The 42,162-nt window shown below is 58.4% G+C and carries 33 protein-coding genes and 5 pseudogenes; 21 read left to right on the top strand and 17 right to left on the bottom strand.

All coding sequences use genetic code 11. The annotated features are described in order from the left end of the window. Positions 1 to 141: 141 nt before the first annotated feature. Both Q7V03_RS21755 and Q7V03_RS21750 read left to right on the top strand, forming a co-directional pair. Positions 142 to 567 (top strand): annotated as a pseudogene (locus Q7V03_RS21755) (hypothetical protein); the annotation flags it as partial. 133 nt (positions 568 to 700) lie between these two features. Beyond that, complete coding sequence (locus tag Q7V03_RS21750; protein ID WP_304927674.1) at positions 701 to 3,466, top strand: Hint domain-containing protein; 2,766 nt, start codon at positions 701 to 703, stop codon at positions 3,464 to 3,466. A 1,086-nt stretch (positions 3,467 to 4,552) separates the two neighbouring features. Here Q7V03_RS21750 and Q7V03_RS21745 read toward each other — a convergent pair. The 4 genes from Q7V03_RS21745 to Q7V03_RS21730 all read right to left on the bottom strand — a co-directional run bounded on the left by Q7V03_RS21745 (position 4,553) and on the right by Q7V03_RS21730 (position 9,328). Then, positions 4,553 to 5,692 carry a substrate-binding domain-containing protein gene (locus Q7V03_RS21745; protein ID WP_304927673.1) on the bottom strand — a complete coding sequence of 380 codons (1,140 nt, stop codon included), beginning with the start codon at positions 5,690 to 5,692 and terminating at the stop codon, positions 4,553 to 4,555. Positions 5,693 to 5,902: 210 nt separating this feature from the next. Beyond that, positions 5,903 to 6,868 (bottom strand): ABC transporter permease, encoded by a 966-nt coding sequence (locus tag Q7V03_RS21740; RefSeq protein ID WP_304927672.1) that lies wholly within the window; start codon positions 6,866 to 6,868, stop codon positions 5,903 to 5,905. Continuing rightward, entirely contained in the window at positions 6,868 to 7,827 is a 960-nt protein-coding gene (locus Q7V03_RS21735) for an ABC transporter permease (protein WP_304927671.1), read from the bottom strand. The genes Q7V03_RS21740 and Q7V03_RS21735 overlap by 1 nt, the downstream gene beginning before the upstream one ends. 10 nt (positions 7,828 to 7,837) lie before the next feature. Continuing rightward, on the bottom strand, positions 7,838 to 9,328 hold the full coding sequence (locus Q7V03_RS21730; RefSeq protein WP_304927670.1) for a sugar ABC transporter ATP-binding protein: 1,491 nt from the start codon (positions 9,326 to 9,328) through the stop codon (positions 7,838 to 7,840). Positions 9,329 to 10,011: 683 nt separating this feature from the next. On the opposite strand from Q7V03_RS21730, the gene Q7V03_RS21725 reads away from it, so the two are divergent. From Q7V03_RS21725 to Q7V03_RS21690, 8 genes are all read left to right on the top strand, one after another. Beyond that, positions 10,012 to 11,094, top strand: coding sequence for an LLM class flavin-dependent oxidoreductase (locus tag Q7V03_RS21725; protein WP_304927669.1), 1,083 nt, complete (start codon positions 10,012 to 10,014; stop codon positions 11,092 to 11,094). A 68-nt stretch (positions 11,095 to 11,162) separates the two neighbouring features. Beyond that, complete coding sequence (locus tag Q7V03_RS21720; RefSeq protein ID WP_304927668.1) at positions 11,163 to 12,020, top strand: hypothetical protein; 858 nt, start codon at positions 11,163 to 11,165, stop codon at positions 12,018 to 12,020. Beyond that, on the top strand, positions 12,010 to 13,209 hold the full coding sequence (locus tag Q7V03_RS21715; RefSeq protein WP_304927667.1) for a CaiB/BaiF CoA-transferase family protein: 1,200 nt from the start codon (positions 12,010 to 12,012) through the stop codon (positions 13,207 to 13,209). The genes Q7V03_RS21720 and Q7V03_RS21715 overlap by 11 nt, the downstream gene beginning before the upstream one ends. Positions 13,210 to 13,618: 409 nt before the next feature. After that, on the top strand, positions 13,619 to 14,692 hold the full coding sequence (locus tag Q7V03_RS21710; protein WP_304927666.1) for a sugar ABC transporter substrate-binding protein: 1,074 nt from the start codon (positions 13,619 to 13,621) through the stop codon (positions 14,690 to 14,692). Positions 14,693 to 14,804: 112 nt separating this feature from the next. After that, entirely contained in the window at positions 14,805 to 15,758 is a 954-nt protein-coding gene (locus Q7V03_RS21705) for an ABC transporter permease (RefSeq protein WP_304927665.1), read from the top strand. Further along, positions 15,755 to 17,272 carry a sugar ABC transporter ATP-binding protein gene (locus Q7V03_RS21700; RefSeq protein ID WP_304927664.1) on the top strand — a complete coding sequence of 506 codons (1,518 nt, stop codon included), beginning with the start codon at positions 15,755 to 15,757 and terminating at the stop codon, positions 17,270 to 17,272. The genes Q7V03_RS21705 and Q7V03_RS21700 overlap by 4 nt, the downstream gene beginning before the upstream one ends. A 10-nt stretch (positions 17,273 to 17,282) precedes the next feature. Further along, complete coding sequence (locus Q7V03_RS21695) at positions 17,283 to 18,230, top strand: ABC transporter permease (protein ID WP_304927663.1); 948 nt, start codon at positions 17,283 to 17,285, stop codon at positions 18,228 to 18,230. 20 nt (positions 18,231 to 18,250) lie between these two features. Next, positions 18,251 to 19,681, top strand: a complete 1,431-nt coding sequence (locus Q7V03_RS21690; RefSeq protein WP_304927662.1) for an NAD-dependent succinate-semialdehyde dehydrogenase — start codon at positions 18,251 to 18,253, stop codon at positions 19,679 to 19,681. A 112-nt stretch (positions 19,682 to 19,793) separates the two neighbouring features. On the opposite strand, the gene Q7V03_RS21685 is transcribed toward Q7V03_RS21690, so the two are convergent. From Q7V03_RS21685 to Q7V03_RS21670, 4 genes are read right to left on the bottom strand one after another with little or no spacing between them, the layout of a single operon-like run. Beyond that, positions 19,794 to 20,084, bottom strand: coding sequence for a hypothetical protein (locus Q7V03_RS21685; RefSeq protein ID WP_304927661.1), 291 nt, complete (start codon positions 20,082 to 20,084; stop codon positions 19,794 to 19,796). A 12-nt stretch (positions 20,085 to 20,096) separates the two neighbouring features. Then, positions 20,097 to 20,576, bottom strand: a complete 480-nt coding sequence (locus Q7V03_RS21680) for an EamA family transporter (RefSeq protein ID WP_304927660.1) — start codon at positions 20,574 to 20,576, stop codon at positions 20,097 to 20,099. Between the two features lie 44 nt (positions 20,577 to 20,620). Beyond that, the gene (locus tag Q7V03_RS21675) at positions 20,621 to 21,025 is read right to left on the bottom strand and encodes a riboflavin kinase (RefSeq protein WP_304927659.1); all 405 of its coding nucleotides are present in this window, start codon (positions 21,023 to 21,025) and stop codon (positions 20,621 to 20,623) included. Continuing rightward, positions 21,022 to 21,816, bottom strand: coding sequence for an SDR family oxidoreductase (locus Q7V03_RS21670; protein ID WP_304927658.1), 795 nt, complete (start codon positions 21,814 to 21,816; stop codon positions 21,022 to 21,024). Before Q7V03_RS21670 ends, Q7V03_RS21675 begins: the two co-directional genes overlap by 4 nt. 281 nt (positions 21,817 to 22,097) lie before the next feature. Here Q7V03_RS21670 and Q7V03_RS21665 point away from each other — a divergent pair, with 281 nt between their 5' ends. Next, a complete protein-coding gene (locus tag Q7V03_RS21665) occupies positions 22,098 to 22,886 on the top strand; it encodes an SDR family NAD(P)-dependent oxidoreductase (protein ID WP_304927657.1) in 789 nt (262 codons plus the stop codon). Between the two features lie 38 nt (positions 22,887 to 22,924). Here Q7V03_RS21665 and Q7V03_RS21660 read toward each other — a convergent pair whose 3' ends face one another. The 6 genes and pseudogenes from Q7V03_RS21660 to Q7V03_RS21640 all read right to left on the bottom strand — a co-directional run bounded on the left by Q7V03_RS21660 (position 22,925) and on the right by Q7V03_RS21640 (position 28,132). Further along, positions 22,925 to 24,784, bottom strand: coding sequence for a sigma-54-dependent Fis family transcriptional regulator (locus Q7V03_RS21660; RefSeq protein WP_304927656.1), 1,860 nt, complete (start codon positions 24,782 to 24,784; stop codon positions 22,925 to 22,927). Positions 24,785 to 24,833: 49 nt separating this feature from the next. Continuing rightward, on the bottom strand, positions 24,834 to 25,322 hold the full coding sequence (locus Q7V03_RS21655; RefSeq protein ID WP_304927655.1) for a flavin reductase family protein: 489 nt from the start codon (positions 25,320 to 25,322) through the stop codon (positions 24,834 to 24,836). A 190-nt stretch (positions 25,323 to 25,512) separates the two neighbouring features. Beyond that, positions 25,513 to 26,199 (bottom strand): annotated as a pseudogene (locus Q7V03_RS21650) (CoA transferase). 28 nt (positions 26,200 to 26,227) lie between these two features. Continuing rightward, positions 26,228 to 26,449, bottom strand: a pseudogene (locus Q7V03_RS23980) (CoA transferase); the annotation flags it as partial. A gap of 92 nt (positions 26,450 to 26,541) precedes the next feature. Continuing rightward, positions 26,542 to 27,534, bottom strand: a pseudogene (locus tag Q7V03_RS21645) (LLM class flavin-dependent oxidoreductase). 82 nt (positions 27,535 to 27,616) lie between these two features. Then, positions 27,617 to 28,132, bottom strand: coding sequence for a flavin reductase family protein (locus Q7V03_RS21640; protein WP_304927654.1), 516 nt, complete (start codon positions 28,130 to 28,132; stop codon positions 27,617 to 27,619). Positions 28,133 to 28,387: 255 nt separating this feature from the next. Between Q7V03_RS21640 and Q7V03_RS21635 the strand changes: the two genes are divergently transcribed. Together Q7V03_RS21635 and pcaF are read left to right on the top strand one after the other, a co-directional pair. Continuing rightward, positions 28,388 to 30,463 (top strand): FAD-dependent oxidoreductase, encoded by a 2,076-nt coding sequence (locus tag Q7V03_RS21635; RefSeq protein WP_304927653.1) that lies wholly within the window; start codon positions 28,388 to 28,390, stop codon positions 30,461 to 30,463. Next, positions 30,460 to 31,665: a 3-oxoadipyl-CoA thiolase gene (pcaF, locus tag Q7V03_RS21630; RefSeq protein WP_304927652.1), complete on the top strand. Its 1,206-nt coding sequence runs from the start codon at positions 30,460 to 30,462 to the stop codon at positions 31,663 to 31,665. Before Q7V03_RS21635 ends, pcaF begins: the two co-directional genes overlap by 4 nt. A 152-nt stretch (positions 31,666 to 31,817) precedes the next feature. Here pcaF and Q7V03_RS21625 read toward each other — a convergent pair whose 3' ends face one another. Further along, the gene (locus tag Q7V03_RS21625) at positions 31,818 to 32,885 is read right to left on the bottom strand and encodes a 2,3-butanediol dehydrogenase (RefSeq protein ID WP_304927651.1); all 1,068 of its coding nucleotides are present in this window, start codon (positions 32,883 to 32,885) and stop codon (positions 31,818 to 31,820) included. 198 nt (positions 32,886 to 33,083) lie between these two features. On the opposite strand from Q7V03_RS21625, the gene Q7V03_RS21620 reads away from it, so the two are divergent. The 7 genes from Q7V03_RS21620 to Q7V03_RS23975 all read left to right on the top strand — a co-directional run bounded on the left by Q7V03_RS21620 (position 33,084) and on the right by Q7V03_RS23975 (position 39,171). After that, the gene (locus tag Q7V03_RS21620) at positions 33,084 to 34,244 is read left to right on the top strand and encodes an acyl-CoA dehydrogenase family protein (protein WP_304927650.1); all 1,161 of its coding nucleotides are present in this window, start codon (positions 33,084 to 33,086) and stop codon (positions 34,242 to 34,244) included. Between the two features lie 137 nt (positions 34,245 to 34,381). Continuing rightward, entirely contained in the window at positions 34,382 to 34,690 is a 309-nt protein-coding gene (locus tag Q7V03_RS21615) for a hypothetical protein (protein ID WP_304927649.1), read from the top strand. Positions 34,691 to 34,899: 209 nt separating this feature from the next. Further along, entirely contained in the window at positions 34,900 to 35,337 is a 438-nt protein-coding gene (locus Q7V03_RS21610) for a 6,7-dimethyl-8-ribityllumazine synthase (RefSeq protein ID WP_304927648.1), read from the top strand. Between the two features lie 101 nt (positions 35,338 to 35,438). After that, positions 35,439 to 36,044, top strand: coding sequence for a riboflavin synthase (locus Q7V03_RS21605; protein WP_304927647.1), 606 nt, complete (start codon positions 35,439 to 35,441; stop codon positions 36,042 to 36,044). Beyond that, on the top strand, positions 36,026 to 37,057 hold the full coding sequence (gene ribA / locus Q7V03_RS21600) for a GTP cyclohydrolase II (RefSeq protein ID WP_304927646.1): 1,032 nt from the start codon (positions 36,026 to 36,028) through the stop codon (positions 37,055 to 37,057). The genes Q7V03_RS21605 and ribA overlap by 19 nt, the downstream gene beginning before the upstream one ends. A 1,031-nt stretch (positions 37,058 to 38,088) precedes the next feature. After that, positions 38,089 to 38,835 (top strand): DUF4145 domain-containing protein, encoded by a 747-nt coding sequence (locus Q7V03_RS21595; RefSeq protein ID WP_304927645.1) that lies wholly within the window; start codon positions 38,089 to 38,091, stop codon positions 38,833 to 38,835. Between the two features lie 45 nt (positions 38,836 to 38,880). Next, positions 38,881 to 39,171 carry a hypothetical protein gene (locus Q7V03_RS23975; RefSeq protein ID WP_370651187.1) on the top strand — a complete coding sequence of 97 codons (291 nt, stop codon included), beginning with the start codon at positions 38,881 to 38,883 and terminating at the stop codon, positions 39,169 to 39,171. Positions 39,172 to 39,227: 56 nt separating this feature from the next. Here the strand turns inward: Q7V03_RS23975 and Q7V03_RS23970 are convergent. Further along, a pseudogene (locus tag Q7V03_RS23970) lies at positions 39,228 to 39,715 on the bottom strand (protein-L-isoaspartate O-methyltransferase); the annotation flags it as partial. A 219-nt stretch (positions 39,716 to 39,934) separates the two neighbouring features. On the opposite strand from Q7V03_RS23970, the gene Q7V03_RS21585 reads away from it, so the two are divergent. Next, complete coding sequence (locus Q7V03_RS21585) at positions 39,935 to 40,594, top strand: phosphoribosyltransferase (RefSeq protein WP_304927644.1); 660 nt, start codon at positions 39,935 to 39,937, stop codon at positions 40,592 to 40,594. A gap of 637 nt (positions 40,595 to 41,231) precedes the next feature. Here the strand turns inward: Q7V03_RS21585 and Q7V03_RS21580 are convergent. Beyond that, positions 41,232 to 42,162, bottom strand: a 931-nt coding sequence (locus Q7V03_RS21580) for a hypothetical protein (protein ID WP_304927643.1), incomplete at its 5' end; no start/stop codon positions are given.

Genomic DNA, 42,162 nt, shown 5'->3' with positions numbered 1-42,162 from the left:
GCCAACACCGTCTTCGACAGCTACGATAAAATCCTCGACCAATGCGCCGCAGCCTGGTACTTCTTCGCGAACGAACCGGCAGCGATAACCTCGATCATGTCCAGAGACTGGGCAACGGTCAATATCTAGGGCCGTTGGTATTACACCCATCATGATGCCGAGATCGTGGCTGCTACCCTGGCAGCGCTGCCCGACAGCTTGGGCGGCAAGCGCATGGCGATCTACGTCGCCGAGCTGGCGCGCGCTGGGATGACGCCGGACTGGCTGCCAGGGGTTATCCCGCTATGCGTGCCGGTTGAGACCAAAACCAACCAGCACGGTGAGCGATCCCCCACAATCGTGGTGGGCACCGAACGCGTGCTGTCGCGCGGCAAATGGCGCAGTATTGAGATTCTCGCCTGTCCGGTCACCTGGCGACCGCACCCCGAGCAGATCGCCTCCGCTCGGCGCGGCTACGAGGATTGGTGGCAGGCGCTGGATTGGGTGCGGGATGGGCTCGTGGCGGGTGGCATGTTGAGGGAGGTCGAGGTGACGGCGGTGATGCCCAAGGTCCGGCCTTGGAAATGATAGGCTGGGTTCCCAATCGCATTTCTGGGACGGCCTGCTGCACGGCGCGGAAATCTCGGTCTGGGCCGACAAGGGCTATGTCAGCGCCGCGCGCGAGGTCGCCTTCGCTGAGCCGGTCAAGGTCTGGGGTGTCATGCGGAAAGTGCCAAAAGGCAGGCCGCTGCATCCCCTAGACGTGCAGATCAACTACATCATCGCCATGGTTCCGGCCAAGGTCGAGCTCCAGTTCCCCGGCATCAAACGCCAGTTCGGCGATGTGAAAACCCGTTACCGCGACCTGGCCAAGAGCCGTGCCCAGATGTTCACGCAGTTCGCACCCGGCAACCTATTTCTGGTGCGACAAAAACTGATCGCATGGGGACAAGTCAGCCCAAATTGGGCGAAAGGCCGCAAATACGACCCCGAACCATCGAAATCAGCGAATTTTGCCCGAAAGTGGTGCCCCCGCAACGTTCAGATGGTCATGTCGGAGAAGCTCAAAGCGTTGATCAGACGTTCCGAAAGTTGCTCCATGTTAAGTCTGTTGGGAGGCAATTATGTAATTACTGGCGTCACAGTCCAAAGGACGCACATGTCAATCCTAACCGTCGGACCAGCCTCAACCTACCCGACAATCGCTGCAGCGCTTGCAGACGCTGGCCCCGGCGATACGATCCTGCTTCAGGCGGGATACAGCAATGAAACCGCGACGGTCACAGCGAACGGCATAACCGTTGAGGGCAGTGCGACGTCAACCGGCATTGTGCTGCAGCTTGACGCCGGGGTTACTGGTCTGAATATTGCCGGGGCGGCACCGATAAATGTCCTCGATAGTAGCGGCGGCGGCAGCACAATTGCGGGGAACGCTGGCGACAATGTGATCACCGTCAGTGGCGGCATTGACGATGTAAGTGGTGGCTTGGGGAACGACCGGCTGGTCGTCGATTACAGCACCGCGACCGGAACAACGGTGGGCGACTCCACCACCGGCTTTGATGGCGCTGGTGTTGGATCGGTAACAATTGGGACGGGTTTTGAACATTTCACCATCAAGGCCGGGATGGGGGTCAATACCATTACCACAGGGGCTGGCGACGACGTTATCACGACGAGCAATACAGTTGCCAATACGATCGTTGCTGGTGAAGGCAACAATATCATCATCACTGGGTCTGGTATTGACACCATCAATACTGGTTTTGGGAATGATAAAATCCTTGCGGGGGAAGGTGCCAGCACGATCGTTGACACCGGTGGCAACAATTTTATTGTTACAGGGTCAGGCGTTGATACGATCCTTGTCGGCTCTGGCAACGATAGCATCTTCGGCGGGGATGGGGCCAACACAATTACCGGTCTGGCTGGCGACAAGATCATCGTCACCGGCGCTGGCATTGATACGATCACGCTCACTTCCGGAAACAACATCATCCAGACCGGTGATGGAGCCAGCACGATCGTCGCCACATCGGGAAACAACATGATCTGCACCGGTGATGGTGTCGATACCATCACCGTTACCAGTGGCAATAACATCATCGAAGCCGGCAATGGGGCCAATACGATAACCGCCAGCACTGGTCATAACATCATTTTTGGCGGCAGCGACATCGACACCATCACCGTCAGCGATGGCGGCAACTACATTGATGGTGGTGATGGTGCCAACACCCTTACCAGCGGTGCGGGGAATGATACGATCGTCTCCGGCGTCGATGTCGATACCATCGCCACCGGCGGCGGAGACGACAAGATCCTGATTACGGGTGGCGCCGACGTGATTGCTGCGGGGGCAGGCACAGACACGCTGGTCATCGACTATTCCGCAGCGACAGGTGCTGTGATTACCAGTGTTCCGGCTGGCGCATTAAGCACAGGATATACCGGAACCATAACCGGTTTGGGCGCAGCCTCCTACGCGGGCATTGAGAACTTTGATATTACCACTGGCAGCGGCAATGACTCGATCACAACCAGTGACGGCAATGACACCGTCAACTCCGGCACGGGAGTTGACCATATCAGTGCAGGCGGTGGGTCTGATTATATCTATGGCAATGCCAACGATGTGATTGACGGCGGCGAAGGCGAGACTGACGACGACACGCTCAATCTGTTCGGAACCGGCGCCTACACTATCGCCTACGACCCGCTGAACGGCGAAAACGGCGTGATCACCTTTGTGGATGGCTTTGGGGCTCCGACCGGAACCCTGACCTTCACGAACATCGAACATATCGTGAATGTGGCCCCACTGCCGCCGACTGTTGTTGTTCTCACGCCCGACCCGGCGCTGTGCGCGCCGATTGCGCCATGTTTTACACTTGGAACAATGATATCCACCTCAACGGGCCCGCGACGGATCGAGACGCTGAAAAACGGCGACCTCGTGATGACGCGCGACAATGGCTTCAAACCAATCCTCTGGATCGGAACCAAGGAACTGTCTGGCGCGCAATTGTCCGAAAATGATGCGCTGCAACCCATATCAATTCGTCGCGACGCATTTGGCAACGATTGCCCCAATCGCGACATGATGGTATCGCGCCAGCACCGGATTTTGCTGTGTGGTGCGCGGGCCGGGCTTCTGTTTGGCACAAACGAGGTTTTGGTCAGGGCACTGCATCTTACTTCGCTACCGGGAGTTGATGCCGTGGTAGTGGCGTCCGTGACCTATGTGCATATCATGTTCGACCGACACGAGATCGTGCACGCCGACGGCGCATGGAGCGAAAGTTTTCAGCCCGGCGATCGCACCCTTTCAGGAATGGATGCGGACCAGCGGCAAGAACTGGACACTATATTTCCAGAGCTTTGTGCGGTGAACCGTTTCGCCAACTACGACGCGGCGCGTATGACGTTAAAATCGTATGAGGCTCGCGTCTATCTCGCCGCTTCAGGGCAATCGCGTTTGGCCTAAGTGTTTCCTAACTAATTGAGAAGAATTAGAATAAGCGCAGCGCTTCACCTGGTGTGCTTCAGTTTGATCTAGACCGAGCCCTTGGCGGTGTCGTGGCGGACAAAATTGAAGGTGCAGCGGCGTGAGGCATGGCAATGTCGACGGGGCCATTAGCCTTGCGATTGCGGGCGGCATCTTCCCGGAACGAAACGTCAAGTTGCCAGTGTCGGGCATTCTCGATGCCCCCGATGGGCGCGGACGGTGGCCGTGAGGACCTCGGGAGCAGTCATCCATGACAGGGCGTATTGAGGGTCTGGATCTGCACCTTCCCATCCGCTTCTCGACCATGCCTCGATTCGGCTGAAGGCCGAGCTATCGCTGAATGTTGGTGACGGGGGGATTGGGTGGCATGTCAGGGCGTTGTGGACGCGCCGCAGTTCTCGCAGAGAAAAGGATATGCCGTATGACGAAGGATACGGTTGTCGCGTTTCGTGCGCCAGAAGGTTTTTCGCCTGATCCGCTCACGGGTTTTCTGCGCCAAGGCGCACGGGATCTGATTCCTGCTCTTTGATCATCCCGATGATCTGCGTCTCGGTGAAACGGCTCGTTTGAATACGTCTGCTCCTTCAGGTTGGGCAGACCCTGCATTAGACCGAGGGAACTTCCGGCGGGCAGGTCAGTAGCAGAGGCGACAAGTTGTGAGGATCGCCAGTGGCTGCCGTAGATTTGACTGATCCGAAGCCACTCAGCTGATCAATGCAGCCAAGGAAGCGCAGCACGCTAGACTGCCCCCCTGGCATGGTTCCTCCCCGGCTCTGTTTGTATGCGGGGGGGCGCAGCGCGGCATTTCGCTAGCGACAAGCACTTTCACCGGGGAATCCAGGCGGAAGCCACTTGGCGCGCGATCTGGGAAAAAGCGAATCGTTATCAAAGGCTTGCGGAATCACGATCTTGGCGTGCTGGATTCTTTTGCAGAATCCAGGCAATCCAGTTTGCAGAAGCCACCTGCGCGTAACCTGCGGCATTTCTCCCCGGCAAAACTGCTGGCCTCACATCACGAGCAGAGAGTTCGTGCTGCGGCCAATTCTGGTCGCAGCACTGTTGGCTTTACTGTGGGAAATCGACCTTAAAGGTGGTGGGGTCGTAATCCTTGATGCCGGTCGACAGGATCAGGTCGTTCGGCTTGTCCAGGCGGGCGTAATCTTCGATCCATTTATCGGCTTTGACCGAGGTGGTCTCATCGCCTTTGGTGATCGCAACTTCGACGTTCATCTCGTACTGGTGCGGCACTGGTTTGCCGTGCAGGATATCAAGACCAACGGTGACCGCGACGCCGCCCATCGCTGGCGGGTAGTCGTAGTTGAAAGCGGGCTGATTGTTTTGAACAGCAAGTTTGACGCAGCCGTTCAGGTCGGCGCAGGTGATCGGCGGCAGATCAGTCCAGCCAGCTTCGACCATAGCTTCAATCGCGCCCGAACCTTGCAGGCCGTGGTCATTCCACACGCCGTCGATGGTGTCGCCGTACTTTTGGATCAGGGCGGCCATCACCTGCTTGCCTTTGGCCGGGCTCCAGTCGGTGTATTGCATGTCAATCACTTTGATGTCTGGATAGTTCGCAAACACCTCATTGGCCGAGGCAATGCGGTTCACCGCCACCGAAACACCAGCCATGCCCGGCAGCATGACGATGTTGCCCTTGCCGCCCAGCTTTTCCACCATCCACTGCGCGCTCATATGACCATAAACGAAGTCCGAGGCGGTGATGAAGGTGGTGAAGTTCTCACTGGTGATGCGGCGGTCAACCAGTACCACTGGAATGCCAGCCTCATAGGCGCGGCTCACGATCGCGTCCAAGGCTTCGGCGGTTGCAGCCGAGACGATCAGCAGATCTACGCCGCGCGAGATCAGGTCTTGTACGTCAGAAACCTGCTTGGCCGGGTCGTCGTTGGCATCGGTGATGATCAATTGCTTGATCTGGTCGGCGTTGTCATGGGCGGCCTGCTGGACGGACGCCAACATGCCGACGCGCCAGCTGTTCGAGATCGACGCGTTCGAGAAACCGATGACGTAGGGGCCATCTTTCTTGTACTGGGTCGTGTCCATGATCGTAGTGGGCGACGTGCCCCACAACATGGTGCGCGATGCGCCTGTGTAGCCAGTCTTCTCCGCATCTTGCGCGAAGGCGGTCGTTGCCGACGCCGCCGCCAGACCTGCGACCAGCGCATAGTTTAGAACATTCTTGAGCATGTAGTGTCCTCCCTTGGATTGATTTTGCCGTCACAACAACCTCTTGCGAGCAGCTTGTTACCTTCATGAAAGTCTCTGTCGCTTTGCGGATATCCGCGTGGGGTTTCCCTCTCTTGGGGCGCTTTACGGCGCCTCAGTCGGTCACGAGAGTCCCCGTCTCTCGTAAGGTTTCTGGCGGGCCGCCGCCTTTCGCATCAGGCGCCTTTCGCATCAGGCTGCCTTGCGCACGTAAAGGGCTGCAGCGGCGATGATGACGACGCCCTTGATGATGATCTGAAACTCGATAGGCATGCCGATCATCAGGACCGCGTTGAACACCACGACCAGAATGGCCGCGCCCAACAAGCCTCCAATGATGGACCCACGCCCCCCCGACAAGGCGACGCCGCCCATCACCGCCGCCACGATGGAATCCAGCTCGAACCCGCGCCCGACCCAGTTGTCGACGATGCCCACAAAGCCCGAGTAGATCAGCCCGGCCAGCGCCGCGAGGCCACCAGATATGACATAGCTGGCGATGGTGATTCGGTCGGCATTGATGCCCACCAAACGCGCCATCACCGGGTTGCCGCCCGTAAGGTAGACGCGCCGCCCATAAGTCGATTTGTGCAGCAGCGCCGAAAACACCACCGCCAGAACGATCAGGATCATCAGGTTGTAGGGCACGCCGTAAAACGTCTGCGATCCCAGCACGCGGTAGATCGGCGGCACGTTGCCGGATGGCGCACCTTGGGTATAGGCAAAGCGTAGGCCTTGCAGCAGCGTCATGGTCGCCAGCGTTGCAAGAAATGGCGATACGCTGCGCTTGGTGATCAACAGGCCATTGACCAACCCGGTCAGAACGCCAATCGCCATGGCAACCAGAAACACCGGAAGTGCGTCGCTGTCTTGGCCGCTAAAGCTTGTCGCCACCACCGCCGCCGTGGCCATCACCGAGGCCACCGACAAATCCAGCCCCCGGACCAGAATAACCAGCACCTGACCGATCACCACGATCCCCAAAGGTGCCGCCTGCAACAGCATGTTTGAGATATTGTTTCCCGCCAAAAAGGCCGGGGAAAGGATCCCGGTGACCGCGATCAACGCCAGCAGCACAAGGTGAATTCCATAGTTGCGAACGGCCTGCATCGAAAGGATTTGCGGGGCCTGCTTGGGGGGTTGGGCCAATTGTGTCATCACACCCTCTTCTTGTTTTCGACATAGACAGACACGGCAATGATCACGATCAGGCCCTGCACGATCAGTTGGTAATGGCTGGAAATATCCATGAAATTCAGAAGGTTATTCAGCAAAGACACCAGATATACGCCCATCAGCGTGCCGATCACTCCGCCCCGGCCTCCACTCAGTAGGGTGCCGCCAACCACCACTGGGGTGATCGAAGTCAGGGTAAAGTTTTGCCCGGTATAGGGCTGCCCTGCCCCCAAACGAGCGACCAGAAAGATTGCTGCAACCGAAGCCATCAGGCCGCAAAAGCCATAGGCAACGAACAGCACCCGTCTGCGCGGCAGGCCCATCAGCTGCGCGCCCAAGGCGTCATCGCCGGTGGCATAGATATAGCGGCCCAGCGGTGCCTTGCGCAGAAAGATCGCGGTCAGCACAAAGGCCGCGATGGTGAAAACGGCCCCAATAGGCAGGCCCAGAATGCGACCATATGCCAACTCGTCAAATCCCTTGGGCATCTTGCCAATCGGAGTTTGCGTGTAAAGCAAAGTCACCCCCTGCAGCACAGCACCCGTCCCCAAGGTCACGATCAACGGATGCACCCCCAGATAGATCGAGGCCCCCGCATTGATCAGGCCCACCAGAACTCCGGCCGCCATGATCGCGATCAACGCAACCCACATCATCGTGGGATCACCATCGGTAATGCCCGACAAAAGCACAGACGCCAGACTGACCATCGACCCGACCGACAGATCAATCCCACGCGTGATAATCACAAGCGTCTGGCCAAGGCTGACCAGTGCGAGTGCCGTCGATTGCTCCAGAATGTTAACCGCGTTTGAAGCCGTTCCGAACTTGTCTGAGACGATCATGCCAAAGACGACCAGGACAAAAATCAACCCGATGACGGTCAACAGGCCGCCACGGCGCTTGGTGAGATATGTGAAAGTAGATGCGACAGAATTCATGTTCGGTCCCTCAGGAGGCGCGTTTTTGGGTGGCAAGCTGGATGATCCGCTGATCGTCGATCTCACCTGCGCCCAAGCGACCAGTGATCACGCCTTCGCGCATGACGTAGACACAGTCGGCCAAACCAATGACCTCGGGCATTTCGGAGCTGATCATCAGCACCGCCAAACCCTTGTCGGCCAAGCCGCGCATGATTCGGTATATTTCCGCCTTGGCCCCCACATCGACGCCCCGCGTGGGTTCGTCCATGATGATGACTTTCTTCGACGTGCGGGCCCAACGCGCGACCAGCACCTTTTGCTGATTGCCGCCCGACATGGTCAGCACAGCGCCCTGCGGACCCCGGCAAGCAATGCGGTAATTCTCGATTTCCGACGCGGCAATGTCGCGTTCCTTGCGCTGATCGACCCAGCCCGATTGACTGACTGCACCCAGATCAGAGGCTGTGATATTGGTCGCCACGTCCATGTGCATGGCCAAACCTTGGCCCTTGCGATCTTCGGTCAAAAGGCCGATGCCCTTTTCAATCGCCAGCGCTGGGGTCATCTTGCGCAGCACCTCACCGCCAATGTTGACCTCACCCGACGACATCGGGATTCCACCAAACAGCGCCAAGGCAAGTTCGGTGCGCCCCGCCCCAACCATGCCTGACAGTGCGGTGATTTCGCCCGCTCGCAGATCAATGCTAGCCTTGTGGACCCGTCCCTTGACCGAAACCTCTGTCGCCGACAACACAACCGCGCGGTCTTCACCAACCCGCGCCTTTGGCGGGAACAATTCGCTCATATCGCGGCCAACCATATGGGCCACAAGCCGGTCATTGGTCATGCCTGACACAGGTTCGGTCACGACAAACTGCCCGTCCTTGAACACCGTCACCCGGTCACAAAGTTCAAAGATTTCTTCCAAACGGTGCGAGATATAGATGATCGCGACCCCATCATCACGCAGCGCGCGCAGGCGGCTGAACAACATCTCAACTTCATGGCCCGCGATCACTGCAGTCGGTTCGTCCAGGATCAGCAGTTTGACCTTGTGAACCATCGCCTTGGCGATCTCGACCATCTGCTGATCGGCAACGCTCAACTCTGATACCAGTGCATCGGTGTTAATTTTAACACCAAGGCGGTCAAGCAGATCATTCGCATCTTGCCGGGTTTGTTTATGGTCAATGCCGTTCATGAAACCACGGCGTTCGTGACCCAGAAAAATATTCTCAGCAACCGTTAGATTCGGAAATAAGACGAATTCCTGATAAATAACATGAATGCCCGCGTTTTTTGCCGCAGCGGGCGACGACCAATGCACGATCTCGCCATCAAATTCTATGTTGCCCTCATCGGGTTGATGCACGCCCGCTATAATCCGGGTCAGAGTGGACTTGCCCGCACCATTTTCACCGACAAGCGCATGAATTTCGCCTGCCTTCACGTCAAGCTGTACTGCTGACAGCGCTTTTACGCCCGGGAAGCTTTTTGAAACATTCGAGACAGTCAGCATAGTTTCCCTCCCGTTCCGACGCCGGATCAAAAATCGTCGCGCCGCGAACCTTACTCAGCAGGAATCTGCGCTCCTGCCTGACCAAAGAATGAGGCGAACAAGGGCGGCTCGACAATTGGCGCATGTGCGACGGCAGGTGTGGCACTGTGTGTCACATCGCGTAAAATATTGATTTATCAGTATATTAATTGGGAACTTTCAGCGCCACTTCCTGAATTCAACACATCATTCCCATACCTGTGACACATGTTTTTGGGCAAATTCTGGCAATTGGGCACCCAGACGACAAAGCGGCCATTCCGGGACGCAACGATCTTAATCCCCGGCCACGCGGATCCCAAAACTGTCGCTTCTGAGACAAAACCCACGGTACAGGCCGCGCCGCTTGGTACGGTAGCCAAGAACTCGATATTAGCGGACGCTAGCCCAGGATCTGCAAACCGGAGGAGTTGCAAATCCTTGGGATCAAATGTTGCGACATAAGTCGCTAGCCAGAATTCAGCGGGAGTCAAGGCCAATTTTGCTGGCCAGATTGGTGCAAAGAAATACGCGGCATCAATCGGTCAAAACACATCCCTTCGCCTAACTGATTGGCAATTCAATTCAATGCGATGCCCCAAACGTCCGAAATAACCGGTCGTCAGTAATATCTTCTGGCGACAACAGCATGGAGAGAAAATAATATGGTAAAACTTGGAACATTCGCGATGCCGCTGCACCCGCCGCATCGGTCATATAGCGAAATCCTGAAAGAGAATCAGGACAAGATCATTCTGGCCGACCAACTTGGCTTTGAGTACGCCTATATGGGCGAGCATTTTTCCTGCACGACCGAGCAAATCGCCTCGCCGCTGATCTTCTTTGCAAGTCTGATCAACCAGACCAAAAACATCAAGTTCGGCACAGGCGTGATGGGTCTGCCGCAACACCATCCGGTCATCGTGGCCGGTGAAGTGGCACAGCTGGATCACATGTCCGGCGGTCGCTTTGTCTGGGGGATCGGGCCGGGCGGTCTGGCATCTGACCTTGAAGTGTTCGAGCATAACGATCACGCCGAGCGCAACGAGATGCTTGCCGAACACCTGCGCATCGTTCTGGATATCTGGAAGTCGGACCCGCCCTACGACATCAAGGGCAAGTATTGGAACGTGAAGATCGAGAACTCGATCTACCCGGAACTGGGCATCGGCCAGATGAGCAAGCCGTTCCAACTGCCGCATCCGCCGATCCACATCTCAACCATGTCGCCTGACAGCCCGACGGTGGCGCTTGCCGCCCGCAAAGGCTGGGTGCCGATTACGGCGAACTTCTGCCCGCATGAGACCGTTTACGGTCACTGGAAACAGTATGTCGCGGGCTGCGAGTCGGTGGGCCGCAAGCCTACGGGCGACGATTGGTCGGTTGCGCGTAACTTCCTGATTGGTGAAAGCGATGCGCAGGCCGAGGATTGGATGATGGATCCCAAGGGTTCCAGCCACTACTATTATGACTACATGTGGAAGGTGCTTCTTGCCGCCGATTACACCACAGTGGGCAAGCCTGACCCGACCATCTCGAACGAAGACTGGGGCGTCGAGCGCTTTATGCGGTCGTCGATCATTTGGGGGTCGAAGAAGACCGTTCTGGAAAAAATCCACGACCTGCGTGAGAAATCCGGCCCCTTCGGCACCCTGCTGATGGCGATGACCGACGGCAGCGGCCCGAACTATGAGCGCGAGCAACTTACGATGCGCCGCTTGGCCGAAATACGCCCGATGATCAAGTAACCCCTATGGCGTCGGCAGCCCATGGGTTGCCGACGCATTTTTTTTGTTATTGCGGGAAAGGGCCGGGCATGTCGCAACCATCAAACGTTGAGGCGGTGGATATTTTTACGCTGTCGCAAGCCAGACGGGTTGCCGCTATGCTGGATATAGACCCGGCTCGGTTTGCCCTTGGTGATCCCATTCCGCGCGGCTGGCACTTCGCCATGCTTGCCGGCGAAACCCCAAGGCACAGCCTACGGTCAGACGGTTTCCCCGGCCTCGGCGTGGCAATGCCGCAGCTGGACCGCCCAAGACTGCTGCTCGGTCAACGGAATACCGAGTTTAGGGGTGATCTGTGGGTCGGCGCTGAAATCCGGCGTCACAGTGCGATTGCCAGTATTGTCGATAAAATTGGTCGCGCGGGCCCGCTGTCGATTGTAAAAGTTGCGCACAACCTTTCGGCGGACTATGGTGCCGAGGGTGCGCGCGGATCGGTACATGAAACGCAAACCTATTTCCTTGCCGGATTGCCGCCAAAAGATGGCGCTGTTAGCGACGCAACGCCCAAATCTTTGAATACCCCCGCCGTGCTGTACGGAATAACCCAGGTCGTAACCCCCGATGATCTTTTGCTGTTCCAGTACTCGGCTTTGGGGTTCAACACCCACAGTATCCACTTTGACCGGGACTACGCCCGCAACGTTGAAGGTCACCCTGATCTTGTGGTCAACGGCGGTCTGGCAACCCTGCTTGCGACAGAGTTTTTGCGCACGGATCTGGGCAAAACGCTAAAAAGCCTTTCTGCAAGGCATCTTGCACCGCTCTACGTCAACCGGCCCATGACAATTTTCGTGCCCGAGCTGACCGAACGTGACGCGGGCGTAACCCTTATCGACTGCGATGGCACCATCGCGGCGGAATTGACGGTGAGTTTCGATGACCTATGAACCCCTATCCGGCATTCGCGTGTTGGACCTGACGGCAGTAGTGGTCGGCCCTGCGGCGACGTGGCGGCTAGGCCAATATGGCGCTGAAATCATCAAGGTCGAAAACCCCGAGGGCGACCTGATGCGCGGGCTTGGCGGGCTGTCGCCAACGGGGCAACAGGCGGGGGCCTATCTGCATTTGAACCGGGGCAAGCGGAACATCTGTCTGAACCTGAAGGCCCCCGGCGCATCGGACGTGATGCAAAAACTGATCGAATGGGCCGATGTCATCGTGGCCAATATGCGCCCCAAGGCGCTGGCTCGGCTGGGGCTGGACCCTGAAACGGTGCGCGCCAATCACCCGGAAAAGATCTATTGTTTGTTGACCGGCTATGGCTCTGACGGTCCTTACGGTGGCTTTCCCACATATGACAGCGTGGTTCAGGGCGCGGTCGGCCTGCCGGGACTAAGCATGGCGCGCGACGGGGTGCCACGCTATGTACCCTTGCTGATCTGCGACCATGTGGTGGGTGAAATTGCGGCTGGTGCGATTATGGCCGCTCTGATGAACCGGCACCGCAAAGGCGTTGGCGTGACGCTGGAAGTGCCGATGTTCGAGACGATGGCGACGATGGTTCTGCAAGAACACCTGGCCGCGCAAAGTTTCGATCCCCCGGTTGGCCCCTATGGCGATCAGCGTTTGCTCAGTCCGCACAACCAACCGATCAAAACCAAGGACGGCTATATCGCCATCACCATCAACACCGACCCGCAGGTTCGGGCGTTTCTGGTGGCAACAGAACGCGCCGCGCTGACCGCTGACGCGCGGTTTGCCAGCGTGTCCGCACGGGCGGTCAACGTGGCCGAATGGTTCAAGATTCGCGGCGCCGCTTTAGAGGACAAGACAACCGATGAATGGTTGAATATCTTCCGCGCCGCAGATCTTGCCACCATGCCGATCCATTCCATCGAAAGCCTGAGCCGCGACCCACATCTGGCGGCCGTCAAGCTGATCACACAGGAAGATCACCCGACCGAAGGCCGGACTGCCGTTTTGCGCAGTTCAATCCTTGCCGATGGCAAGACGCTGTCGCCCCGCAGCCCGTCTGCGCCGCGCGGCTGGGATACGGGACAGATTCTGGATGAACTTGGCTATTCAAAGGCTGAAGCACAGGCACTTTTGAACCAAGGCGCTGCTGTCTTGGACTGACGAAAACCATTTACCCCCACCCGATCCGACACGCTTTCTGCCCATAAGCAGAGGGCGCGCTTGCCATGCGCGGGCCTGCGGCATTCACAGGTGCAAATTCATTTATTACAGGGGCTTACCCCACATTGAGGATCAAGAAGTGTCGCGTCTGAGACAAGGCCAAACCACAGCCCCGCCGCTGATGGGCCAGTGGGCAAAGATGATCCAATCCCGCAGCATCATCGTGGGAGAGCCGGAAAGCTGCGGTGGCGGGAGTGGCCAAGCGCAACAGCCAACAGTTAAACCTAGCCAAGAAATCGGGCTGCAAAGCCCGCCAATACACAGCCTCGGCGACACAAACTCTCATGCGTTTTGCAGATCACAAGGCGCAAGGCACGGCGGAATGACAATCAATCAGGGAGGAACTGAAATGATCTTCAATAAACTGACAACTTTGGGTCTGACGGCGGCTTTCGTCGCTGCGGCGTCCACGGTTGTATTCGCTCAGGACGACACGTCCAAGAAACTGTACCTTGGAGTGGGCAACACCAGCGCCGACTACTGGACCCAGATGATCTGGGGCGCGACCCAGGTTATGGAATCAGTCGGCGGCACCGTCGCAGTCATAGGCAACGATTTTGACCCTCAGAAGTCGCTGCAGAACATCGGCGCTATCACCGCTCCGGGCTGCGAAGGCTGTATCTTCACCTGGTTTCCGGATTCGCCTGCATTCACCAAGACTTTCGTCGAGAAAATCGGTGACGCTGGCGGCTTTATCACCACGCTGTGGAACCGCGCCGAAGAGATCCACCCATGGGATACCGCGCCTGATGCATGGATCGCGAACATCTCGTTCGACGGTGTTGACGCGGGCTATCAGAACGGCATGGAACTTTGCAAAGCCATGAACGGCGAAGGCGCCATCGTGGTGCTGCAAGGCGTTCTGGACAACGCGCCGGCCAAGCAGCGCACCATGGGTCTGGAAAAGGCCATCGCTGAATGCCCCGGCATGACCATCCTGGACAAGCAAGTCGGCAGCTGGCAGCAAGCTCCGGCGCAAGACATCATGCGCACCTGGCTGACCAAATACGGCGACAAGATCAAAGGTGTAGTCGGTCAGAACGATGCCATGGCTTTGGGTGCTTTGGCGGCCCTTCGTGAAGCTGGCCTTGCAGGCAAAGTCTTTGTCACCGGCACCGACGGTTCCAGTGACGTGGTCAAGCAGATCGAGTCTGGCGAGATCCTGTCGACCATGAGCGGCTTGAATGAATATCAGGGCGCTGTTGCAGCGGCTTTGGCCTACGGCGTGCGTGTTGGCGACATCAAAGTGGCCGATCTGACCGAAGCACAGCGTGACTTCTTCATGCAGCAGATCCTGATCACCAAGGCTAACGCGACCGAGTTTCTGGCGCGCAAGCCCGATCCGGCTGAATACAGCTACGAAGCCATCAAGGCCGACATCTGGGCCAAGTCCGCAGGGCAAATCCCGGCTGGCGTAAACTAAGGCAGTCAGGGCGCAGCTCAGCTCTCCTGCGCCCTGTTTCCTCGGCTCTATCCAGATCGGAGAGAGCCATTCTTCTTAACCTTTTCAGCATTCGATAAGGCGGACGTCGCAGATGTCGAACTTGATTAAATCCCAAGGCCCGTTGTTGGCTTTGACAGGGCTGGTGGTGATATTCTCGGTGTTTAGCGAAAGCTTCGCCTCAATGGCGAACTTTGCAGCCGTGCTAGAGGCCGCAGCCATTCCCGCCATTGTCGCCATCGGGCTGACCTATGTGCTGATGCAGGCCTCGATCGACCTTTCGGTTGAAGGGGTGGCGTCATTGGCCAACATCATTCTGTCTATCACGGTGGCCAATTCGGTAACCACGACCGACATCGGCCTTTGGGCCATACCCTTGGTGCTTTGCGCGGGCCTTCTGGTGGGGGCAACCAGTGCTGCGGTGTCGATCTATGTGAGGATGCCGTCGTTGATCGTTACGCTAGGCATGTGGCTGACCACTGTCGGGATGGCCGCGTTGCTGTTTCCTGATCGTCTGCCGCAACTCTTGGAAACCCGGATCACCCAACTTGCGATCGACAAACAATTTGGCCTTAGCTGGATCGTTTATTTGACGCTGGCGCTGATCCTGGTGGCGCTTTGGGTTGAAAAGTACACCCGCTTTGGCCGGATGAGCCGCGCGATTGGTGAAAATGAACCGGTGCTTATCATGTCGGGCATCAAGGTCAATCGCCACAAGATCGCGGCCTTTGCTTTGGCCGGGGGCTGCTATGCGCTGGCGGGTATCCTTTTGGGCGCGCGCATTGGTGTGGGCAATACCCAATCGGGCGTTGGTCTTTTGTTCCCTGCAATCGCGGCCTGCGTTCTAGGTGGCACCCTTTTGTCCGGCGGTCAGGGCGGCATCCGGCAATCCATGATCGGGGTGCTGATTTTGGTCAGCCTTCGTAACGGGCTGATCCAGATCGGCGTTGATCCCCTACTGCAAAGTGCGCTGGAAGGCGCTGTCATCATCATAGCCGTCGCCGGATCGACATGGCATCTGCGGCGCAAGGTCAGGGTCATCAAATGACAACTGCATTTTCACTTGAGGGTATCACCAAGCGCTTTGGCGAAGTTACCGCGTTGGACAATGTTAGCCTGACGCTGAACGAAGGCGAAGTTCTGGGGCTGATCGGGCAAAACGGATCGGGCAAATCCACCATCATGAAGGTTATGGCGGGCCTGCACCGCCCCGACACCGGCATCATCCGCGTTGGCGGCAAAGTCGTGCAGCTGCGATCACCACTAGAGGCGGCGCAGGCGGGCATTGGCCTTGTGCATCAGGAACAATCACTGATCACCTCGCTGACCGTCGCGGAAAACCTGTTTCTGGACAAACCCGCCACATCAACCCGGCTAGGCGTCTACCGCTGGGCCAAACTGCGCGACCGCGCCAAACATCAGTTGGAGAAGGTCGAACTGGACATCGACCCGTTTACCTCGGTGTCAGAGCTGTCCTTTGGTCAGCGTCAGATGGTTGAACTGGCCAAGGTTCTGTCACTGGAAGAACTGGTTCACGGCCATCTGGTCATCCTGTTTGATGAACCGACAGCGGTTTTGAACCCGCCCGAAATTCAATCGCTGTTCAGCCAGATCCGGCGGATCAAACATCGGTCTTCGGTGGTGTTCGTGTCGCACCGCATGGACGAAATCCTTGATATTTCCGACCGCGTCTATGTGATGAGCGACGGTCGCAATGTGGCCGACCGCGACAAAGAAAACGTCAACGTCGATGAGCTTTATGAGCTGATGGTGGGCAAGCAGCGGGTGAACCGCGAAGACCGTAAACCACGCAACGCCCAGATCGGAGCAGAACCGGCGCTGACGCTGAAGAACGTCACTGTGCCGGGTGAGATCGAAGGCATCAGCCTGACGCTTGCCCCTGGAGAAATTCTCGGCCTGATTGGCGTGCAGGGTTCGGGGGCCGAAACCATTCTGCGCACCGTGTTCGGGCTGTCGGACCGATGGAGCGGGGAAATCGACTATTTCGGCATGCCGCTGAACGTCGACAGTCCGCCGCAAGCCGTGGACAAGGGCATTGGCTATTTGCCCGCCGAGCGTAAGACTGAAGGCATGATCCGCAACACAACCGTGTCCGAGAATGTAGCGATCACCTACGGCTGGCAGCACGGTCATGGCGCTGGGTTGATTTCGCGGGCGCGCGAGCGTGGGTTGATCCACAACTGGGTGACGAAACTTGGCATCAAAACCCCGTCCATTGGTCAGCGGATCGACACCCTTTCGGGGGGCAATCAGCAAAAAGTGGTGCTGTCGAAATGGCTGTTCGGCAAAACGCTGAAAGTCCTGATGCTGGACCACCCGACGCGCGGACTTGATCCCGGCGCGCGGTCTGACCTGTTTGGCGTGATCCGCGAACTGGCCGATCAGGGGCTGGCGATCCTATTGGTGGGCGACACGCTGGACGAGGTTTTGACGCTGTCTGATGCGATTATCGTCATGAAGGACGGGCGTGTCAGCGCCCGAATCGAAGGGGTTCAGGCCACACCACCTTCGGAAGAAGAGCTGGTCAAGGCGATGGTATAGGGGAAAAGCGATGACCAAAGATACCATTCTAATGTTTTTGCGCCGCAATGGGGCGTTAGTTGTGTTGGCCATCATTCTGACCGCCGTTTCAACCGCAGCACCGGGCATTCTGCGCTGGCGGGCGATCAACTCACTGCTACAAGACAACGCGCCGCTGTTGATCATGATTGTCGGGGCAACGCTGCCCATTCTTTTGGGGTGTCTTGACCTGTCGATTGCCGCGATGGCGTCGCTCGCGGCCGTAATGGCGGCGATGCTGTCACCCGCCTTGGGGTCGGCCAGCGCCTATGTGGTGGTTGCAGGTGCCGCGATGATCGGTGGGCTGCAAGGCTGGATGATCGGCCGGTTGCAGGTGCCGTCTTTTGTCATTTCCTTGGGCGCATTGGGGATATTCAAGGGCATCGGCATGTATCTGACGGCGGCCGACATGGTCGGCATCGCGCCGGGCATCAGCGTGTATGAAACGCTGGGCAGCCGGAGTTTTGGCATCTCGAACGCCTTCATTCTGGTGCTGATCGTCGCGTGGCTTTTCACGCTGATGCTGAAACTCTCAAACCTTGGTCGCAATATTTATGCCTTTGGTGCCAATGAGATAGCCGTCTACATCTCGGGTGTGCGCCGCGATATGGTGCGTGCCTTTGCCTTTGCCGCATCGTCTGGCTGTGCCGCATTAGGCGGTGTTATGATGATTTCGCAAACGATGTTTGCCAGCGCCACCGTCGCCAACAGCCTGCTTTTGCCTGCTTTGGTTGGCGTGGTTGTTGGTGGCACGGCGATTTCGGGCGGTGTTGGTGGGGTTCTTTCCAGCCTGATCGGAGGGCTGATCGCCATTCTGATCCGTGTCGGCGTGACAATTTCCGGCTTGCCACCTGAAAGCCAAGACGTGGCCTTCGGAATCACCATCCTGATCGCCGTCGCCTTGACCACCGACCGGGCCAAGATTGGCCTCGTCAAATGAAACCCAACAATGAGGCTATCATGTTTCCAATTGCAGGATTGATCATCGGCGGCGTCAGCCGTGCTGTGGGCAGTGCGGGGGTGCTTGAACTGACCAACCCCGCCACGGACGAGGTTTTGGCTGCCCTGCCCAAAGCGGGCTTGTCAGAAGTCACCGAGGCGGCGCAAATTTCGTTGCAGGGCTTTGCCGAGTGGTCGGCGGTTTCACCCTATGAGCGGTCAAAAATCTTGCGCCGCGCCGCTGATCTTATGCGCGTACGGACAGAAGTGGCCGCGCATTGCCTGACGCTTGAACAAGGCAAGCCGATTGCGCAGGCGCGGTTGGAATGGGCGGGGGCTGCGGACCTGCTGGAATGGTTTGCCGAAGAAGGCCGCCGCAGCTATGGCCGGATCATTCCGGGCCGTTTGGCCGAATCTGAACTTCGAGTTTTGCGCAAACCGGTGGGCCCGGTGGCTGCTTTGGCACCGTGGAACTTCCCGGCCTGGGGCATGATGCAAAAGATCGCGCCTGCGCTGGCTGCGGGCTGTTCGGTTGTGGCTAAGCCGTCCGAGGTGACACCCGTCACCACCTGGCACATCGCCATGTGTCTGCTGGAGGCAGGTCTGCCGCCCCGCGCGATCTCTGTGATCTGGGGCAGCTCTTCGATGATTTCCGAAGCCTTGATCAAATCGCCTGAAATCCGCAAAGTCAGCCTGACAGGGTCCACACGTGTTGGTCGCATCGTGGCGGCCATGGCAGGCGAGTCTCTGAAGAAAGTGACGATGGAGTTGGGCGGTCATGCCCCGGTCATTGTCGCCCGCGATGCCGATATGGCCAAACTGATCCCCCTTGCCGCGCAATGGAAGTTCCGCAATGCGGGTCAAGTTTGCGTGTCGCCCACGCGCTTTCTCGTCGAGAATCAGGTCTATGATGCCTTTGTAGATGGCCTTGCCGAGGCGGCGGGCAAGATCAAAGTCGGCAACGGCATGGATGCCGACACGATGATGGGGCCCCTTTGCACCCGCAACCAACGCAATGTAATCTCAAGCATGGTGGCTGACGCCCGGGCCAAAGGTGCGCGCGTTGTGGCGGGCGGCGATGCGATTGGCAATGTGGGCAATTTCCACGCGCCAACCGTTGTGGCCGAGGCAAATTCTGATCTGCTGGCGATGAATGATGAACCCTTTGGCCCCTTGGCGCTTGTGTCGCGGGTTGGGTCTATCGACGAGGCTTTGGCTGAGGCCAATCGCATGCCAGTGGGCCTTGCGGCATATGCCTTTAGTTCCAATGCTCACACCATTGCCAAGATTTCCCGGGCGGTTAAGGCGGGCATGCTTGGCGTCAACCACTTCTCGATGGGCCTGCCGGAAACCCCGTTTGGCGGCGTTCTTGACAGTGGGTTCGGGTCGGAAGGCGGGATTGAGGGGCTAGAGGCTTATTCGACACCCATGCTTATCTCTGCCATGGTCTAACGGCGTTGTAGAATAGAAAAGGGCCGCGCAATCTGCGCGGCCCTTTGCACTTCTGGGGTTTGGTTCAGGCGATTGCCGCGCCCACGGTCTTGGATCTTTCCGACCACAGCAGTTAGATCGACCCTGCGAAGACCATCAGAATGCCCGGCCAGCAGGTCAGATCAGGCGCAAAGGACAGCACGATCCACGACACCAGGATGTTGGAAAACAGCTTCAAATCGTCAATGGGCTGCACAAAGGCCGCGTCGGCCGATGCGTAGGCAAGTGTCAGGAAATGCTGCGCAAAATACATGATCGCACCAGCCACGATCAGCAACCACAAGATATTGCCTGACGGCCATTCGAACCCGGCCTGAAGCGAGAACAGCAAGTTGAGCGGTGTCAGCAAAACCAAAAGCCACATGGTGATGGATGTCTACGCCTCATCCCGCGTCAAACGCTTGGTGATCAGCGACGCAACGCCCGAGGTGATTGCCGCCACGATGGGCAGAAGCGCCGCAGTGGTGAAACCGCTTTCCCACGGGCGCAGCAAGATCATCGCTCCGGCAAAGCCGATAATGGCCGCGATCCAGCGGTTCAGACCTACCTTTTCACCCAACAAGACCGCAGAACCGAACATCACGAAAAACGGCGAGGACATGACCAGTGCGATCACATGCCACAGGGCCATGCCACTGGCAAAGGCCTGCGTAAAGGATTGCATACCCAGAACCGACAGCAAAATCCGCACCACATGCAGCACTGGATGATTGGTCTTCATCGAGGCCAGACCGGAGCGCCAGATGAACGGTGCCGAAAACGCCGTCGCAATGGCATATTGCCAAAACGCATCGGACTGTGCCTTGACCCCCATCTTATACGTCACTGTCCACGTCACCGCATTGGCCCAGCGCAAAGCAGATACCTGCCAGCACCATGTAGCCCGCGCCTTTTAGATTTTCATTTATCATCACCTCGCTGTTGCGCGGCGCGGGACAGCGCCCGCACCTGTTTGACGTCGTCTTGCATTGTGGCAACCAGATTTTCGACTGAGGAAAACCGCAGCTCGGGGCGGATGAAGGCCAACAGCCGGACCTCAACCTCACGGCCATAGATGTCGCCTTGAAAATCAAGGATATGGGTCTCGATCTTTTGATCGGCCCCTGCGAATGTGGGCCTAGTTCCGTAAGATGTGACCGAAGGCCAAACCCTGTCGTCGCCATCAAAGACGATTTCCGAGGCGTAGACCCCATAGGCAAGCCCCGGGACTTCACTGTTGATGTTTGCGGTCGGGAACCCAAGCACCCGGCCCCGTTTGTCGCCATGCACTACTGTGCCGCGCAGGTTCATTGACAGTTCGCTCATGCTTTCCCTCTCTGACCGCGCTGGCGGCCCCCATCGACGACCAGATCAGTTCCGGTCACAAATCCTGCCGCATCCGAGCACAGGTAAAGTGCCGCCTGCGCCACATCTTCCGCCCGGCCAAAACGACCAAGTGGCACGCTCGCAGACTGCGCCTTGGTCTGGCCGGTTTCGTCATAAAGCCGCTTCACGCCCTCGGTGCCTTCGATTGGGCCAGGGGCGATGGTGTTGCACAAGATGCCGTCCGGCCCCCATTCAAGCGCCAAAGTCCGGATCAGTGACATCACCCCCGCCTTGGCCGCGGCGGCATTGGCACAGCCCGGCCAGCCCTCAAGCGCGCGCAGGGTCGAAATTGCGATGAAACGCCCGCCGTGGGCTGAGGTTTTCAGATGCGGATATGCGGCTTTGGCACAGTGGAATGTGCCGTGCAGATCAATGTCGATCACGGTCCGCCACGCATTGAAGGACATATCCTCGAAGGGCACAACAAAGTTGCCCGCCGCGTTGGCGATCATGATGTCCAGCCCACCAAACGCCGCAACGGTTGCCTGAACCGCAGCCTGAACCGCCTCGGGTTCACGCACATCTGCGGCGACGGTCCGAACTTCGGCTCCGCCAGAGCGTATCACCTGCGCGGCACTTTGCAGGCGGTCCAGATTGCGGCTGACCAGCGCAACCTTTGCGCCGGCTTCGGAAAGGGTTTGGGCAATTGCAAAGCCGATGCCACTGCCGCCACCGGTGACAATTGCCGACCTGCCCTTCAGGCAATCTGGAGCAAAAGGGCCGAGAGCCATTTAGCGGTTCGCCCGAGAAACAGGCATCGCACCGCCCGAGAGGGCAGGCAAATGTCTGGTTTTGGTAAGGCCAAGCTCAGACTCGGAATTGATTTTGGTTTTCATTTTGGTCTCCACACTTTGGCGTATCCTGCAAACCAACCCCCTGCCCCGCAATTGTCCTTTGTGTGACAGTCAGGCCCGCCCGGCCTGCCGCGATTGAGCCAATTGTCCGATACGTCATGAAATGGTCCGCTGGGGCATATCCCTTCGGGGTAATCAGATTTCAGCGGAGGGATGAAATGTCACTGTTTTCACTAGAGGGCCGGATCGCCTTGGTCACGGGCGGCGGGCGCGGGATTGGCTTGGGGATTGCCAGCAGCCTTGCAGCCGCCGGTGCCGATGTTGTCATTGCCGACTACACCAAGGAACTGGCCGAAGAAGGCGCGCATGCGGTGGCCAAACTGGGCCGCAAAAGTGCCGCCATTCTGGTCGATGTGCGCAAACCCGACAGCGTTACGGCGATGGTTGACGCAACGGTCAAGCAGTTTGGCCGTCTGGATATTGCGATGAACAACGCAGGCATCGTCAGCCTTGGCGGCATCGGCGAATTGACGGTTGAACAGTGGGATGACTGCATCAACGTCAACCTGCGCGGTGTGTTCCTGTGCACCCAGGCCGAAGTGGCGGTGATGCGTAAGCAGAAATACGGGCGTATCATCAACACCGCATCCATCGCGGGCAAAGTGGGCTTTCCGGCATTGTCGCATTACTCGGCCACCAAATTCGGCGTCATCGGCTTTACCAATGCTGTTGCAAAGGAAGTGGCGCAAGAAGGCATCACCGTGAATGCGCTTTGCCCCGGCATTGTCGGCACTGGCATGTGGCGCGGTGAGACCGGGCTTTCGGGCAAATGGGCGATGCCCGGCGAAACCGAAGAGGCATCATGGGCGCGGCATCAGCAAACATTCCTTCCCCAAGGCGTGGCACAGACCGCCGAGGACATGGGGCAGATGGTGGTTTATCTGGCCTGCGCGCCGCATGTCACCGGTCAGGCTTTGGCTGTGGATGGCGGATTTTCGCTGGGTTGAAGCAAAATGGCCCGGAGCGCGTGCTCCGGGCCAATCACCTAAACCTCGCCGCGGGCCTTCTGGATTTGTATTTTGCGATAAAGCGTGGCCCGCGAAACCCCCAGATAGCGCGCGGTCAAAGACACGTTGCCACCGTTATAGCGCAACGCCGCCTCGATCTTGGACGCTTGGGATTGCGAGCGTGCAGTCAAATCTTTGCTGGCCAGTTCCTCGACAATGTTGTCGGGCAAATGCTCTAGTCCAATCTGATTGCCATCGGCCAAGGCAACCGCGTGGCGCAGACTGTTACGGAGTTCCCGAAGGTTGCCGGGCCAGTGGTAATGCATCAGTACCATCCGCGAATCGCTGTCCATCTCTAGCGTCGGCTTGCCAAGCGCTTCGCGTTCTATGTGGAAAAGATCAAGGATTGTGGCTTCAAGATCCGGCACACAGCGCAAGGGCGCAAGACCGATCGCCCCCCCCTTCAAGCGGTGCACAAGGTCCGGTCGCATCCGGTTTTCGCGCGCCAGATAGTCAAGATCATGGGTCGAGATCACGATCACGCCAATGCCATTGGCCCCGGTCTGACGATCATTTTCCAGCAATGCCAACAAGGCGGTCTGCCGCACCGCATCCATTTCGTCGATCCGGTCCACCAACAGGCACAAACTCTGCGCCGAAAGTCGCCGTTGCAACAACGTGCCAAGATCGCCCTGATGTTGCAGCGATGCGCAGTCGATGAAAACAATCTCGCTGTCTTCGCCAAAACAACACCGCGCCACGGTTTTGGCAAAGGCAGTCTTGCCTGTCCCAGATTCCCCGGTGATGGCAAGGGGCAGGCCCGCCGACAAAAGCCGCCGCGCCCGGTCCAACGCTTGGGACAGGATCGGGTTGATGCGCAGAGTTTCTTCAGCCAGATCAACAGAGCGCAAACCAGGTTCTGGGGGGCGCGACGTGATCAGGCTGGTTTGAACGCGCGTCCGTGTTTCCGGCAGGCTGAGAACCGCCTGCAAGGTGCGCCCGCGATAGTTCAGGGTGATCGGACTATCGGGCCGGATATTGGACAATGAATGGTCCATCTCGAAGATGTCTTCTGCCAATTGCCCCGCAAGACTGCCAACCTGTTGTCCCAAAATGCGCGCGGCAAAGGAGGAACCGTCAATCACCCGACCGTTCTCATCCAGCGACAAACGCCCCTCTGCGGCGATGTCAGCGACTTCGCCGCTTTCAAGGATGCGCAGCATCAGGTTGCGGCGGTTCATGCGGCCAAAATAGCTGTTCTCGATCCGGCGCGCCGAACGTTCGACGATGTTCTGCACCATCTTGTTCATGCGCGCATCCGCATGACGGGCGGTAGTGACGTTGATCACGCTTTCAATCACCCCGTCGCGGCCAAGAACAGGCGCGGTCAAACAGGTCAGACGTTGGATCGCCGATCCGTAGTGTTCGCTGCCCGCGATGATCACAGGTTTGCCGACGCGCAAACAGGTTCCCACGCCGTTCGTGCCTTGCTGATCCTCAGACCAGATCGAACCGGGGATCACCCCAGACCCTGCAAGGTCGCCAAGATACTGATAGTCGCAGCGAAACAGCACCATCGCGCCCTGTGGCGATGCCAGCGACACCAGATATTCACTGTCCACCAATTGCCGGAAAAGCCCCTCAACTTCAGGCTCCGCGATGCGCATGAATTCTTCGCGCTGTTCCATAAGCATCCGAACTTCGGAATGGGTCATCACCGCCGCGCGGGGCACCGAATCTGGCAACAGATTGTAATCTGTCAGGCAGCGCTTCCACGACTGTTCGACCACGTCCGGCATGCGCGCCTCGGATGCCCCGCGCGAGCGTAGGATATTCTTGATCTCACTGGACAGCGGGTCCGCAAACCCGCGCGCCTCAATCGCCTCTGTTTCCCACATCGTGTCCCTCCCAAGACAATTGATTTGTCGGACTTATAAGCAGCAAGGCCTACGCATATTCCCGACCCGCAAGCGTTGCCGCCCGTCCATTTATCCACACCAAAGGGTCACGCACGCCACCGTCCTCATTGGACAATCTGACGCCCACGATCCGACCGATAAAAACCGTCTGGTCTTCGTGCGCGTGGGCGCCGACGACATCACAAAAGAAACAGGTCGTCGCACTGTCTAAATAGGGCAACCCGTGCGGGCCTAAGGACCAGCGACCCGTGGTAAAACGCGACGCGCGCAGGTCACTGCGGCTGAACCTGTCTAGCAGATCAATTTCATCTGCGGCGATCTGATTCAGGCAGAAATAGTTGCTTTCACAAATCGCAGGATAGGCTGATGCGCTATGTTTGACGGCAACGATCATCGCTGGCCTGTAGGTCGAAAACGGCACAGCAGTCGTGACAGCGATGCCATGGTTTATGCCTGCCCTGTCACGCGTCGTAAGAATCGAGACATTGACCGCCGTGCCACGCAATGCCTTGCGCAAGCTTTCGGAAAATTCCGGGTCGCCATCTCGGCAAGGAAGCGAAGGGCAAGGCATAAGCATCTTTCAAGATGAGCTGGGCCAGACATGACCAGAACCGACCCTATTGATTTATGCATGCGAGGGCTATATTTAATCTTGGACCGCGTTTTGTCTCATTTAGTCTCAAATGAGGCAATCGCCTATTGGTTGTCTATTTGACGATTGCAGACTGGAAAAAAGCCTCAATCTTTTGGTCATCCATGCCAAAGCGCCCCAGAATTTCGCGGCTATGCGCCCCAATGCCGGGCGGGGGCAAACGCACCGAACCCGGCGTGCGGTCGAGTTTGATGGCAATGCCGGGGCCGCGATAGCCCTCAAACTCTGCCACCATCTCGAGGGTTGTGGTATGGTCCAGCGCATGCGCCTCTTCCACCGTCAAGACTGGGGCACAGGACACGCCAACCGACATAAGCCGCTGGAAAAGCTGCATTCCGTCCTGCAAAGCCAAGGGCGGCTACAGCGCTGCACGCGGTGCTTCGCGGTTCACCACCCGGTAGCCATTGCTGCGAAACCGCGCATCGGCTCCCAGATCGGCAAGGCCAAGCTCTGTACAAAGAGTGCGGAACTGGCGGTCATTGCCGACGGCCAGAAACAGCGGCACGGTGCCGGTGGGGAAACGATCATAGGGCACGATGTTGGGGTGGCCGTTGCAAGTGTGGATCGCACGGCCACCGTTCAACACGTTTGACGCATGCGGATGCAGCATCGCGATGGCGGTGTCGTGTAGTGTTACCTCTACCTGCTGCCCCTTGCCCGACCGGTTGCGTTCCAGCAGCGCCAGCAGGATGCCCATACAGCCATCCATGCCCGTGCAGGTGTCCACGATCGGGATGCCGATTCGGCATTGCGTATATATCGGGCGGGCCGTTGACCGCCTTCAGCCCCGACATGGCCTGAAGTGCAGCATCATACCCCGGCATCCCGCCATAAACGCCGGTGTCCCCAAAGCCGGACACCCGGCAATGCACCAGAGCGGGAAAGCGGCGGGTCAGTTCGGAAAGGTCATCGGCCCCCCATTTCTTCCAAGGCGACAGCTTGAAATTCTCGATAAAGACATCAACCTGCCCTCCCGCGCCTAGGTGTGTCAGCCTGCGTTGATGACCGGCAGAACGTCTTCGGCCAGACGGCGCATCGTCAGACGCTCGCGCTCGCGGCTTTTGCCCGAACCGTCCATGGCGGTCTAAAGCAGCATATTCCACGGGCCCGAACGCTCGCGCAGTGCCATGATCTTGTCGATAACGGTCTTGCGCGAGCCATAGATGACCGAGGCCTTGACGATCGACTCGACGGTGACGTCTTCGTCGGCCATCGTGATGTCAGGCTTGGCCACGGCGGTATAATTCGCCACTTTCAGCACTTTCCACAGGTAGTCGAAGTAGTAGAAATCCGAACCAGCCGGATCCAGCAACCAATCTTCGGCCTGCGCATCGCTGTCAGCGATCAGGATGTTACGGGCAACCGACCATTCTTTGCCGGTAGGCTTGATCCCCATCGCGTCGCAGCCTTCGACATACTTGTGCCAGTGGTTGATGACAGTGCTTTCCGGCGCAAAGTTTGCGGTGATCGGCTTCCAACCCATCTTGATCGCATGAGCGACCGAGTTGCCATCAGGCGACATCGACGAAAGCGAGATCGGCGGAGTGGGCTTTTGGAACGGCTTTTGCATGTAACCGACGCCAAGTTCCGGTATGATATTATCCGTCAGCTTGATGTGCCAATGCTTGCCTTTGATGTCATAAGGGGGATCCTGCGCCCAGATCTGCTTGATAATGCTGATTTATTCCGCAAATTTCTCGGCGCGGACAGTGCCATCCAGCACGTCAAACAGTTCCATGTCGGACGCAAGGCCACCCGGCCCGATCCCCATATTAAAGCGACCTCCGGACATGTGGTCAAACAAGGCTGCTTGCCCTGCAATCTGTGCCGGGTGGTGGTTTGGCAGGCAAAGCACTCCCGTACCAAAACGGATGTTCTTGGTCTGATTTATCAAGGACGCCATGAACATCATTGGCGCAGTTATCGGTTCGGTCGTGGCCGAATAATGCTCACCGATCCAGGTTTCCGAAAAACCCAACTGATCGGCGTAGATGATCTTTTCGGCATTTTCTGCAAGCACATCGACCAGTGGCCGGTGTGTCGGGTGCAGCGGCATATGGAACAGACCGATTTCCATTGTAGTCCTCCCAGTTTAATTTGCTCCTCCCGGAGCGGTGATTTCTGGCGTTGGAAGGTTCCGAAGTCAGTGATAGTACGGCTCAGGCAACCGAGCCCCGTTTGCCGTTCAGCCAAAGAATGGGGGCAGGCGCAGGCGGGATGTCGTCGGGCAGGAACACCGCATCGACCGCGCCGAAAAACACGGTGTGAGTTCCAAAATCATGGGTTTGGGCAACGCGGCAGACATGGCTGCACAAAGCGCCCTTCAACACCGGGCCACCCGGCCCAACTTGGGTCCAGTCATCCTCGACAAAGCGCCGGTCCCGCATGTCACTGCGCGCGAACGGCTCCAGCAAATTCGCATGGGCCTCGTCCATCAGGTTCAGGGTAAAATGCCCCGTCTCAAGGATCACCGGATAAATCGAAGCGGTCTGGTTGACAGCGACCATCATCGACGGCGGGTCCATCGACAATGACCCTGCACTTGTCACCGCCATACCGTGCCAGACACCCGCGCTATCGCGGGCCGTGACCAACGACACCGACGATGCGACCAACCGCATGCTGGCACGGAACGCCTCGCCGATTGGTCGATGGCCCAATTCTTGTGCCGACATGTGGACGATCCTCCTCGTTCAAATCTTCTAAATTCAAGGCTCTAGACGCAGCTCTTCTGCTCCCATAGTTTTCAATTACTTAGAGGAAGGATACTGACCAAGATGCGTTGGTTGGCGCGCACCTCTCTGTCTCAGAATTGACAGTTGCGATTGACGCCCCTGCAGTCGCACAGAGAAGCAGGCAGAAACCTGCCCTCTCGCTGGCCGATTGCATGACACGCGGCCGCCTTTCGCCCGTCACGTCGAGGAACAGACATGCCCGTGATTTACGAACGTCAGAATGAAGTTGCCGTCATCACATTTGACAATCCGCCACTGAACATCTTTGGTCAGGCGATGCGGGCGGGGTTGCAGGCGGCCATCACGCGGGCACGTGCCGAACGCCCTGAACGGTTGATCCTGAAAGGCGCGGGCCTGGCGTTTGTTGCGGGGTCTGACGCGAAGGAATTCGAAGGCCCGCCGCTGTCGCCGCAGTTGAATGACGTTTTGGCAGAACTGATTGATCTGCCGTTTCCGACCATCGCTGTGATCTCGGGGCCTGCCTTGGGGGGCGGGCTGGAAATTGCTCTTGCCTGCCGCATCCGCATTGCGTCGCCTGATGCCACTTTGGGTTTGCCCGAAGTCACACTGGGCATCGTCCCCGGAGCCGGCGGCACTCAGCGCCTGCCGCGGGTTATCGGGGTGGCGGAGGCTGTCGATATGATCGGCCAAGGGCGCACGATCACCGCCAAAGAGGCACAAAAGCTGGGCCTTGTTGATACGCTTGCAGACGATCCGATGTCTGTCGCGCTTGGCATTGATGCCGATGTTTTGCGCCGCGCAATTGCTGCCGATCACCGCCCGGCACCCACGTCGGACAAACCCGCGATTGACGCAGCCCATGCGCTGGCAAACCGCCGGGCAACCGGTCAGGACGCCCCGCATATCGCGATTGACCTTGTGGCAGCAAGCGCCGCTGAAGCCTTGGATAGTGCCCTTGTCCGTGAACGCGCGGCCTTTATTGGCCTGCGCCAATCGGCGCAAGCCCGCGCGCTGCGTCATGTGTTCTTCGCCGAACGCGCGGCGCAGTCGCAGGGCAAAGCGTTCCCGGCACCCGCAAAAAGGATCGAATCCACGATCGTTGTCGGTGGTGGCACCATGGGAGCAGCCATTGCCTATGCCTTCGCTCTAGCTGGACTATCCGTTCATCTGGTCGAAACCGACGCCGCAGGCCAAGCGCGTGCTGAGGCTAATGTTGGCAAACTGATCAACCACGGGGTTGAACGGGGTAGCATTTCGGAGGTCACTGCCTTCCGCGCCCGTCTGACCTTTGGCGCAGGTTATGAAAATCTGCCCCGAGTCGATCTGGCGATTGAGGCGGCTTTTGAAAGCCTTGAGGTCAAGCAGGTGATCTTCACAGCACTGCAGGCAGCTTTGCCGCAAAGCACGATCCTTGCCACCAACACCTCATATCTTGATGTGAATGTGCTGGCCGAAGGCATCATCACGCCGGGCCGCTTCCTTGGCCTGCATTTCTTTGCGCCCGCCCATGTGATGAAATTGCTGGAAATCGTGCGGGGGTCGCAGACATCGGATACAACCTTGGGACAGGCCTTTGCGCTGGCCAAGCAGTTGGGAAAAATGCCTGTCATTTCGGGCGTCTGTGACGGATTCATTGGCAACCGCATTCTGTCGCGCTACCGGCAGGTTGTGGATGTGCTGATGCTGGAAGGGTCTTGTCCCAAGGGCATTGACGACGCCATGCGCGGCTTTGGCATGGCGATGGGGCCATATGAAGCGCAGGATTTGTCGGGCCTCGACATCGCCTATGCCAACCGCAAACGACAGAACCTGAAAGACCGCACCGACATCCGCTATGTCACGATTGCCGATCATCTGGTCGAAGATCTGAAGCGGCTGGGGCGCAAAACCGGGGCGGGTTGGTATGACTATGACGCCTCGGGTAAGCCCGTCGAATCCGACGTAGTGACCCACGCGATTCTGCGCGCCAGTGATGCCGCAAAGGTCACGCGGGTTGTCAAATCACGCGAAGAAATCGCCCAAAGCGCCGTTCTTGCCATGATCATGGAGGCGATTCGCATCCTTGAGGAAGGCATAGCTGAGCGCCCGCAAGACATCGATCTGGTCATGATCCACGGCTACGGATTTCCACGTTGGCGTGGGGGATTGATGCATTTCGCCGATCAACTGACGCCTGCCGTCGTTCTGTCGCAGATAACCGCCCTGGCTGAGGTTGATCCTTTGTCGTGGTCCGTGCCCGCCTTGTTGCGCCAGTTGGTGCTGGATGGTCGCAGTTTTGACAGCCTGAACCATATTGGAGGCCCCGTATGACCCACGTTTTCCTTTGCGACTTCATCCGCACCCCTATCGGTCGCCATGGCGGCAGTCTTTCAAAACTGCGCCCCGACGATCTGGCTGCCCTGCCATTGGCAGAGTTGTTACGGCGCAATTCCAGTATGGACCCTGCGGCCATTGAGGAAGTCTGGATGGGTTGCGCCAATCAGGCGGGCGAGGATAACCGCAACGTGGCGCGAATGGCTGCGCTGTTGGCGGGCCTGCCGGTCAGCGTTCCGGGTGTTACGGTCAACCGACTTTGTGCGTCGGGGATGGAAGCGGTGATTTCCGCCCTGCGCGCCATCAAGTCGGGCGAGATGGAACTCGCCATCGCAGGCGGCGTCGAAAGCATGAGCCGCGCGCCCTTTGTCTTACTGAAATCGGAAAGCGCCTTTGCGCGCACTGTGGCGATGGAGGATACCACCATCGGCTGGCGTTTCGTCAATCCGCGCATGCAGGCGATGCATGGTACAGATTCGATGCCGGAAACAGCCCAGAACCTAGCGGATGAGATGAATATCACGCGCGAGACGCAAGACATCTTTGCCCTTGGATCGCAGCACAAGGCCGAGGCCGCCATGGCTTCAGGACGATTTGCGCGGGAAATCATGGGCTTGTCTGTGCCTGCGGGTAAAGGCAAAGAGGTGCTGATCATTACAGACGAACACCCGCGCCCAGAAACCACCTTGGCCGATCTGACCCGGCTCCGCCCCATTGCGCGGGCGGATGGGTCTGTCACGGCAGGCAATGCCTCGGGTGTGAATGACGGGTCTGCCGCGCTGATCCTTGCGTCCGAAGCGGCTGTTGCCCGCCACGGTCTGCGCCCGCTTGCGCGGGTGGTAGGGGGTGCCTCGGCGGGGGTTGCACCGCGCATCATGGGCTATGGACCAGTGCCCGCCGTTGAAAAATTGCTGGCGCAGGCAGGGCTTACCACCGCGGACATCGACCTTTTTGAATTGAACGAGGCCTTTGCCGCGCAGGTTCTTGCGTGCCTTCAGGGTCTGAACATCGCCGCCGATGATCCCCGCGTGAACCCCAATGGCGGGGCCATCGCGCTGGGTCATCCGTTGGGTATGTCGGGCGCGCGTATCACCGGCAGTGCGGCGCTACAGCTGTCTTTGGGCACTGCCCGCCGCGCCGTGGTGTCGATGTGCGTCGGCGTCGGCCAAGGTGTTGCATTGCTTCTTGAACGGGCCTGAAGGCTCCCCATCAGGCCTGTGCCTGCCCGCAGTCGGTTCGGCTGCGGGTATTTTTTTATGCAAAACTCCAGAAATGAAAGAGCCAAGACACCGCAGGGATGCCTTGGCTTTCCAGACTGCTAACAGGGCCTAAGGCAGCTTCGGCCAGTCTCTCAGTCGCCAAGGTCGATCAGGATCTTAAGCTGCGTACCAGCGGGATCAAGCAGCACGTCAAAGCCTTCCTTGATCACGGTGTCCAGCATCACGGTCTTGGTCACAACCTTGCGTGCTGGAATTTGGCCCGATGCCAAAAGCCGCATCACGCGTGGCCACATTTGCGCGGTGTAGGCCCAGGACCCGCGGATATCGATGTCTTTGTAAACAACGTTGAACCAGTTCACTGGCGCTTCGCCCGCGTGCAGACCGATCTGCACAACCGTACCGCGCTTGCGCACCGCATCGATGCAGGCCTGTAGTGCCAGCGTATTGCCGACGCATTCCAATGCAACGTCGCAACCGACATTGCCCTCGGTCGCAGCGCGGATCACGTCGCCGACATTCTGCTCACGCGGGTTGATGGTAACGACGTCAGGGATGATGTCCTTGGCAATGCGCAGACGGGTGGCATTGGGGTCAGATACGAACAACTGCACAGCCCCGGCAGCGCGCGCGGCCAACAGCGTCAGCAAGCCAATCGGACCAGCGCCAGTGACAAGCACCGAATCCCCTGCCTTCACACCGCCCCGATCGACGCCATAAACCGCCACAGCGGTCGGCTCGACCAATGCTGCGTCCTCATCCGTCATGTTGTCGGGCACTTTGTAGACGTTGAAGCCCTTGAGCAGGCTTTCCGACGCCATACCGCCACCGATCCAGCTTAGACCCGCGATCTGCAGATTGTCCGACAGGTTGAAATGCCCCAGATCGGTGAAATAGTCGCCACCGCGCGGCGTGATAAAGGGCTGAACCGAAACCCTGTCGCCAACCTTTACATGGGTGACGTTCTTGCCAACCATGGTGACGGTGCCACCGTATTCATGGCCCAGAACTTGCGGAGTTGCAGCACCGGTTGCCGCATCTTTCGGCACGAAAATCGGGCCATATGCGTATTCGTGCAAGTCGGTGCCGCAGATGCCCGCAAAGCGGTTCTTGATCACGACTTCATCATTGGCCGGATCAGTCGGCCGCGGAATATCCTCGATCCGCAGATCCTTGGCGGCGTGAAAACGCAAAGCCTTCATTTTGGGTCCCTCCTCGCTAGAGTTCATTTCGCGCAGCGCGTGGCGGGCTGCGTTAAGGGAATTAGCGGCATGGCGACCACCCGGAACAACTGTCTCTTCTGCGACGGGGGTGGGCGCAGGGTGTGGAGCATTCGTTCAATTTCCGCAGGCCTGCGCACCTGTTAAGGCAAAAGGGAACATTTGCTAAGGATGGCGCACATGAGCCTAGATGCCGAAACGCTGGTGCAGTTTCTTGATATGCTTGACCGCTTTGTCAAAGAGCGTTTGATCCCAAACGAAGACCGTGTGGCCGAAGATGATGCGATCCCGCCCGCTTTGGTGCAGGAAATCCGTGACATGGGGCTGTTTGGCCTATCGATCCCGGAAGAGTTTGGCGGCATTGGCCTGACCATGGCCGAAGAAGTACAGGCGGCGTTCGTACTGGGCCAAACCTCGCCTGCGTTCCGGTCTTTGGTGGGCACCAACAACGGCATCGGGTCGCAAGGCATCGTCATTGACGGCACGTCGGAGCAAAAAACGGCCTACCTGCCCTTATTGGCAACCGGAGAGTTGATCGCGTCCTTCGCGCTGACCGAACCCGAAGCTGGGTCTGACGCTGGGTCTTTGCGCACCTCGGCCCGCAAGGATGGCGATCATTACATCCTGAATGGCACCAAACGCTATATCACCAATGCGCCGCGCGCTGGCCTGTTCACTGTTTTTGCGCGTACCGACCCCATGTCGAAAAACTCGGCAGGTGTCACAGCATTTCTGGTCGAGGCGAATACACCGGGTCTGTCGCTGGGCCCGATTGACCGCAAGATGGGGCAAAAAGGATCGCACACCTGCGATGTGATCCTTGAAGACTGCCGTGTGCCAGAAAATGCCATCATTGGCGGCCCTGCCCGTCTGGGGATGGGCTTCAAGACCGCGATGAAAGTGCTGGACCGGGGGCGATTGCACATCTCGGCGGTCTGCACTGGGGCGGCTGAACGCCTGATCAGCGACAGCCTGCGCTATGCGATGGACCGCAAGCAATTCGGCGAACCCATCGCCGAAAAGCAGTTGATTCAGGCCATGCTGGCCGACAGCCGCACCGAGGCTTTTGCCGCCCGCTGCATGATTGAAGAAACCGCGCGTCGCAAGGATGCCAGTCAGAACGTGTCGACAGAAGCGGCGTGCTGCAAGATGTATGCCTCTGAAATGGTCGGCCGTGTCGCTGACCGTGCCGTGCAGATCCACGGCGGCGCAGGTTACATTACCGATTACGGGGTTGAGCGTTTTTACCGCGATGTTCGACTATTCCGGATCTACGAAGGCACTACGCAAATCCAGCAACTCGTCATTGCACGCGGAATGATCAAAGCGGCCAGCCAGTAACGGGCTCAGGGGCCGGGGACGACCCATCGCAAGGGACAGGACATGCGCGACCAATGGGCTGTAGTGACGGGCTGGGCTTGCAACATCGGCCAGGGCATCAGTCGGCGGCTTGCAGATGATGGATTGGCGTAATCTACATGGACGATTTCGACGCGGTTATGCACCTGAACACCCGCACCGCCCTGATGGTGGCAAAGGCCCTTGTGCCGGGCATTCGCAAACTTGGCGGCGGGCGCATTATCATGACTACTAGCCACGTGACTGTGGGCAAAACATTTACAGCGCATCAATGGGGGCGCTGCTATCCACGGCACGCACCTGGGCGCTGGAACTGGCTACGCGAATTCGACAAATGCAACCCGTTGTCGCGAATGTCGTCAGCTTCTTTTGTGATGCCAAGGCGGCCTTTATCACCGAGCAAACCCTGTTTGACTGTTTTGGCGTGACAGTCGGCTAACCCACCGCGTCAGCGTGAGCACGACGTGAGCACGAGAGGTCTATCTGATTGTTCCACAAGGCGTCAGTTTGTGCCATCCCCCCCTGTTGCACAAGAGACAGTATACCGCCGCCGCGTGCTGAACTTAACTGACACCTGACAGGGGGCGAATGTGATGATCCTCCTTGGCACAAACGCACAGGGAGGGAGATTTGCGCCATGACCAATCCACTGAGAATTGCCTTCATCAAGGCCCGCTGGCACGCCGACATCGTCGATCAGACGCTGAAGGGGTTCGAGGCCGATATGGCCGCCGCGGGCCGCAAGGTTGCAATTTCAACATATGACGTTCCGGGCGCTTTCGAGATGCCGCTTCTTGCCAAAAGACTGGCAGAGTCCGGGCAGTTCGATGCCGTCGTGGCCGCCGCTCTGGTGGTGGATGGCGGGATTTACCGCCATGATTTTGTGGCACAAGCCGTTGTAGCCGGGCTGATGGATGCTCAGATGGCGACCGGGGTTCCGACCTTTTCGGTCAGCCTGACACCGCATCACTTCCACGAGTCCGCAATCCACCACGACTTTTACCATGACCACTTCTTGAAGAAGGGAGCCGAAGCGGCGAACGCCGTTCGCATGGTGGCGGATCTGATACTGTAAGGCGCAGGTCTGAAACTCGCGCCTCTAACACGCGCGCCCAAGCCCTATGTCTCTGGGCACTCGCATCAAACCATTCCCGCAAGAGCAAACAGGAGGCTGCCATGTTCTCTGGCATCATCGAATCCCTTGGCACGATCAAGGCCACCCATTTTTCGGACGGCAGCATCAAGTTGGATGTTGCCACGGGCTTCAGCGATCTGGCCTTGGGGGAGAGCGTGGCCATCAACGGCATTTGCCTGACCGTGGTGACCTATGATGCCGCCGGGCGGGCGCAGTTCTTTGCAAGCCCGGAAACCTTGCAGCGCACCAATCTTGGGGCATTGCAGGCGGGCAGCAGGGTCAATCTGGAACGTGCTGTGTCGATGGCGACACGATTGTCAGGCCATATCGTGCAGGGCCATGTTGATGGCCTTGCACTGCTTGAGTCCATCCTGCCCGAGGCCGGGGCCTATCTGATCGACCTGACCCTGCCGCACAGCATCGCCCGCTACTGCGTCGAAAAGGGGTCCATCACGCTTGACGGCATCAGCCTTACCCTGAACCGCGTGCAGGACATGCCGTCGGGCGACTGCAGAGTTGGCCTGACGATCATCCCGCACACTTGGGCGCATACCAATCTGCAGACGCGTCGGGTGGGTGATCTTGTCAATGTCGAAGCCGACGTTCCTGCAAAATACGTGGAGCGCCTATGCCAACCGTCCCGCTAGCCCTTGAGCATTTTCGTCGCGGTGGCATCGTTCTGCTGCTCGACGATGTCGGGAAGGGTCATTTGATCGTGGCCTCAGAGTTGGCTGCCGTCACCGAAGTAGCATTAATGAAAAGTGCAGGCATCGGCGACTTTTTCTTGGGCCTGACGACGTCTCAGCTCGACCGCCTTGTCAGAAATGCCCATCTGCCGATATGTCAGGAGATTTCAGTTCGCGAAGGTGGAGTGTTGGACCATAAGGGCACGTTGGAGGCGGCGGTTGACCTTGCCCGATTGTCGGGCCTGCAACCGCAAGCCTTGCTGCGGGCCTTGCAACCGCAGGATACTCCGGCCTTTGCCGAACGCTACAGCCTTCCGGCCGTGACGATACAGGCCCTGACCCTGTATCGGCGCACCATCGAGGCCGAACTTGACCTTGTGGCGGTGGCTGATCTGCCGACGGCACATTCTGTCCATCCGTTTCGCGCATTTTCTTTTCGAAGCCACTTTGACGGGGTGGAACATCTGGCACTGGTTTCCCCCGGCGAAATCGCCGGCGACCCATTGGTCAGGATACATTCGGAATGTCTGACCGGCGACGCGCTTGGATCACTTCGCTGCGATTGCGGCCCACAACTACACGAAAGCATGCGGCGGCTTTCAGCTTCGCCGGGTGGAATTTTGGTTTATCTGCGGGGACATGAGGGGCGCGGCATCGGATTGGCCAACAAGATGCGGGCCTATGCGCTGCAAGACAAAGGCCTGGATACGGTGGACGCCAACCGCGCCTTAGGCCTTCCTGAAGATGCGCGAGACTTTGGCCATGCCGCCCAGATCCTGCGTGCCTTGGGCCACAACCGGGTTCGGCTTTTGACCAATAACCCCGAAAAAACCGCCAGCCTTCAACGCTATCAGATCACAGTTACCCAAGTCGAACCGTTGATCACTTCACCCAACCCGTTCAACGAACACTATCTCGACACGAAGGCCAGAAAATTCGGGCATTCTCTGCCTTTAAATTTTGGCAAGCGATAGCTTTATCAACGCAGTGCGCAGTTTTACAATCCAATGAAGAACTACCCAAAGCTCAATGTCAGTGGGCGGTGTTGCGTAATTTTAGCCGAAGGCATAGCCACCCCATTTGCCGACAGTCTCGGGCTATTCGTACGATCGCTCCTATTCCGATCGTCCAGAGGCTGTTCATCAATGCAATACGGGCCAGAATTTCGGCTGTCAGTGTCCCTTGCGGCGACGTGCTCGCTATGGGTGATGAGGTAGAGCGCTTTCAGTTTGAACTGAGTATCTGATGTCGAGTCGGTCAAGCAATTCCAGATCGCTCAAATGCAATAGTGGACAAAGATTTTTTCTGGTGATCGCGCGCTGTCAGTCCTCCGTCCAATGCCGACGGTTCCTTCGAGTCTGGATGATCGAACGGGCCTAGGCGTCTGGCGAAGAAACTTTTCTTGACCAAGCGATTTTCTCGGCCAGAAAGCCACCATAGTGGCCGAGCAACGTTCGGTTCGCTGACTCCAAATGCAAAAAGCCCCCGCTTTTAAGTGGACTCGTCAAACGTTGAGGTGGCGTTGAGGTGAAACGCGCGCATCTATACACAAGTGTTTTTGTCGGATTTTAACCATTTGGAAAGGTTAGATATTTTGGTTGCGGGGACAGGATTTGGACACTGTTTCGGCCTTCATCTGCATCGTTGTGAATGTCGGCGCTCGTGACGAGACCGCCCTGATCACGCTGCTTTTGCGAAGCTACCGCTGATCGCTTGCTGCCAGACATGAACATAGGTTTGCACCTCGTCCTTGGGTCAAGCCCCAGTGCTCACCAAAACAAGCCGCATCCATGGCGACCGCCGTCGCGCCGTCAATTTCCTATCAGCGTCAATCGAAGGTTGTTCTCCTCCTCGGCCAAGGGTAGCGTCTTGAAAGTTGGTGAAGTGTTTTGCTTACCCCCTATTTTGGCCCGATTTCAAAGGCATGCAATTGTAGGGTATTCTTGCGCAGAAGCCTGGGAACTCTTTCGGCAAAAGGTGCAGTGCGCCAGTACAAGGGGGCAAGATGGGAATGACGGCCGATCCAGCCGCGTTGACTTCGGAAAGCTTTGGCGTCCTGCTGCCTCTCTGGCCAGACCTGCACACTCTAGCAGACGAGGCAGAGCAGAATGCCGACAAGCTCCCTGATTTCTCTACGATCCGCCTGCGCAACTTTGCGGAGGCCATGGTCTGCCATCTCTTCCGGCATCATGGCTTGCCACTGAACAACAATGAGACGCACTTCGTTCGCTTGCAGCTGCTTCTGCACGAAGATTTGCTGGACAGGCGGATTCTAGGCCTTTTTCACACTATCCGGAAACTGGGAAACATCGCAGCACACATCAAACGCCCAGTATTGACAGATGAAGCCCGCGATCTGGTCGATGATGCTCGTTCGCTTACTGCTTGGTTCTGTCACCATATACGACCCGATATTGATTGGAACGCGCGGCAATTTTCCTCGCCAACTCCGACTACGTCATCTCGCGAGACCCCGTGCGAGGTAGATCCAGTAAGAGCGAGCGAGACCGGATTCAAAGTGCTTGCCACTGGCACGGTGACCTGCACGAGCCCGCAGGTCAGGCCGCCGCGGACACGGATGTCGCTGCGGGATATGTTCGAGGAGGAGCTCACGACTGACCAACAGAATTGCATCGCGGCGCTCGATGGTTTTCTATCAGACGACACCCAACGGGTGTTCCTGCTTAAGGGATATGCGGGAACGGGGAAGACGTTTCTTGCCGGCGGCTTGGCCGAGTTCTTGCTTACCTAAGGGCGGACGTTCGCGCTCGCCGCTCCAACGGGGCGGGCGGCCAAGGTGATCGCGAAGAAAACGGGGCAGTCAGCGCGCACGATCCACAGCCTGATATACAACTACAGCGACATGGCCGAGCAGACCGAAGATGAGGACGATGGGTCGCCGATCAGCACGACGCGACGATCACCGATGCGGTCCACCAGCGGCGCCAGATCGGCGGTGTCGACGCTTTGGAAAACCTCGGCATGCCGTGCGATCAGGCCCGGCAGGGTGTCGGGCGTCTTTGCCGGGGCGGACAGGATATGCGCCGAGCCGATGTCGGGTTCGGGCAGCTCGCCCTCCCACCCCTGATTGCCGATCAGCGGCACAAAGCGCAGGTCGGCCAGATCTTCCTGCACGAACCAGCCCTTGTCATGGCGCGTGACCCGGATTAGCTCCTGCGCGCGCGGATCAATGCCGACCGGCACCACCAGGCGGCCACCGGGGGCGAGCTGGTTTTTCAGCTCTTCTGGCACGAAAGGCGCGCCGCCGGACACCAGAATCGCATCAACGGCGCCTCTTCGATCCAGCCTTGGGTGCCATCGTCGTGGCGCAGGTGGAAATTCCGGCATCCGATGTCGATCAGGGTGGCGGCGGCTGTCTCGGCATGTTGGCCCACCCGTTCGATAATGAACACCTGACCCGCGATCGCCGCCAGAATCGCCGCGACATAGCCTGTGCCCGCCCCGATCTGCAGCACCTTTTCGCCGCCCTTCAGGCACAGCGCCTCGATCATGTAAGCCACGAGATAAGGTTGCATGAGCGTCAGTCCCTCTGCGATGGGAACCGGCCGGTCTTCATAGGCGCTCGCACTCAGATGTTCTGGCAAGAATTCATGACGCGGGACCCGGCGCATCGCGGACAGAACCTTGTCGCTTTGCACGCCGCGCGAGAGGATCTGACGGCTCACCATCTCCCAACGCTATCTTGCCGCGTCTTCCATAATCGCCCCCCCATTTCAGAAATGCCAATTTACCCGTGATTTGGGCGGTCGGCAGTGATGGCGGTCAATGCGTTTTTCCTAGGCTGCGTGAAATCTGCACGCCACGGGTTCTTGAAACGCAAAGGAGCTTGCATGTTTGCCAATCGGGACAAGGCTGGGCGTGAACTGGCCCGCCATTTGATTGCGCTGCGGAATCAGGCTCCCGTAGTTCTGGCCCTGCCGCGTGGTGGCCTTCCAGTCGCCGCACGGGCCGCCGAGGCGTTGAATGCCCCGCTTGACCTGATGCTGGTCCGCAAGATCGGCGTGCCAGATCATCGCGAACTGGCCGTCGGGGCCATCGCTGGGGCGGATGGCCAGACGATGGTGACAAACCCCGACGTGGCCGCGACGGAGGGACTGGACGCGCGCGACATTGACCAACTTGCCGACGCCGAGCGCGCCGAGCTGCGCCGCCGTCACGCGCTGTGGCTGAAAAACCGCGCGCCGATTGATCTGGTGGGCAAAACTGTGATCCTTGTCGATGGCGGGATCGCGACCGGGGCTACAGCAAAGGCCGCCCTGCTGGCGATCCGCAGAGCGGCGCCAAAGCGGATCGTGCTTGCCGTTCCCGTGGCGTCGACTCAGGCGGTCGCGGCGCTGCAGCCCTTGGCGGATGAGATCATCTGCCTTGCCATTCCCACGATGTTCTACGCCGTCGGCGCGCATTACCGCAATTTTCCACAAGTCGAGGATGCAGAGGTGATCGCCATCCTTGCATCGCAAAGACCGCAGGCGACATCATCGCAGGCGTGATTGCACATCCAGAAAATCCGATCCGGGAACAACGCCCCTGCCTCTCTGTGATGCTCCGCGCCCTTGCAGTGATTTGGGGCCGCGATTTGACCCGTACCAGCGCTGCCCATCGGCATTTCCCGGCGGGACAGCACCCACAACAAATCCGACGCCCTGTGTCACTTGCCATCAAGATCGAGTGTCGTGGCGGCATAAACTGCCGTAGACAAGCCGCAGTTCTGGCACATCCTTCAACCGCAGCCGCGTTATTTGATCAGGCTGAACACGGAAATAGCCCGCAATTTCCTGATCGCTCAGGCCAAGATCCGCCAAAGCGGCGACCGCCGTCTCCGGATACGGGCCCAGAACCTGACAAGGTTCAGTGGAGCATGATGCGCGGCAAGGTTCGGATTTGCATCGGCTTTTCATGATGACTTCCTTCGGTATGCCAGTGCGCCCCTTTCATAATGACTAGGGGTTCCTAGGCGACTCGCTAAGCAGGTTGCCTGCACCCTTGCAAAGACGCGGCGGCCTCGCGTTGATCGCTATCAAGACGCGGTCAGAACGCCTCTGGCTGGCTTGGCCCGTCCTGCCGTGTTTCGCGGCACCCATGCCAAGGCCCTGAGCCACTGGCGGCGCGCAAGCGCGACCTCTTGCATCACCCCACGGCACCAGGCTCTTGCGGCAGGCGCGCGACAAGTGCGCGCAGAACACCCGTTGACAGGGCCCCGATGCCAAACAGCACCAGAAGAAAGTTCAACATCCAGCCCAGCACGGGCACAAAGTTCAGCGAGGAAAACACCATAACCGCGCCGCCAAGCAGTACGATCCGCAACCCCAGCCCCGGATCGTCGCGCCTGCCAAAGGCAAGATACAGGCGTAGCGCCACCACATAGGCCCCAAAGACATAGCCAAGCGTCCAGACCACCAGAATGGCCAGCAGCACGATCGGCACGAAGGGCAGGCCGATCACCGTCATCACCGCGACAGGGACCAGCCCCAACAGGGTGGCAAGACCCAGAACTCCAAGCAATACCATCAGCGCAGGGCGCCGTGTTCCCGCCAGCCGCAACGCCTCACACCGCTCCGGGGCCAGCGCCAGCAGCGCCCCGACCAGCAAGACCAGAAACCCCAGTGTCACCAAAAACGTCGATATGAGTGCAAGAGTGGAGGGCAACGCTGGCATGTCGCGGCCCGCCCAATCGTCGCCCCAGTCGCGCATATGCTCGAACCGGTCCATCATGGGTGGGGTCTTGTCATAAACCACCCGCGCAGCCGGGATTACCTCCGCCGGGATGGTCACAGGTTCCGGGGCGGAGTATGTCAGCGTGCCGGCAACACGCGCCTTGGGGCCAAAGGAAATGGTGCCGCCCTGCAACAGCGCATCGCCGGAAACGGCCGCGTTCAGTGTGATCTCGCCCCCGGTCGCGGTCAGCGCCCCACCAATAGCACCGTCAATCGTGATGGTGCTGCCCAGCATCCGGGCGTTGCCCGTGGTGATGGCGGCCTCGACGGTGCGCAAGGAAAAGCCCATCATCGACAGGTCACCACCCACCGGCGCACGCACCGTCACCGCGGCCCCCGCGGCA

Source organism: Cypionkella sp., from assembly GCF_030652235.1.
Lineage (GTDB): Bacteria > Pseudomonadota > Alphaproteobacteria > Rhodobacterales > Rhodobacteraceae > Cypionkella.
Note: the sequence above shows the minus strand (reverse complement) of the source record. Positions and strands in the feature narration are given on the sequence as shown.

Coding starts and splice junctions, on each gene's coding strand:
- Q7V03_RS21750 (WP_304927674.1), top strand. CDS start 701: ATGCGGAAAGTGCCAAAAGGCAGGCCGCTGCATCCCCTAGACGTGCAG.
- Q7V03_RS21745 (WP_304927673.1), bottom strand. CDS start 5,692: ATGCTCAAGAATGTTCTAAACTATGCGCTGGTCGCAGGTCTGGCGGCG.
- Q7V03_RS21740 (WP_304927672.1), bottom strand. CDS start 6,868: ATGACACAATTGGCCCAACCCCCCAAGCAGGCCCCGCAAATCCTTTCG.
- Q7V03_RS21735 (WP_304927671.1), bottom strand. CDS start 7,827: ATGAATTCTGTCGCATCTACTTTCACATATCTCACCAAGCGCCGTGGC.
- Q7V03_RS21730 (WP_304927670.1), bottom strand. CDS start 9,328: ATGCTGACTGTCTCGAATGTTTCAAAAAGCTTCCCGGGCGTAAAAGCG.
- Q7V03_RS21725 (WP_304927669.1), top strand. CDS start 10,012: ATGGTAAAACTTGGAACATTCGCGATGCCGCTGCACCCGCCGCATCGG.
- Q7V03_RS21720 (WP_304927668.1), top strand. CDS start 11,163: ATGTCGCAACCATCAAACGTTGAGGCGGTGGATATTTTTACGCTGTCG.
- Q7V03_RS21715 (WP_304927667.1), top strand. CDS start 12,010: ATGACCTATGAACCCCTATCCGGCATTCGCGTGTTGGACCTGACGGCA.
- Q7V03_RS21710 (WP_304927666.1), top strand. CDS start 13,619: ATGATCTTCAATAAACTGACAACTTTGGGTCTGACGGCGGCTTTCGTC.
- Q7V03_RS21705 (WP_304927665.1), top strand. CDS start 14,805: ATGTCGAACTTGATTAAATCCCAAGGCCCGTTGTTGGCTTTGACAGGG.
- Q7V03_RS21700 (WP_304927664.1), top strand. CDS start 15,755: ATGACAACTGCATTTTCACTTGAGGGTATCACCAAGCGCTTTGGCGAA.
- Q7V03_RS21695 (WP_304927663.1), top strand. CDS start 17,283: ATGACCAAAGATACCATTCTAATGTTTTTGCGCCGCAATGGGGCGTTA.
- Q7V03_RS21690 (WP_304927662.1), top strand. CDS start 18,251: ATGTTTCCAATTGCAGGATTGATCATCGGCGGCGTCAGCCGTGCTGTG.
- Q7V03_RS21685 (WP_304927661.1), bottom strand. CDS start 20,084: ATGTGGCTTTTGGTTTTGCTGACACCGCTCAACTTGCTGTTCTCGCTT.
- Q7V03_RS21675 (WP_304927659.1), bottom strand. CDS start 21,025: ATGAGCGAACTGTCAATGAACCTGCGCGGCACAGTAGTGCATGGCGAC.
- Q7V03_RS21670 (WP_304927658.1), bottom strand. CDS start 21,816: ATGGCTCTCGGCCCTTTTGCTCCAGATTGCCTGAAGGGCAGGTCGGCA.
- Q7V03_RS21665 (WP_304927657.1), top strand. CDS start 22,098: ATGTCACTGTTTTCACTAGAGGGCCGGATCGCCTTGGTCACGGGCGGC.
- Q7V03_RS21660 (WP_304927656.1), bottom strand. CDS start 24,784: ATGTGGGAAACAGAGGCGATTGAGGCGCGCGGGTTTGCGGACCCGCTG.
- Q7V03_RS21640 (WP_304927654.1), bottom strand. CDS start 28,132: ATGTCGGCACAAGAATTGGGCCATCGACCAATCGGCGAGGCGTTCCGT.
- Q7V03_RS21635 (WP_304927653.1), top strand. CDS start 28,388: ATGCCCGTGATTTACGAACGTCAGAATGAAGTTGCCGTCATCACATTT.
- pcaF (WP_304927652.1), top strand. CDS start 30,460: ATGACCCACGTTTTCCTTTGCGACTTCATCCGCACCCCTATCGGTCGC.
- Q7V03_RS21625 (WP_304927651.1), bottom strand. CDS start 32,885: ATGAAGGCTTTGCGTTTTCACGCCGCCAAGGATCTGCGGATCGAGGAT.
- Q7V03_RS21620 (WP_304927650.1), top strand. CDS start 33,084: ATGAGCCTAGATGCCGAAACGCTGGTGCAGTTTCTTGATATGCTTGAC.
- Q7V03_RS21615 (WP_304927649.1), top strand. CDS start 34,382: ATGGACGATTTCGACGCGGTTATGCACCTGAACACCCGCACCGCCCTG.
- Q7V03_RS21610 (WP_304927648.1), top strand. CDS start 34,900: ATGACCAATCCACTGAGAATTGCCTTCATCAAGGCCCGCTGGCACGCC.
- Q7V03_RS21605 (WP_304927647.1), top strand. CDS start 35,439: ATGTTCTCTGGCATCATCGAATCCCTTGGCACGATCAAGGCCACCCAT.
- ribA (WP_304927646.1), top strand. CDS start 36,026: ATGCCAACCGTCCCGCTAGCCCTTGAGCATTTTCGTCGCGGTGGCATC.
- Q7V03_RS21595 (WP_304927645.1), top strand. CDS start 38,089: ATGGGAATGACGGCCGATCCAGCCGCGTTGACTTCGGAAAGCTTTGGC.
- Q7V03_RS21585 (WP_304927644.1), top strand. CDS start 39,935: ATGTTTGCCAATCGGGACAAGGCTGGGCGTGAACTGGCCCGCCATTTG.